The 57,671-nt window shown below is 68.8% G+C and carries 42 protein-coding genes (1 of these 42 running past the window's edge); 27 read left to right on the forward strand and 15 right to left on the reverse strand.

Annotated features, from left to right (window positions below; all coding sequences use genetic code 11):
- The 5 genes from ASD69_RS11365 to ASD69_RS11385 all read left to right on the forward strand — a co-directional run.
- Positions 1-3,605: OmpA family protein (locus ASD69_RS11365; protein ID WP_157499161.1), on the forward strand; the 3,605-nt coding region annotated here is incomplete at its 5' end.
- Between the two features lie 11 nt (positions 3,606-3,616).
- Entirely contained in the window at positions 3,617-7,333 is a 3,717-nt protein-coding gene (locus ASD69_RS11370; RefSeq protein ID WP_056177886.1) for a hypothetical protein, read from the forward strand.
- 321 nt (positions 7,334-7,654) lie between these two features.
- Positions 7,655-7,849, forward strand: a complete 195-nt coding sequence (locus ASD69_RS11375) for a hypothetical protein (RefSeq protein WP_200943987.1) — start codon at positions 7,655-7,657, stop codon at positions 7,847-7,849.
- Positions 7,850-8,254: 405 nt separating this feature from the next.
- The gene (locus ASD69_RS11380) at positions 8,255-9,475 is read left to right on the forward strand and encodes an ATP-binding protein (protein ID WP_056177890.1); all 1,221 of its coding nucleotides are present in this window, start codon (positions 8,255-8,257) and stop codon (positions 9,473-9,475) included.
- A complete protein-coding gene (locus ASD69_RS11385; protein ID WP_056177892.1) occupies positions 9,472-10,008 on the forward strand; it encodes a response regulator in 537 nt (178 codons plus the stop codon). Before ASD69_RS11380 ends, ASD69_RS11385 begins: the two co-directional genes overlap by 4 nt.
- Before the next feature lie 290 nt (positions 10,009-10,298).
- Here the strand turns inward: ASD69_RS11385 and ASD69_RS11390 are convergent, their stop codons facing one another.
- From ASD69_RS11390 to ASD69_RS11400, 4 genes are all read right to left on the reverse strand, one after another.
- Complete coding sequence (locus tag ASD69_RS11390; RefSeq protein ID WP_056177894.1) at positions 10,299-10,769, reverse strand: copper chaperone PCu(A)C; 471 nt, start codon at positions 10,767-10,769, stop codon at positions 10,299-10,301.
- The gene (locus tag ASD69_RS22900) at positions 10,766-10,900 is read right to left on the reverse strand and encodes a hypothetical protein (protein WP_255357234.1); all 135 of its coding nucleotides are present in this window, start codon (positions 10,898-10,900) and stop codon (positions 10,766-10,768) included. Before ASD69_RS22900 ends, ASD69_RS11390 begins: the two co-directional genes overlap by 4 nt.
- A 30-nt stretch (positions 10,901-10,930) precedes the next feature.
- Entirely contained in the window at positions 10,931-12,973 is a 2,043-nt protein-coding gene (locus tag ASD69_RS11395; RefSeq protein ID WP_056177897.1) for a TonB-dependent receptor, read from the reverse strand.
- 88 nt (positions 12,974-13,061) lie between these two features.
- Complete coding sequence (locus tag ASD69_RS11400; RefSeq protein WP_056177899.1) at positions 13,062-13,943, reverse strand: LysR substrate-binding domain-containing protein; 882 nt, start codon at positions 13,941-13,943, stop codon at positions 13,062-13,064.
- Between the two features lie 93 nt (positions 13,944-14,036).
- Here ASD69_RS11400 and ASD69_RS11405 point away from each other — a divergent pair, with 93 nt between their 5' ends.
- Positions 14,037-14,435, forward strand: a complete 399-nt coding sequence (locus tag ASD69_RS11405) for a tautomerase family protein (RefSeq protein ID WP_056177901.1) — start codon at positions 14,037-14,039, stop codon at positions 14,433-14,435.
- Here the strand turns inward: ASD69_RS11405 and gcvA are convergent.
- On the reverse strand, positions 14,432-15,328 hold the full coding sequence (gene gcvA, locus ASD69_RS11410) for a transcriptional regulator GcvA (RefSeq protein WP_056177903.1): 897 nt from the start codon (positions 15,326-15,328) through the stop codon (positions 14,432-14,434). The genes ASD69_RS11405 and gcvA overlap by 4 nt on opposite strands.
- A gap of 146 nt (positions 15,329-15,474) precedes the next feature.
- Between gcvA and ASD69_RS11415 the strand changes: the two genes are divergently transcribed.
- From ASD69_RS11415 to ASD69_RS11425, 3 genes are all read left to right on the forward strand, one after another.
- Positions 15,475-16,164, forward strand: a complete 690-nt coding sequence (locus tag ASD69_RS11415) for an NAD(P)H-dependent oxidoreductase (RefSeq protein WP_056177906.1) — start codon at positions 15,475-15,477, stop codon at positions 16,162-16,164.
- A 97-nt stretch (positions 16,165-16,261) separates the two neighbouring features.
- The gene (locus tag ASD69_RS11420) at positions 16,262-17,038 is read left to right on the forward strand and encodes a HipA family kinase (protein WP_056177908.1); all 777 of its coding nucleotides are present in this window, start codon (positions 16,262-16,264) and stop codon (positions 17,036-17,038) included.
- Positions 17,016-17,420, forward strand: coding sequence for a DUF3037 domain-containing protein (locus tag ASD69_RS11425; RefSeq protein WP_056177910.1), 405 nt, complete (start codon positions 17,016-17,018; stop codon positions 17,418-17,420). The genes ASD69_RS11420 and ASD69_RS11425 overlap by 23 nt, the downstream gene beginning before the upstream one ends.
- 15 nt (positions 17,421-17,435) lie before the next feature.
- Here ASD69_RS11425 and ASD69_RS11430 read toward each other — a convergent pair whose 3' ends face one another.
- Complete coding sequence (locus ASD69_RS11430) at positions 17,436-18,731, reverse strand: HAMP domain-containing sensor histidine kinase (protein ID WP_056177911.1); 1,296 nt, start codon at positions 18,729-18,731, stop codon at positions 17,436-17,438.
- On the reverse strand, positions 18,721-19,428 hold the full coding sequence (locus tag ASD69_RS11435; protein WP_056177913.1) for a response regulator transcription factor: 708 nt from the start codon (positions 19,426-19,428) through the stop codon (positions 18,721-18,723). The genes ASD69_RS11430 and ASD69_RS11435 overlap by 11 nt, the downstream gene beginning before the upstream one ends.
- A gap of 272 nt (positions 19,429-19,700) precedes the next feature.
- Here ASD69_RS11435 and ASD69_RS11440 point away from each other — a divergent pair, with 272 nt between their 5' ends.
- From ASD69_RS11440 to ASD69_RS11450, 3 genes are all read left to right on the forward strand, one after another.
- Positions 19,701-20,561: a phosphatase PAP2 family protein gene (locus ASD69_RS11440; RefSeq protein WP_235567201.1), complete on the forward strand. Its 861-nt coding sequence runs from the start codon at positions 19,701-19,703 to the stop codon at positions 20,559-20,561.
- Complete coding sequence (locus ASD69_RS11445) at positions 20,558-22,231, forward strand: phosphoethanolamine--lipid A transferase (protein ID WP_056177915.1); 1,674 nt, start codon at positions 20,558-20,560, stop codon at positions 22,229-22,231. The genes ASD69_RS11440 and ASD69_RS11445 overlap by 4 nt, the downstream gene beginning before the upstream one ends.
- Before the next feature lie 64 nt (positions 22,232-22,295).
- A complete protein-coding gene (locus tag ASD69_RS11450; protein WP_056177917.1) occupies positions 22,296-22,730 on the forward strand; it encodes an EamA family transporter in 435 nt (144 codons plus the stop codon).
- Here the strand turns inward: ASD69_RS11450 and ASD69_RS22905 are convergent.
- The 4 genes from ASD69_RS22905 to ASD69_RS11465 all read right to left on the reverse strand — a co-directional run bounded on the left by ASD69_RS22905 (position 22,727) and on the right by ASD69_RS11465 (position 25,072).
- Positions 22,727-22,858: a hypothetical protein gene (locus ASD69_RS22905; RefSeq protein WP_255356373.1), complete on the reverse strand. Its 132-nt coding sequence runs from the start codon at positions 22,856-22,858 to the stop codon at positions 22,727-22,729. The genes ASD69_RS11450 and ASD69_RS22905 overlap by 4 nt on opposite strands.
- Positions 22,851-23,534 carry an NAD(P)H-binding protein gene (locus tag ASD69_RS11455; RefSeq protein ID WP_056177919.1) on the reverse strand — a complete coding sequence of 228 codons (684 nt, stop codon included), beginning with the start codon at positions 23,532-23,534 and terminating at the stop codon, positions 22,851-22,853. The genes ASD69_RS22905 and ASD69_RS11455 overlap by 8 nt, the downstream gene beginning before the upstream one ends.
- A 10-nt stretch (positions 23,535-23,544) precedes the next feature.
- Entirely contained in the window at positions 23,545-24,408 is an 864-nt protein-coding gene (locus ASD69_RS11460; protein ID WP_056177921.1) for an SDR family NAD(P)-dependent oxidoreductase, read from the reverse strand.
- 94 nt (positions 24,409-24,502) lie between these two features.
- On the reverse strand, positions 24,503-25,072 hold the full coding sequence (locus tag ASD69_RS11465) for a TetR/AcrR family transcriptional regulator (RefSeq protein ID WP_056177923.1): 570 nt from the start codon (positions 25,070-25,072) through the stop codon (positions 24,503-24,505).
- A 174-nt stretch (positions 25,073-25,246) separates the two neighbouring features.
- Here ASD69_RS11465 and ASD69_RS11470 point away from each other — a divergent pair, with 174 nt between their 5' ends.
- The 11 genes from ASD69_RS11470 (at position 25,247) to rpoH (ending at position 47,072) form a co-directional block, all read left to right on the forward strand.
- A complete protein-coding gene (locus ASD69_RS11470; protein ID WP_056177924.1) occupies positions 25,247-26,290 on the forward strand; it encodes a dipeptide epimerase in 1,044 nt (347 codons plus the stop codon).
- Entirely contained in the window at positions 26,287-27,438 is a 1,152-nt protein-coding gene (locus ASD69_RS11475; RefSeq protein ID WP_056177927.1) for a membrane dipeptidase, read from the forward strand. The genes ASD69_RS11470 and ASD69_RS11475 overlap by 4 nt, the downstream gene beginning before the upstream one ends.
- A 62-nt stretch (positions 27,439-27,500) precedes the next feature.
- Entirely contained in the window at positions 27,501-29,732 is a 2,232-nt protein-coding gene (locus ASD69_RS11480) for a TonB-dependent receptor (RefSeq protein WP_056177929.1), read from the forward strand.
- Between the two features lie 72 nt (positions 29,733-29,804).
- A complete protein-coding gene (locus tag ASD69_RS11485) occupies positions 29,805-30,860 on the forward strand; it encodes a DUF1611 domain-containing protein (protein ID WP_082576435.1) in 1,056 nt (351 codons plus the stop codon).
- Positions 30,861-30,867: 7 nt separating this feature from the next.
- The gene (locus ASD69_RS11490; RefSeq protein WP_056177931.1) at positions 30,868-32,019 is read left to right on the forward strand and encodes a hypothetical protein; all 1,152 of its coding nucleotides are present in this window, start codon (positions 30,868-30,870) and stop codon (positions 32,017-32,019) included.
- The gene (locus ASD69_RS11495; RefSeq protein WP_056177933.1) at positions 32,016-33,992 is read left to right on the forward strand and encodes a serine hydrolase domain-containing protein; all 1,977 of its coding nucleotides are present in this window, start codon (positions 32,016-32,018) and stop codon (positions 33,990-33,992) included. The genes ASD69_RS11490 and ASD69_RS11495 overlap by 4 nt, the downstream gene beginning before the upstream one ends.
- Before the next feature lie 307 nt (positions 33,993-34,299).
- A complete protein-coding gene (locus tag ASD69_RS11500) occupies positions 34,300-39,408 on the forward strand; it encodes a non-ribosomal peptide synthetase (RefSeq protein WP_056177935.1) in 5,109 nt (1,702 codons plus the stop codon).
- A gap of 787 nt (positions 39,409-40,195) precedes the next feature.
- Complete coding sequence (locus ASD69_RS11505; RefSeq protein ID WP_082576437.1) at positions 40,196-44,914, forward strand: RHS repeat-associated core domain-containing protein; 4,719 nt, start codon at positions 40,196-40,198, stop codon at positions 44,912-44,914.
- A 9-nt stretch (positions 44,915-44,923) separates the two neighbouring features.
- On the forward strand, positions 44,924-45,376 hold the full coding sequence (locus ASD69_RS21925) for a hypothetical protein (protein WP_157489352.1): 453 nt from the start codon (positions 44,924-44,926) through the stop codon (positions 45,374-45,376).
- A gap of 387 nt (positions 45,377-45,763) precedes the next feature.
- Positions 45,764-45,949 carry a hypothetical protein gene (locus ASD69_RS11510; RefSeq protein ID WP_056177939.1) on the forward strand — a complete coding sequence of 62 codons (186 nt, stop codon included), beginning with the start codon at positions 45,764-45,766 and terminating at the stop codon, positions 45,947-45,949.
- Positions 45,950-46,193: 244 nt separating this feature from the next.
- On the forward strand, positions 46,194-47,072 hold the full coding sequence (gene rpoH / locus ASD69_RS11515; protein WP_056177941.1) for an RNA polymerase sigma factor RpoH: 879 nt from the start codon (positions 46,194-46,196) through the stop codon (positions 47,070-47,072).
- Between the two features lie 64 nt (positions 47,073-47,136).
- On the opposite strand, the gene ASD69_RS11520 is transcribed toward rpoH, so the two are convergent.
- The 3 genes from ASD69_RS11520 to tal all read right to left on the reverse strand — a co-directional run bounded on the left by ASD69_RS11520 (position 47,137) and on the right by tal (position 50,999).
- Positions 47,137-48,615, reverse strand: a complete 1,479-nt coding sequence (locus ASD69_RS11520) for a hypothetical protein (protein WP_056177942.1) — start codon at positions 48,613-48,615, stop codon at positions 47,137-47,139.
- 145 nt (positions 48,616-48,760) lie between these two features.
- Positions 48,761-50,035 carry an NAD(P)/FAD-dependent oxidoreductase gene (locus ASD69_RS11525; protein WP_056177944.1) on the reverse strand — a complete coding sequence of 425 codons (1,275 nt, stop codon included), beginning with the start codon at positions 50,033-50,035 and terminating at the stop codon, positions 48,761-48,763.
- Positions 50,036-50,045: 10 nt separating this feature from the next.
- The gene (gene tal / locus ASD69_RS11530) at positions 50,046-50,999 is read right to left on the reverse strand and encodes a transaldolase (protein WP_056177946.1); all 954 of its coding nucleotides are present in this window, start codon (positions 50,997-50,999) and stop codon (positions 50,046-50,048) included.
- A gap of 151 nt (positions 51,000-51,150) precedes the next feature.
- On the opposite strand from tal, the gene ASD69_RS11535 reads away from it, so the two are divergent.
- From ASD69_RS11535 to ASD69_RS11550, 4 genes are all read left to right on the forward strand, one after another.
- Positions 51,151-51,981, forward strand: a complete 831-nt coding sequence (locus tag ASD69_RS11535; RefSeq protein ID WP_056177948.1) for an NYN domain-containing protein — start codon at positions 51,151-51,153, stop codon at positions 51,979-51,981.
- 71 nt (positions 51,982-52,052) lie between these two features.
- Entirely contained in the window at positions 52,053-53,768 is a 1,716-nt protein-coding gene (locus ASD69_RS11540; RefSeq protein WP_056177950.1) for a VanW family protein, read from the forward strand.
- Positions 53,769-53,882: 114 nt separating this feature from the next.
- A complete protein-coding gene (locus ASD69_RS11545; protein WP_056177952.1) occupies positions 53,883-54,566 on the forward strand; it encodes a response regulator transcription factor in 684 nt (227 codons plus the stop codon).
- 59 nt (positions 54,567-54,625) lie between these two features.
- A complete protein-coding gene (locus ASD69_RS11550; protein ID WP_056177954.1) occupies positions 54,626-56,425 on the forward strand; it encodes a 7TM diverse intracellular signaling domain-containing protein in 1,800 nt (599 codons plus the stop codon).
- Positions 56,426-56,444: 19 nt separating this feature from the next.
- Here ASD69_RS11550 and ASD69_RS11555 read toward each other — a convergent pair whose 3' ends face one another.
- On the reverse strand, positions 56,445-57,671 hold the 3' portion of the coding sequence (locus ASD69_RS11555) for a primosomal protein N' (protein WP_056177956.1). 1,005 nt of this gene lie beyond the right edge of the window; 1,227 of the gene's 2,232 nt are visible here — the last part of the coding sequence; its start codon lies off the right edge, out of view — the gene reads right to left on this strand; it ends in the stop codon at positions 56,445-56,447.

Raw genomic sequence — 57,671 nt, forward strand, 5'->3', positions numbered from 1 at the left:
CGGGTACGTCGAACAACAGCGCGACGGCGACCGGCACCCCGCCGGGCGGCCAGCCGCCTGTGACGAGTCCGCCGGACACGACGACGACGCCGCTGGCGCCGGATCCGAGGCTGACGATCGATAAGACCACTACAACGGCGAACTACGCCGCCGTGGGCGACACGATCAGCTACAGCTACCTGGTGACCAACAGCGGCAACGTGTCGCTGACGGGCCCGGTGACGGTGGCGGACGACAAGACGACGGTGAGCTGCCCGGCGGTGACGACGGTCGGCAACCTGGACGGCGAACTGGATCCGAGCGAGTCGGTGACCTGTACGGCGACGTACACGGTGACCCTGGCCGATCTGAACAGCGGCAGCGTGACCAACATCGCCAGCGCGACGGCGGACGGCACGACGTCGCCGACCGATCAGGTGACGGTGAACGCGACGCAGACGCCTGCGCTGACCTCGGTCAAGGCCATGACGGCCAATGCCGACGAAGACGGCAGCGGCACGGTGACGGTGGGCGACACACTGACCTATGCCGTGACGATGACCAACACGGGCAACGTGAGCCTGGCCGACGTGGTGGTGACGGATAGCAAGATCACGCCGAACACCATCACCTGCGCCAGCGTGGCGCCGGCCGGCACCTGCGTGCTGACCGGTACCTATCGCGTGACCCAGACCGATGCCGATGCCGGCAACGTGGTCAACGCCGCGGTGGTCACCACGTCCACCCCGGGTGTGTGCCCGGCCGGCTCGACGGCGGCGGAGTGCAACCCGACCGTCACCGTGCCGGTGATCCAGACGGCGCAGCTGACCTCGACCAAGGCCATGACGACCAACGCCGACGAAGACGGCAGCGGCACGGTGACGGTGGGCGACACGCTGACCTACAGCGTGACGATGACCAACACGGGCAACGTGAGCCTGGCCGATGTGGTGGTGACCGATAACAAGATCACCCCGGCTTCGATCACCTGCGCCAGCGTTGTGCCGGGTAACACCTGCGTGCTGACCGGCACGTACCGGGTCACCTTGGCCGATGCCAATGCCGGCAACGTGGTCAACGCCGCCGTGGTCACCACCAGCACGCCGGGCACCTGCCCGCCGGGCTCGACCGCGCCGGAGTGCAACCCGACCGTGACCGTGCCGGTGATCCAGACGCCTGCGCTGAGCTCGGTCAAGGCCATGACCGGCAACGCCGACGAGGACCGCAACGGTGCGGTGAGCGCGGGCGACACCCTGACCTACACCGTGACGACGACAAATACGGGCAACGTGACCCTGACCGATGTGGTGGTGACGGACAGCAAGATCGTGCCGAACACCGTCACTTGCGCCAGCGTGGCGCCGGCCGGCACCTGCGTGCTGACCGGTACCTACCGCGTGACCCAGGCCGACGTCGACGCGGGTAGCGTGTTCAACGCCGCCGTGGTCACCACCAGCACGCCGGGCGCCTGCCCGGCGGGTTCGGCCGCGCCGGAGTGCAACCCGACGTTCACGGTCGTGATCCAGGGCCGTCCGGCCATCGCCGCGACCAAGACCGCGACGCTGACCACCGACCTGGGTACGGTCGGGACGGGCAATGCCGGCGACGTGATCACCTACGCGGTGACGGTCACCAATACCGGCAATGTCACCCTGACCAACCTGACCGCGCTGGACACCTACGAGAACGGCACGCCGACCACGCTGACGTGTGCGCCGACCACGCTGACGCCGGGGGCCATGGCCACCTGCAACAGCTACACGCACACCATCACCGAGGCCGAAGCCAACGCGGGCGGCACCCTGGACAACGTCGTGGTCGCCACCGGCACCCACGCCTCGACCAGCCAGACCGCCACGGTTACCGCCACCAGCACCGCGGTCGTGACCGTGGAGCCGCTGGCGACCACCCTGCGCGTGAGCAAGCAGGCCAATCCGCGCGACGTGAAGATCGGCGACCTGGTCCGCTACACGGTGACGATCGAGAACACCGGTCGGGTCGACGCGACCGATGTCACGGTGATCGATACGCCGCCGGCCGGCTTCAGCTACGTCGCCAACAGCCTGCAGGTCGCCGACACCGACGGTGCCGGTCGCCTGGTGGGTACCTTCCCGGTGCGGGTCGACCAGGTCGACATCGTCGCGGGCGGGCGCGCCACCCTGGTGTACCTGCTGAAGGTCGGCGCCGGCGTGCGGCCGGGCGTGCACGTCAATAGCGTGTTCGCCGAGGACAACGGCGTGCGCTCGAACGTGGCCACCGCGCAGGTGCAACTGGTTGCCGATCCGCTGCTGGATGAGTCTCTGATCATCGGCACCGTGTTCGACGACCGCGACCAGGACGGCTGGCAGGATCCGGCCGGGCTCAGCGGTATCCGCATCCAGGGCGGTTTCGCCCCGGGCGCCTACGTCGCCAACTCGACCACGGTCGATCGCGGCACCGGCCCTGCGCCGGAAGCCGATGCGAGCTCGCCGCTGCTGCATGGCATCGAGCTGGGCACGATCTCCGCCCGTCAGTCCGACGCCGATCCGATCGCCGCGCACCGCGTGGTGATCAGCCAGACGCTCAACGCGCTGGACTTCGACGACGGCTTCGCGCTGACCACCGCCGAGGGCTTGACGGTGCGCATGGACAAGGCCGGCAACAGCCGCGTCGAGCGCAGCGGCGACGCCGCCAAGGGTCTGACCGGTGCCGATCCCAAGGTCGAGCGCCGCGTGGCCCAGGTCGAGGGCGGCTATCGGGTCGACTACATCGTCAGCAATGCCGGTGTCGACGAACGCGGCATCCCGGGCGTGCGAGTCGCGTCGGTGGAAGGCCTGCTGATCGAAACCGATCAGTTCGGTCGCTACCACCTCGAGGGCGTGGCCGGCGGGCCGTGGGAGCGCGGGCGCAACTTCATCCTCAAGGTCGATCCGGCCACCCTGCCTCCGGGCAGCGTGTTCACCACCGACAACCCGGTGGTGCGCCGTGTGACTCCGGGCCTGCCGGTGCGCTTCGACTTCGGCGTGCGCCTGCCCCCGGGCGAGATCCCGGGCGCCAAGGAGCAGGTCGAGATGCGGATAGGGGAGGTCTTCTTCGCCCCGGGCAGTGCGGCGGTCACGCCGCAGTACCTGCCCGCGGTGGAGAAGATGGCCGAGAAGGTGCGCGAGTACGGCAGCGGCGAAGTCGTGATCGTCGCCCAGGGCGAGTACGAGACCCTGGCAATGGATCGTGCGCTGGCGGTGCGCAAGGCGCTGGAAGACATGTTGACGCCCGAGCAGTTCAAGGCGCTGACGGTCAGCGTGCGCACCGAGGCCGAGCGGCCGGAGTCGATCGTGGTCGGCTTCGCCGAGTGGCCGCTGTTGGGCGAGATCCTGTTCGACACCGACCGCAGCACGATCAAGCCGCAGTACCTGCCGCTGATCGACAAGATGGCTGTCGCGATCGAGCAGATGCGCTCGACCCGGATCGTCATCACCGGTCACACCGACAAGCGCGCTTCGGACGACTACAACGTCGCCCTCGGCATGCGCCGCGCCAAGGCGGTCTACGACGCTATCGCAGCCAAGATCAGTCCGGAGCTGCGGCGCACGTTCCGCGTCGATCTCAGCAACGATCCGGCCGCCCCTGCCGGCGATACCGAGAAGTGAAGGGGGATGCCATGAAGATGAAACTGCTCGATTACACCCTCATCGGCATCCTCGCCGGCCTGGCGTCGGTCGCTTCCGCACAGGAAGCGAAGGCGCCGGAACCGGCGAAGGCGGCCAGTCTGGATTGCGGCGACCAAGGTTGCCGCAGCGAAGACGGCATGCTGTTCGAGCTGCGCACGCGCGGCGAGCGGCAGCCGGTGACCCAGGGCACCACCGACGGCTCCAGCTCGCAGACCCTGCAGCCGGATCGTCGCGTGTCGGTGGAGGTGGAGGACTCGCGCTCGACCTGGAAGGACGCCTTGGCGCCCGGCCAGGCGGTCGCGATCGGCAAGTGGTCCCTGCAGCTGCCCGGCGGCGGCGTGGTCTGGGCGACCGAGGATCCCAACCTCGGCCAGCCGCAGTTCAACGTCTCCGCGCCCTCGCTGCTGGCCTACGACGGCACCCGCGTGGTCAAGCCGGTGCGCTTCTACGCCTACAGCAATTACGCGGCCTTCATCCAGCGCGCGCAGGTGCTGATCTACCGCGCCAGCGACAGCGACCTGGTGACGCCGCTGGCCACCGTCGAACTGCCGACCGCTTCGGTCAGTGAGGCGACCTGGGACGGCGCCTTGCCGTCCGGGCTGGAACTGCGCACCGGCGACGAACTGATCTACATCGTGCGCGCGCATGGCGCCGATGGCAGCTACGACGAGACCTATCCGCGCCGCTTCCAGCTGGTGCGCCCGGAAGAAGCCGAGCGCGGCCTGCAACTGTTGCGCGATTCGGTCGAGAAGAAACTGGGCAGCAGCTTCGATGCCGAGGAAGCCGAACAGCGCAGTCTGCTGGACGGCGTGTTCGGCGAGAACAGCCTGCGCCAGCAGAACATCGCGGTGTACGGCTCGCGCATCCGCATCCAGGGCCGCAACATCCCCACCGGCTACACCCTCAAGATCAACGGCCAGAGCCATCCGATCGATCTCGAGCGCAAGATGGTGGCCGAGTACCTGGTGCCGGTCGGCAAGCATCGCTTCGATGTCGAAGTCGGCGGCGGTGCGGGCAAGGCCTCGCACCAGGAGCTGGATATCGACGTCACCGGCCGCTACATGTTCGCGGTCGCGCTGGCAGACCTGACCGCGTCCAAGACCAGCGTGTCCGGCTCGATCGAGCCGCTGGCCGCCGACGATCGCTTCGACGACGGCTTCCTGCTCGAGGGCCGCCTCGCGTTCTATCTGAAGGGCAAGATCAAGGGCAAGTATCTGGTGACCGCGCAGGCGGACACCCAGGAACGCGAAGTCAGCGAACTGTTTAACGGCTTCTGGGACGCCGATCCGCAGGACGTGTTCCGCCGCCTGGATCCGGACCAGTACTACCCGGTCTACGGCGACGATTCGACCACCTATCGCGACGTCGACACGCAGGGCCGGCTCTATCTGCGCGTGGACTGGGACAAGAACCAGGCGCTGTGGGGCAACTTCAACACCGGCATCACCGGCACCGAGTACGGCCAGTACAGCCGTTCGCTGTACGGCGGCGCCGTGTCCTGGCGCAGCCGCCGCACCACCGAGGTCGGCGAACCCGGCACCGAGTTGCGTGCGTTCGGTTCGCAGGCGCAGTCCGCGCCCGGTCACAGCGAGTTCGTCGGCACCGGCGGCAGCCTGTACTACCTCAAGCACACCGACGTGCTGCCGGGCTCGGACAAGGTCGTGCTGGAAATTCGCGACCTCACCACTGGCCGGGTCGAGAACCGGGTCGAGCTGGTGCGCGGCGCCGATTACGAGATCGACGAGCTGCAGGGCCGACTGCTGCTCTCGCGTCCGCTGGCCCAGGTCACGCGCGAGAACGTGCGTACGCTGACCCGCGACACGCCGCTGGACGGCTATGCGCAGATGCTGCTGGTCGACTACGAATTCGTGCCCAGCGGTTTCGATGCCGACGAGCTCACCCTCGGCTTCCGCGGCAAGCACTGGTTCGGCGAGCACGTCGCCGTCGGCGCGACCTATGTCGACGAGAACCGCGCCGGCGAAGATTATTCGCTGCGCGGCGCCGATCTGACCCTGCAAGCCGGTCGCGGCACCTACCTCAAGCTCGAGCAGAGCCGTACCGAAGCCAACAGCGCGCCGATCTTCCGTTCCGACAACGGCGGCCTGAGCTTCACCGAGATCACCTCCGGCCTGGGCGCGCATTCGGGCGAGGCCAAGTCGGTCGAGGCGCGGGTCAACTTCAAGGAACTGGGCTGGAGCCAGGACGACTGGACGGTCGGCGCCTGGTGGCGTCGGGTCAGCGACGGCTATTCGATCTCGCGCCTGAGCACGGGCGAGGACATCGAGGAACGCGGCGCCGAGTTCCAGGGCCAGCTCGGTCCGGCGGTGCGTCTGTTCGGCCGCTACTCGATCGCCGAGCGCGGGCCGGAGTCGCTGACCCAGGCCCAGCTCACCGGCGAGTGGCGGCTCAACGACGATGCCACCCTCAGCGCCGAGCTGCGCCGCGTCGACGAGCAGCGCCTGAGCGGCGACGCCGTGGGCACGCTCGCCGCGCTGCAGTACAAGCAACGCATCGGCACCCAGCTGGAGCTGTTCGGCACCGCCCAGCTCACCCTGGACGACGACGGCGGCAAGTACGCCGACAACAACGCCTACTCGCTGGGCGCGAAGTACCTGTTCGGCGACCTGTCCAGCATCGGCGCGGAGCTGACCACCGGCGACCGCGGCGACGCGGCCAAGATCGACGCCGAGTACCGCATCAATCCGGAGCACACGGTCTACGGCAGCTACACCTATTCGACCGACCGCAGCGACTACGACCCCTTGTTCGGCGACCGCGTCAACGGCGGCTGGACCCTGGGCCAGCGCTGGCGCCTGTCGAACCAGGTCAACATGTTCAACGAAAGCCAGTTCCTGAAGCAGCCCGACGAGTCCGGCCTGGCCCACACCTTCGGCATGGATTTCTATCCCGGCGAGGGCTGGAACCTGGGCTTCACCCTGCAGAACGCGACCCTGTACCGCGAGCTCAACCTGGGCCAGGTCGACCGCCGCGCGATCAGCCTGAACGGCGGGCGCAGCTCGGTCGACACCCAGTGGCAGAGCAAGCTGGAATGGCGCCGCGATACCGGGGCCGAGCGCCGCGAGCAGTGGGTGACCACCAACCGCTACCTGCACAAGTTCAACGAGAGCTTCCGCGTCGCCGGCCGTTTCAATTATTCGGAGACCAAGGATCAGCTGAACGCCGAGGCCGGGGCCAAGTTCGTCGAGGGCAATGCCGGCTTCGCCTGGCGCCCCTACGACAGCACGCGCTGGGCGCTGCTGGGCAAGTACACCTACCTCTACGACGTGTCCTCGCTGCCGCAGGTGGGCCCCAATGTGGCCAGCTACGACCAGCGCAGCCAGGTGCTGGCCCTGGAAGGCGTCTACAACCCGGACCATCACTGGGAGTTCGCCGGCAAGCTGGCGCGCCGTGAGGGCAGCGTGCGTTACGGACGTCTGCAAGGCGAGTGGGCCGATTCCTCGGCGACCTTCGGAGCCGTTCAGGTTCGTTACGAACTCGACGAGGTCTGGCACGGCCTGGCCGAGTACCGCTGGTTGGGCGTGAAGGACGGCGGCGACCGCCAGGGCGTCCTGCTGGGCGTGGACCGCGACGTGGGCCGGAACTTCCGCGTCGGCGTCGGCTACAACTTCACCGAGTTCAGCGACGACCTGACCGACTTCGATTACGACCACAAAGGCTGGTTTCTTAACCTAGTGGGGAGTTATTGACGATATTGCGTTGTATTCGGCGCTAGCTCACCGAATGCGAATGCAGCGATACCGCGACCCGACCGCCCCCTAGCGGCCGGGTTTTCGGAAGGGCAACACGGCCAGGACCGGCCGTGGCGCCCGGTGGATGCGGCCGGTACGGCGCGAACCATGGGATGGCTACACAGCGGCTACAAGCAACACCGACAGGAACGTCAAACAACAACAAGGATCGCTGCAAGTGATTCGACGCGCGACAACTACAAAGCGAAAGCGCGTCGTTTGCTCCATTCGTAATCAACTTTCCATTCGAGGTGCGATATGAAGGAAACCAGACGTAGGATGACGCTGAATCTCGCCGGGACCGAGATGCAGTTCCTGGAGGATCTGTGCGTGCGCAAGGGCGTCAGCAAGACGGCCGCGATCCGCCAGGCCTTGCGCCTGTACCAAGTAGTCGAAGACCGAGTCGATTCGGGCAAGAAGCTCTATTTCGTCGACGGCGCCACCAAGGAGCGATCCGAGCTGATGCTGCTCTAGTGTGCTTATGAGCGCGCTTCGCGAGGCGTGCGACAGGGATACTCGTCGGTTCCCGTCGCACGTCGATCCACGGCCGCGGAGCCAGCCCATCGATCGACGAGCGCGTACCGATAGGGATACGCGGCGGCGGACGTCGCTCACGGCGGCCGCTCGCGGAGCAAGCAGACCAGGCCCGATCGCGGGCCCGGTCGCGGAAGCGTTGGACCGGCCGCTACGGCCGGGTTTTACAGCCGGCCGGCGACGGCGTCGGGCTGGCGGACGCAGCGGGTTCTACGACAACCCCCTGTGCCGCAACCGCTGCGTGCGCGTCGTCGGGGCCGCCGCGGGCCACGGTGCCGTATCCTGCGCATCCCGCTAGCGCGCATCCGGCCGTGATCGCCGCCTCGCCGTGATCCAAGTCCCGCTGTGATCCAAATCCTGGTCTACCTGCGCTATCTGGCCGTGGCCGGTCAGTGTCTGGCGATCGCGTTCGTGGTTCAGCGCCTGGGCCTGGCCCTGCCGGTGGCGCCGCTGCTGGGCATATCGTTGGGCTTGCTGGCGTTCAATCTGGCCAGCCATCTTTGGCTGAGGCGGCATGGCGAAGGCGGCGCGCGTGCGCTCGCGCTGCAACTGCTGATCGATACCCTGGCGCTGACCGCCTTGCTGTACTGGTCCGGCGGCCCGGCCAACCCTTTTGTGTCGCTCTACCTGGTGCCGGTGGCGTTGGCCGCGATCGCGCTGGAGATCGGGCCGATGATCGGCCTGACCGTGCTGACCGCCGCGCTCTACACCTGGCTGCTCGGCCACCATCAGCCGCTGCCGCACGCGCATGGCGAGGACGGCTTCGGCCTGCACGTGACCGGCATGTGGGTGAACTTCCTGCTCAGCGCCGCGATCATGGCGGTGGTGCTGGGACGCTTCATGGCGATCGTGCGCGATCAGCGCCGGCGCCTGGCGGCCGCGCGCGAACGCGCGATGCGAGACGAATCGCTACTGGCCTTGGGCTCGCTGGCCGCGGGCACCGCGCACGAACTCAATACCCCGCTGACCACGATGGGCCTGCTGTTGGACGACTGGTCGCGGCATCCGCAGGCGCCCAGCACCGACGACCTGGCCAGCATGCGCGACCAGCTCACTCACTGTCGCGAGCACGTGCGCGCCTTGGCCGCGCTGGCGCGACGCGGCGCCCTGGGCGAGGCCACCATCGAGGGCGCCGACGCGTTCGTGCGCGACGGCCTGGAGCGCTGGCTGCTGCTGCGCCCCGGCGTCGAGGTGACGACGACGCTGGATGCGGGCGAGCGGCGCCTGCGCGTGGATCCGGGCCTGCCGCAGGCCCTGCTCAATCTGCTCAACAACGCCGCCGACGCCAACGAGGCCGCGGGCGCGCCGGCGCGCATCGAAGTGAGCACGCAATGCGACGGCGACTGGCTGCGCATCGCCATCGCCGATCGCGGCCACGGTCCCGGGCGCGCCACCGACGCGGTCTCGATCGACCGCCATGGACCGGGCTTGGGGCTGGGTCTGCTGATTTCCAACGCCAGCATCGAGCGCAGTCGCGGCCGGGTGCGCCGGATCGCGCGCGTGGGCGGCGGTTGCATCACCGAGATCGAGCTGCCGCTGCTGGATCCGGCGGAGGAATACGCTTGAGTCTGCCCGCGCGCTTGCTGGTCATCGACGACGATGCGGCGTTCTGCCGCATCCTGGTGCGGCATCTGCAGCGCTGCGAGGTCGATACCTGCCTCGCCCACGACGCGGGCACGGCGTTGCGAGCGGCCGAGGCCTTCAGGCCCGACGGCGTGCTGCTGGATCTGAAGCTGGGCGCCGACAACGGCCTGCTGCTGATCCAGGCCCTGCGCGAACGCCGTCCACACGCGCGCATCGTGCTCGCCACCGGCTATGCCAGCATCGCCACCGCGGTCGATGCGATGCGACGCGGAGCGTGGAACTATCTGCCCAAGCCCTTCGACATCGACGCGTTGGCGCGCGCGTTCGAGCACGCGCCCGAGCAGGCGCCGCCGCCCGCCGAGGCGCCGTCGTTGCGGCGTCAGGGTTGGGAGCATGTGCAGCGGGTGTTGGCCGACTGCGGCGGCAACGTGTCCGCGGCGGCGCGCGTGCTGGGGGTGGACCGGCGCACCTTGCAACGGCGGCTGGCGAAGCGGCCGGTGCGTGAGCGGCTTTGAGGGTGGGGCTTGGATGGGTGGGGCGGTAAGAGCAAATCCCCCCTAGCCCCCCTTTTTCAAAGGGGGCGATTAGAGCGGTCGCTTTTGGGGTATTCGAGAGCGCGCGGTTATCACCGTAGGTTCGTTCCAACGGCGGCGAACAGCGCATCGACGTAGGACGATCAGGCCCCGACTCGAAAGCCCGCCAGGCTGCCCCACGAAACAACGCAAACGATTCCCCCCTTTGAAAAAGGGGGGCTAGGGGGGATTTGCTTTGGCTGTGTCCTCCCACCCTACCGACGAAAAAATCCTCAGCGACCGTCGTGCGTCTTAGCCCCCAGCGCGCGCACCTGGAAACGCACCGTCGCGCTGCCCGCATGTTCGAAGCGCAGTCGCGCGCTCACCGTGTCGCCTTGCTTGAATGGACGTTTCGGGGCGATGAACATCAGGTGGTAACCGCCCGGCTGCAGCCGCACCGTCGCGCCCGCCGGCAGCGGCAGGCCGTCGCGTAGCTGACGCATGCGCATCACGCCGCCATCGTGGCTGACTTCGTGGATCTCTACGCGCTCGGCCGCGTCGCTGCTCACCTCGAGCAGGCGGTCGTTGCGTTTGCCCGCATTGATCACGCGCATGAAACCGACCGCGACACCGACGCCGGGCGGCGTCGCGCGCGACCAGGCGTCGGCGACGCGCAGCGCGCCCACGGGCTGGCCTTCGCCGACCCAGCCTGCGAGCAAGCCGGCGGCGAGCAGCGCCGCCGGCGCCAGACCCCAGCGCCTCACAACGCCACCTCGATCCGGTCCAGCAGGGTCAGCGTGCGCGCGGCGCCATCGCGACCGCGCGCGATCAACAGCGCCAGCAAGGCGCCCCATAGGATCAGCAAGGCGCCGACGAAGGCGAGCAATGCGTGCATGCGATTCTCCCGAGGTAGCTGAGTGGCCCGTCATTGCGGGCGCCATTCCAGGCCGACATAGAACGAGCGGCCGTCGCCCGGCAGGAAGTTGCGTCCGTCCTGGCCGCGCGCGTCGGCGATCACGTTGGTGCTGGCGATCCAGCGCCGGTCCCGCAGGTTGCGGGCGTCGAGGAACCAGCGCCAAGCGCCGTCGATCTGGCCGCCGACGCGCAGGCCAAGCAGGGTGTAACCGGGCGCGCGATAACTGTTGGCGTGATCGACGTAAGCGCCTTGCGGCACCCATTCCAGGTTGGGCTCGAGATACAGACGTTCGCCGGTGGACCAGCGCAATTGCGTCCGCAGCTGTTGGCGCGGAATGCCGGCCAGGCGGCGGTTGCCGTAAACCGGATCGGCGTCGAAACGGAAGTCGTTATAGAGGTAGTGGGTCGACAGCAGCCAGGTCGGATGCGGGCGCCAGCTCAGGCCCAGTTCCAGGCCCTGATGCAGGGTGCGGTCGGCGTTGATCGTGCCCAGCGGATTGCCGGCCTCGTCGTTCAAGGACAGCAATTCGCCGTCGACGCGGGCGCGGTACAGCGCCGCGTCCAGCGACAGCGCCTCGCGCTGCAGACGCAGGCCGAGTTCGGCCGAGCTTGCGCGTTGCCGATCGACCTGACTCACGCCCGGGCCGCCGGTGAGCTCGCCGAAACTGGGCGGCTCCAGGCTGCGGCTGAGGTTGGCGTAGACCTGCGCGCGCTCGTCGATCAGATAGCGCAGGCCGAGCTTGGGACTGAGGCCGTCGTAGTCGACGTCGAAACTCTCGTCGCGGCCGCCGCTGATGTAGCGATCGCGCGAACGCCGCTGCGCGTCCATGGCCTGCGCGCCCAGCGCCAGCACCCAGCGCGGATCCAGCCAAGTCTGGTTTTCGATGTACAGGCGGCGATTGCGGGCGCGCTGGTCGAAGCGGTTGCTGCGCGCGCCCGCTCGTCCGCTCAGATTGAAGTAGCGATCGTCGTCGGTATCGCCCTGCGCCCAGCCCAAGCCGGCCACGAACAGGTTGCGGCAGCCCGCGAGCTCGCCTTCGGCGCGCCAGCGCAGGTCCAGGCCGTAGTCCTGCGAGCGCTGCCGCAGTACCTGGAAGATCGGATGGTCCAGCGCCTTGTCGGCGTAGTAGACCGATACGCTGAGGCTGCGGCCTTGCGACGGTGTCCAGGCCAGGCGTGCGCCGAGCCGGTCCAGGCGATAGTCGCGACGCTGGTCCAGGGCGAGGTTGGCGGGCGCGGCCAGTCGCGGATCGCGCCGCGCTTCGGCCAGGGTCAGGTTGCCGGGCAGCTGCGAGCGCGTATCGACATGGGTGAGGTAGACGCGTGCATCCAGCTCGTCGTTGATGCGCCAGCCGGCGTTGCCGAACAGCCGGTAGTTCTCCTGCCGGGCGTGATCGCGATAACCGTCCTGATGCACGCCGCTGAGGCTGAGGTAGCCGTCGGCGCGCCCGGATACGCCGGCCACCGCGACCTGGCCGCGGCGATAGCCGTCGCTGCCGGTCTCGGCGCGCAGCACGATCGGTGGCGTGTCATAGCCTGTGGGCGAGACGAAGTTGATCGCGCCGCCCAACGTCGCCGCGCCGTACTCGAGCGCGTTGGCGCCGCGATGGATCTCGATGTAGCGCGCCGACAGCGGCTCCACCGCCTGGAAGTCGTAGCCGCCATCGGCGAGGTTGAGCGGGCTGCCGTCCTGCAGCAGTTCCAGGCCGCGGCCGTGGAAGCTGCGCTGCAGGCCGGAACCGCGAATCGACAGCCGCGCTTCGTCGGCGCCGAAGCGCGGTTGCACGAACACGCCGGGCGCGTAGGACAGCGCATCGCTGAGGGTGCCGACGCGGCCTTCGCGATAGCGCTCGGCATCGACCAGCGCGGTCGCGCCGGGGCGCTCGTCCAGCCGGCGTCGGGCGCGTTCGATGTCGTCCACCGTGTCCGGCCGCGCGGCCACGCCATGCACTTCGACCCGGGCCAGGGTCGGCGCATCGCCGTCCTCGGCATGCGCGGGCAGGGCGAGGCCGATCGCGAGGGCGAGCAGAGCTGGGCGGGCGACGCGAGGCATGCGGTGGCGTTCCTGAAGCGCGGAAGCCGACCATGCTAGGCAGCGCGCCTCGCGCTGCCGATGCGGCAAAACGCCGCACCCGCCGCGCTCAGCGGAAGTGGGCGCGCAGCACCGCGTCGGCTTCGAGCAGGGCGGCCGGCGCGCCGCGCGGCGGCGCCAGCAGGCGGAACGCGACCGGCGGCAGGGCCGGCAGGCGCAGCGCGCGTGGCGCCGGCACCAGGCCGTCGACGATGGCCGAGGCGTTGAGGCAACCCACGCCCAGCCCGGCCGCGATCGCCGACTGCAGACCGGCCACGCCGCTGCAGGTGTGCGCGACGGTGTGGGCGATACCGCGCTGTTCGAGTGCGCGCACCGCGCTGCGATGCACGGCGCAGCTGTCCGGCAACAGCACCAGCGCCAGCGGTTCGCCCGGGCGCGGCCGGAAATGCGGCGCCGCCAGCCAGGACAGCGCTTCGCGGCGCAGCGCGCGACCGCCGGCGCGGCCGGGTTTGATCTCCATCACCAGGGCCAGATCGTAGTCGCGCCGGGCATGGCCTTCGACCAGGGCCGCGCTCTGGCCCACAGTCACCCGCAGGCGCAACTGCGGGCAGGCACGCGCGACATGGCGCAGCAGCGCGGCGACCTCGGACGGGCGGAAGTAGTCGCTGATCGCCAGGCGCACTTCGGTGGCGGGCGCGTGGTCCTGCACGTCGCGCAGGGCCAGTTCGCCTATCGCCAGCAGTTGGCGCGCATGCGCGAGCAGGCGTTCGCCGGCCGGGGTCGGGCGCACGCCGGCGCGCGAGCGCAGCAGCAGGGGCGCGCCGGCCACGGCTTCGAGTTTCTGCAACTGCTCGCTGATCGCCGATTGCGAGCGGAACACCACCGCGGCGCCGCCGGAAATGCTGCGCGCGTCGACCACGGCGACGAAGGAGCGGAGCTGTTCCAGGTCCAGGCTGCGCAATGCGGCGGCTCCCAACGAGGCGACGTCCATCGGAATATCCGATGGATGACATTCAATAATCCCGCTATTCCGATAATAGCGGCGGCGCTAGTGTGATCCCACACCCGCCACAGGAACAAGCCCATGCCGCACATCGCCCTGCTGATTTCCGGACAGCCCGACGCCGCGCTCACGCGTGCGGTCGCGGCCGCGATCGCCGACCTCACCGTCGAGGTGCTGGGCAAGCCGCGCGAGCTGATCGCGCTGACCCTGCAGTACCTCGATCCCGCGCAGTGGATCATCGACGGCCATCCGCTCAGCGACTCCGGCCGCAACGCGTTCCAGCTGGATATCAGCATCACCGACGAGACCAACACCAAGGCCGAGAAGGCGCGTTACCTGGCTCAGGTGTATGCGCGCATGGAGGAACTGATCGGCAACCTGCACCCGACTTCCTACATCCACGTGATCGACGCCCGCGCCGCCGCCTACGGCTACGGCGGCCTGACCCAGGAGCGGCGTTACCAGCTGGCCGCGCGTTAGCCGGTCTCGCCCGCGATCTGCGCCAGCAGCCAGTCACGCAGCGCCGCGACCTCGGCGCTGGGCGGCCCGTTGTCGGCGTAGACCAGGTTGTGGCGATAGCCTTCCAGTGTGGGCCCGAACGGCTGCACCAACAGGCCGCTGGCCAGGTCGTCGGCGACCAGGGACAGACTCAGCAGGGCCACGCCCTGACCGGCGATCGCGGCCTGGATGGCGTGGCTGTCGTCGGTGAAGCGCAGGCCGGCGTCGACCGCGACGCCTTGCAGGCCCGCGCGTTCGCACCAGCCGCGCCAACTCGGCGTGCGCGCGGCGGGATGCCGCCATTCCACATGCAGCAAGGGCAGGGCGCGCAGGTCCTGCGGCGCGTGCAGCCCCAGGCGTGGGCTGCACACCGGCGCGAAACGGTCCTCGATCAGCGGCAGGCAGACCAGGCCGGGGTAGGGGCCTTGGCCGTAGCGGATCGCCGCGTCGGCGACGCCGGCCAGCAGGTCGACCGGATCGTCGGACGCGTGCAGGCGCAGATCGAATTCCGGGTAGGCGGCGCGGAACGCCGCCACGCGCGGCACCAGCCACTTGGCGGTGAACGACACCGTCGCCGACAGGGTGATCGCGCGACGGGCGCGGCGCGCGGCGATCGCCGCGATCGCGGCGGCGAAGGCGTCGAACCCCTCGCGCAGCACGGGGTATAAGCGCGCGGCATCGGCGGTCAGGGCGACCTGGCGCGTGCGGCGCTCGAACAGGCGTACGCCCAGTTGTTCTTCCAGCAAGCGGATCTGATGGCTGATCGCGGTCGGGGTGACCGCGAGCTCGTCGGCGGCGCGCTTGAAGCTGGCCAGGCGCGCGGCGGCCTCGAATGCGCGCAGGGCGCCGAGCGGGGGCAGGCGACGGGGGTTCATGGATGCGAAAAATTCATCTGATGCCTGAGGAATCGGAGTTTGTCGTCCTGCAATAGTGCGCGTCAAATGGGCGCCTAAGCCGGGAGTCGCGATGCTTATCAATGAGTATCGCTCATGCATTCCGGCGCCACTCCGAGACTGCCGCCATGACCCGATTGCTCCACCTCGATGCCAGTGCCCGCCCCCACGGTTCCGACACCCACGCCCACGGTTCGCACACGCGCCGCCTCAGCGCGCGCTTCGTGCGGCGCTGGCAGGCGCTGCGGCCGCAGGATCCGGTGGACTACCGCGATGTTGGCCAGTCGCCGCCGGCGCCGGTCAGCGGGGCCTGGATCCACGCCGCATTCACGCCCGCCGCCCAGCGCGAGCCGTGGATGCGCGAGACCCTGGCCGAGAGCGACGCCCTGGTCGATGAGCTGATCGCCGCCGACGTGATCGCGGTCGGCCTGCCCATGTACAACTTCAACGTCCCGGCCCAGTTCAAGGCCTACATCGACAACGTGGTGCGGGTCGGCCGTACCTTCGGCTTCGACCGCAGCCGCGGCGCCGAGCCCTACTGGCCGCTGTTGGCCGAAGCTGGCAAGACCCTGGTGCTGCTGGGCTCGCGCGGCGACTACGGCTACGACGGCGAACGCCTGGGCCATCTCAACCACGGCGAAGCCAGCGTGCGCACCGCGTTCGGCTATCTGGGCATCGTCGACGCGCACGGCGTGGCGATCGAGTACGACGAGTTTGCCGACGCGCGTCTGGCCGCATCGATCGCCGACGCGGAAGCGCGCGTGGATGCGCTGGTCGAGGACTTGGTGGCGGCCCGCAGCCTGCGCGACGCGGCCTGAGCCGGGCCCGCGCGCATGGCGCTTTGATTTTCCGCGCGCGCCACCTAATGTGGGCGGCCCACGCCGCCGCCCGCGGCCGATCGAACCTCGCGCGACCTTGAGAACCGTTTCCGCCACCCGCTATGTCACGCCGCTGCGCGAAGGCGGTTCGCTGCCGGCCGTGGTCGAGGGCGACGACGACGGCCTGTACGTGCTCAAGTTCCGCGGCGCCGGCCAGGGCCGCAAGGCCTTGATCGCCGAGTTGATCGGCGGCGAGCTCGCGCGCGCGCTCGGTCTGCCGATGCCGGAGATCGTGCTGGCCGAGCTCGACCCAGAACTGGCGCGCACCGAGCCCGATCCCGAGATCCAGCACCTGATCCGCGAAAGCGCCGGCCTCAACCTGGCGCTCGACTACCTGCCCGGCGCGGTCAATTACGACCCGCTGGTGGACCAGCCCGATGCGGCACTGGCCTCGCGCGTGGTCTGGTTCGACGCCTACCTGAGCAATGTCGACCGCACCGCCCGCAACACCAATCTGCTGATCTGGCATCGCCGCCTGCATCTGATCGACCACGGCGCCGCGCTGTATTTCCACCATGACTGGGACAGCGCGCAACGCGCCAGCGCGGGTACGTTCGCGCAGGTGCAGGACCACGTGCTGCTGCCGCTGGCGCGCGAGTTGCGTGCCGCCGACGCCGAGCTCGCGCCGCAGCTCACGCCGGCGCTGATCGAGCGCGTCGTCGGCCTGCTGCCCGATGCCTGGCTGGGCGACGAACCCGGCTTCGCCGATGCCGATGCCCTGCGTCGCGGCTATGCCGACTATCTCCAGCGCCGGGTCGCCGAGCGCGCCGGTTTCGTCGAGGAGGCCGTGCGTGCCCAATCGCGCTACCTATGACTACGCCGTGGTGCGGGTGGTGCCGCGCGTGGAGCGCGGCGAGTTCGTCAATGCCGGCGTGCTGGTGTCGTGCCCGGGCGCCGGCCTGCTCCAGGCCGGGATCGAGCTGGACGAAGCGCGCGTGCTGGCGCTGGACCCGAACCTGGATCTGGAATCGCTGCGCGCGCACCTGGCCGCGATCGAACGCATTTGCCGCGGCGGTCCGGGCTCCGGGCCGATCGGCGAACTGCCGGCGCGTGCGCGCTTCCACTGGCTGACCGCGCGGCGCAGTTCCATCATCCAGATGTCGCCCGTGCACACCGGGCGCTGCCTGCAGCCCGAGGGCGTCCTCGATCATCTGCTCGCGCGCATGGTGCGTCCGATCGCGCCGCAGGCGCGCTGACTCGCGTCGCGTCGCTCAGGCGCGGGTCGCGTCGCCTTGGCCGCCCAGCACCAGGGTAGTGCGGGTGCCGCGACCGACGTCGGACTCGAAGCTCAGGGTCCAGCCCAGGTGTTCGCACAGCCGCGAGATCAGGTCCAGGCCGATGCCGCCGCCGTCGCGGTCGCCGCCGCCGCGCGCGATGCGCGCATAGATCGCGCTGATTTCTTCCGGGCTCATGCCGTGGCCGGGGTCGTCGATGATCACCGTGGCCGGCGCCTGCAGCCGGATCAGGATTTCGCCGCGGTCGCTGTGTTCGATCGCGTTGCGCAGCAGGTTGCCGATTGCGGCCTGCACGATGGGCAGCGGCGCGACGATCTCGCAGGCCGGCAACGGCGCCAGGGTCAGGCGCAGGTGCTTGTCGCGGGTGAGCTGGCGATGGTCGTCGACGATCTCCGGCAGCAACTGGTCCAGGGCGACGCGGTCGCTGGCGCGGGCCAGGCGCGCGGGATCCTTGGCCAGGGCCAGCAGCAGCGAGATCAGCCGCTCCACGTCCTGCGAGGTGCGGCGGATGCGGCCTAGCTGGTGGCGTACGGGCGCGGGCAGGTCGGGCTGATCCAGGGCCAGCTCGGTGGCGCCCACGATCACCGCGATCGGGGTGCGCAGCTCGTGGCTGGCGCTGTCGATGAAGGCGCGTTCGCGCTCGACGAAGCGTTCGTTGCGCTGCAGGTAGTCGTTGAGCGAGTCGGCGATCACCACCAGTTCGGCGCTGGCCGCGTGCGGCACGTCGATGCGTTGGCCGGACTGATCGGGGCGCAGGCGCGCGATGCGCTCGGCCAAGGTGCTCAAGGGCTGCATCAGCCGATCCACGCCCAGCGCGATCAGCAGCGACAGCATCACCAGGGTCGTGATCGCCGCGCCGGCGATGGTCAGCGTCATGTCGAACTCGCGCGCCTCCAGGTCGCTGATGTCCAGCGACAGCACGACCCGGCGGCCGTCGATATCGCGCACCAGCGCAACGTGCTCTACGCCGCCGACCAGCACCTCGTCGTGCACCCCGGGCGGCAGCCCGCGCAATTCGACCGGCACCCGCGCGGATTCGCGGCTGTCGTAGAGCTTGATGCTGGCGGTGTCGGTCCAGTGGTAGTTCGGGTCGACGCGGCTGCGTTCGCCGAAATGGTCGAGCTCGGATTCCAGCAGGGTCTGCCAGACCAGGCGCTCGACATGCTCGTTGACGATGATGCCCTGCGCGACCACCGCCACCGTCAGCAGCGCGGTGAAGGCGAGCAGGCCCAGCAGGATGCGCCGGCGCAGGCTGCTTCGCTTATCCGCCATGGGCGCCCTCGATCATGTCCGCGGCGGCGACTTCGGCCAGGCGGTAGCCGACCCGCGGCAGGGTCTGGATCAGCTTGTTCGGGTAGGGCCCGTCGACGCTGCGACGCAGTTCGTAGATATGCGAGCGCAGCATGTCGCCGTCGGGCGGGCTATCGCCCCACAGCGCGTGCTCCAGGCGTTCGCGCGTGACCGCGGCCGGGCTGGATTGCATCAGCACCTCCAGCAGCTTGCGGCAGGCCGGGTACAGGTGCAGGGCGCGGCCGCCGCGGCTGACCTCCAGTGTGGTCAGGTCGTAACGCAGGTCGGCGATCTGCAGCACGCGGCTGCGCCCGCGTCCGCTGGCGCGCGCGATCAGCGCCTCCAGGCGCACTTCCAGCTCCGGCAGCGCGAACGGCTTGGTCAGGTAGTCGTCGGCGCCGGCGCGGAAGCCGGCGATCTTGTCGGGCAGTTCGTCGCGTGCGGTCAGCATCAGCACCGGCACCTCATTGCCGGCGTCGCGCAAGGCGCGCAGCACGCCATGGCCATCCAGGCGCGGCAGCATCCAGTCCAGCACGATCGCGTCGTAGCGCTGGGTCACGGCCAGATGCAGGCCGGTGGCGCCGTCGGGCGCGGCGTCCAGGGTGTAGCCGCGCGCCTCGAAGTACTCGAACAGGTTCGCCACCAGGCTCCGGTTGTCTTCCACCACCAACACACGCATACGTCCGGATTCTCCCTGCCCGCCAGTCGCCAGGCGCGCCCGACTGACCAGTATTCGCGCCGCCACGTCGGAACGACGTAGGAACGGCGGAAACGATACTCCTACGCCCGCGCGCCCGGCGCGGCGCCCGCGGTCAGCCGGCGTTTAGCTGCGGGCCGCCGCGGAGTCGGTTTTTAACGAAGCCCGAATTCGGCTCCTACCGCTCTCCGACACGCGCGTTCCGATCATCGCCGCAGCTTCCACTTCGTGCCGGCTCGGACCGGCCGCACTCGATGAAATCTCCCGCGGCACCCAAGCACAGCATGCACAGCGGCCCGTCCTGGCCGGCCCACCATCCCGGCCTGGACCGCATCGCGGGCGCCGCCGCGCGCGACGAGTCCTTCTATTTCAGCCACTTCTGGCTGCCCCTATTGGCCTTCGCGATCCTCGCCGTCGGCCTGATGCTGCTGCACGGCGACGTCTGGCTGGCGGACCGCCTGTACGCCTGGCAGGGCCATCGCTGGGCGCTGAAGAACGCGTTCGCCACCCAGACCCTGATCCATATCGGCGGTCGCGACCTCAGCACCGCGGCCTGGCTGGCGGTCGTCGTGGCCTGGCTGGTGGCGCGCTTGCGCAGCGATCTGGCACCGCTGCGCAAGCCGCTGGCGTATCTGGTGCTGTCGACTCTGTTGGCGACGGCGGTGGTGGCCTGGATCAAGTCCTGGACGAACATGGACTGCCCCTGGGACCTGCTGCGCTACGGTGGCGACCGGCCCTACATCGGCCTGCTCGGGCTGCGCCCGATCGGCCTGTCGCGCGGGGTCTGCTTTCCGGCCGGCCATGCCAGCGGCGGCTACGCCTGGATGGCGCTGTACTTCTTCTTCCTGGCGGTGCGTCCGCGGCTGCGTTGGCTGGGCCTGGCGATCGGCGTGGGCACGGGCTTGCTGTTCGGCGTTTCCCAGCAGCTGCGCGGCGCGCACTTCCTTTCGCACGATCTGTGGACCGTGACGATCTGCTGGATGAGCGCGCTGGGCATGTACCGCCTGTTCTGGGGACGGGCCGGAGCGCGCGAGCGCGCCGACGTCGCGGCCTTCGATTACGCCGCGGACATCGCCGCCGGCTCGCCCGCCGCCCGCCGGCAGGACCTCGCATGAGCGCGATCGCGCGGCCGCAGGTCGCCCAGCCCGATCGCACCAGCGCGCTGCTGACCTATCGCCCGCAGCTGAGCCTGGAAACGCTGGCGCTGATCGCCAGCCTGTTCTTCACCGTGTTCTGCAACGGCTCGTTCTTCACCGCCGTGGCCCAGACCGGCGTGTTGCATGGGCCCGGCGGCTGGCTGACCGCCTTGAGTCTGTTCGCGATGGTCGCGGCGCTGAACATGCTGCTGCTGTGCCTGGTGCTGTACCGGCCGATCGCCAAGCCGGTGCTGATCGTGCTGCTGCTGACCACCGCGATGGCGGTGCGCTACATGAGCCAGTACACGGTGTACCTGGACACCGACATGATCCGCAACATCCTGCACACCGACACCAAGGAGTCGAGCGAGCTGATCTCCTGGCGGTTGCTGCCGTCGCTGCTCCTGTACGGCGTGCTGCCGTCCCTGATGGTCTGGCGCGTGCGCCTGAAGCCGCGCTCGTTCAAGCGCGCGGCGCTGATCCGCGTCGCCTGCGTGGTCGGCGCGCTCGCGATCGCCTGCGGCGCGGCGCTGCTGTCGTTCCAGAACCTGTCGTCGTTGATGCGCAACCACCGCGAGGTGCGGCACCTGATCACGCCGGGCAATTATGTGATGTCGCTGGCGCGGGTCGCGTTCGAGGACCGCAGCGGCGGCAACCACGCGCGCGAACCGGTCGGCCAGGACGCCAAGCTCGTGGGCCGGCCCGCCGGCGCGAAGCCGCGTCTGCTGGTGATCGTGGTCGGCGAGACCGTGCGCGCGCAGAACTGGGGCTTGAACGGTTACGCGCGCCAGACCACGCCCGAACTGGCCAAGATCGGCCCGATCAATTTCCCCGACGTCACCGCCTGCGGTTCGGCCACCGAGGTCTCGGTGCCGTGCATGTTCTCGCCCTGGGGGCGCGGCCGTTACGACAAGGACCGGATCAAGCATTCGCAGTCCCTGCTGCACGTGCTCGAATACGCCGGGCTGAAGACCCTGTGGCGCGACAATCAAACCGGTTGCAAGGGCGTCTGCGACGGTCTGGCCTTCGAGTCCTTCGAACACGGTACGCAAACGCCGTACTGCAATGCCGAAGGCTGCATGGACGAAGTCATGCTGCAGGGCCTGGACGCTGAGTTGGCCAAGCGACCGGGCGATGCGGTAGTGGTGCTGCATCAGTTGGGCAACCACGGCCCGGCCTACTACAAGCGCTATCCGCAGCGGCTGAAGAAATTCACGCCGGTGTGCGAGACCTCGGACCTGGGCCAGTGCAGCCTGGCCGAGATCGTCAACGCCTACGACAACGCGGTGCTGGGCACCGACGATTTCCTGGCCCGCACCATCCGCCAACTGTCCGAGATGAGCGGGCGCGACACCGCGATGATCTATGTATCCGATCACGGCGAATCGCTGGGCGAGAACGGCCTGTTCCTGCATGGCGTGCCTTACGCGATCGCGCCGAAGACCCAGCTGCACGTGCCGATGGTGATGTGGCTGTCGCCGGGCTTCGCCGCCAGCCGCGGCATCGACACCGCCTGCCTGCGTCGCGAGGCCGGGCAACCGGCCAGCCACGACAACCTGTTCCATTCGGTGCTGGGCCTGATGCAGGTGCGCAGCTCGGTCTACGACCCCAAGCTGGATCTGTTCGGGCGTTGCGGGCGACCCGCCTGAGCCGCTGCGCGTTCGTCGCGACGGGCGCAGAATCGGGACGGGACCGCTCGCCGCGAGGCCGCGCATGAACACCTTACCGACCTGGTTCTTGTGGGCCTTGGGCTCGGCGGCATTCGCCGCGCTGACCGCGATCTTCGCCAAGCTCGGTTTGCGCGGCGTGGACTCGGACTACGCCACCCTCATCCGCACCTGGGTGATCGTGCTGGCGCTGACGATGTTCGTCGTCTATGCCGGCAAGTGGAGCGATCCCAGCCAGCTGTCGGCCAGGACCTGGACCTTTCTGATCCTGTCGGGCCTGGCTACCGGCGCTTCCTGGCTGTGCTATTTCCGCGCCTTGCAGATCGGTCAGGCCTCGCAGGTCGCGCCGGTGGATAAGCTCAGCCTGCTGCTGGTCGCGGTATTCGCGGTCGTGTTCCTGGGCGAGCGGCCGAGTCCGCGCGAGTGGCTGGGCATCGCGATGGTCGGCGCGGGCGTGTTGGTGCTGGGCTGGCGGCGCTAGCGCAGCAGCGCGCCCAGCATCGCGCCGATCAGGCCCAGCGCCGGCATCGTCGCGCTCCAGCGCAGCGCGTGTCCGCCCAGGCCGCCGCGCATGCCGCGCCGGCGCGAATGCGGTCCGCGCCTAGCCATGCGCGTGCGCCCGCTCGGCCAGGGCGCGGATATCGCGCGCTTCCAGCACTGCTTTCGGCGCGCCGTGGCGCGCGGCTTCCAGCATGGCCAGGCCGATGCTCTCGGTGCTGAGGATCTGGTTCGGCAGCAGCGCGCGCAGCGGCGACAGCAGCGGCCGGGTCAGGGCGTAGAACCAGCGGTAGGCCGGCGTGCTCGAACGCGCGCCGTGCAGCGGCTGAATCACGCCGGGCCGGAACAGATACATCGCCTGAAACGGCAGGCGTCGCAGCGCGTTCTCGGTGCGTCCCTTGACCCGCGCCCACATGCTGCGGCCGCGCTCGCTGCTGTCGGTGCCGGCACCGGAGACGTAGACGAAGCGCATGCCCGGATTCAGGCGCGCCAGGGTCTGCGCGGCCGCCAGGGTGAGCTCGTAGGTGATGCGGCTGTAGTCGGCCTCGTTCATGCCGCCGGCGGACACGCCCAGGCAGAAGTAGCAGGCGTCGTAGCCGTGCAGGCGGTCTTCGATCGCGCGGTAGTCGTACAGATTCGCGTGCACGATTTCCCGCAGTTTCGGATCGCGCCGGCCGCTGGCGCTGCGCCCGACCGTAGTCACCCGGCTCACGTCGTCGGCGAGCAGGCATTCGCGCAGCACGCCCTGGCCGACCATGCCGGTGGCGCCGAAGATCAACACGTTCATGACGGCGCCCTCAGGCTTGCGGCAGCGACGGGATCGCCGGCGCGCCATGATCGATGGACACGCTCAACTCGCGCCAGCGTTGCGCCTGCGCCGTGCGCGCGGTTTCGGCGGCATCGACGAAGTGCAGCGCATCGCTGCCCAGCAGCAGGTGCAGCGGCGGATCCTCCATGCGCGCGACTGTGAGCACCGCCAGCGCGACCTTGGCCGGATCGCCGTTCTCGTTGCCCAGGTACTGGCTCAGCAGTTCGGCCAAGGCGCCGACCGAGGGCCGGTAATCGGGCCAGATCTCGGGCAGGTTGCGGCCGGCGATCTCGCCCCAGCCCGTGCGCATGCCGCCGGGTTCGAGCACGCTGATGCGCACGCCGAAGGGCGCGACCTCCTGGCTCAAGGCCTCGCTGAAGCCGCCGACCGCCCACTTCGCGGCCTGGTAGGCGCTGAGGCCGGGCGCGCCGATGCGGCCGCCGACCGAGGAGATCTGCAGGATGCGGCCGCCGCGCTGCGAGCGCATCACCGGCAGGGCGGCGCGGGTCAGGTTGACCACGCCGTAGAAGTTGGTATCGATCTGGGCGCGGAACGCGGCTTCGTCGGTTTGTTCGAACGGTGCCAGCTCGCCGTAGCCGGCATTGTTGACCAGCACGTCGAGGCGGCCGTAGACGTCGATCGCCGTCTGCACCGCCGCGCGCGCGGCGATCGCATCGGTGACGTCCAGCGCGACCGCGCGCACTTGCCCGGGGTAGCGCGCGACCAGGTCGGCGAGGGTGTCGGGATCGCGTGCGGTGGCGACCACGCGTTCGCCGGCGGCGAGCGCGGCTTCGACGATCTGACGGCCGAGGCCGCGGGAACTACCGGTGACTAACCAGACTTGGGAGGACATGGGCGGGGACCTGGGCGATGAGGTGGATGGATTGTTTGTGAGTGCTTAATCACTCATTAAATCGGGCAAACGAACACGGCGTCGCCGCCGCGTTTCAGTGGGTGATAGCGTTCCAGAACGCTTCGAAACCGGAGTCGGTGTAGCGCTGGGCGCGCTCGGGCTCGCGTCCCACGAATTCCATCGTGGTGTCGGCCAAAGCCGCCATGATCGAAGCCACGAATTGCTGCGGCAGATCGCGCAGCGCGCCGGCGGCGATGCTCTCGTCGAGCAGGGCGCCGAACTCGGCGAACATGCGCATGCCCTCGGCGCGGCTCTCGGCGGTCACGCGCTCGCTCACGCCCAGTTGGGCGATGGTCTTGCGCTTGGCCGGATGGCGCACGCCCCAGGCCACGTAGCCGGTGAAGATGTGGCGTGCGCGTTCCTTCAGCGCGGCGTCGCGCGGATAGGTCGACAGCATCGCCTCGTGCATCTCGGTCTTGATCTCCAGATAGAGCTGATTGAACAGCTCGTCCTTGGTGCTGAAGTACGTGAACAAGGTGCCCTCGGCCACGCCCGCGCGCTGGGCGATCTTCGCCGTCGGCGCGCTCGCGCCCAGCTCGGCGATCACCTGGATCGCGGCGGCGAGGATGGCGTTGCGCTTGTCTTCGCTTTTGGGGCGGGCCATGGTCGGGCAGCAATTGAGTGCGTACTCAATCATATTGGGGTTTTGGCGGTCGGCGCAAGCCTGTGCCGACGAGCGGTTCTGGACGGAACTTGACGAAATGGAAAAAATAGCTTTCCAATATAGAAAATAACCACGGTCCGCGTGGTTGTAACCGCCACCGGAGCCGCAGCGCGCATGCCTCAACCGTCCCGCCGCCTGCAGCTCGCGATCGAACCCCTGCCGCTGCGCACGCCGCTGCGCATCGCCGGTCACGCCTTCGCGGCGATGCCGGCCCTGGTCGCGCAGTTGCAGCAGGACGGCTGTCGCGGCCGCGGCGAGGCCAGCGGCGTCTATTACTTCGGCGACGACCCGCCCACGATGCAGGCGAGCGTGCTTGCGCAACGCGAGGCGATCGAGTCCGGCATCGATCGCGAGGCCTTGCGCGCACTGCTGCCGCCGGGCGGCGCGCGCAACGCGATCGATTGCGCGCTGTGGGAACTGGAGGCGCAGTTGAGCGGCCGGCCGGTGTGGGCGCTGGCCGGCATCGACGCGCCGCAGCCGCTGACCACGATGTTCACCCTGGGCGCGGACGACCCCGCCACCGTGGCCGCCGGTGCGCGCGCGCATGCGCAAGCGCGGGTGCTGAAACTCAAGTTGGACGGCGACGCCGATGCCGATTGCGCGCGCGTGCGCGCCGCCCGCGCGGCCCGACCCGATGCGACCTTGGCGGTGGATGCCAATCAGGGCTATCGCCTGGACAGCATCGCGCCGCTGATCGCGGTGTTGCATGAGCAAGGCGTGCGTTTGCTCGAGCAGCCGTTCGCGCGCGGCAGCGACGCCGACCTGGACGCGCTGGACAGCGGCTTGGAACTGATCGCCGACGAAAGCGTGCAGGGCCTGGACGACATCGAAGCGTTGGTCGGCCGCTATCGCGTGGTCAACATCAAGCTGGACAAATGCGGCGGCCTCACCGAAGCCCTGCTGATGGTCGAGCGCGCGCGCGCGCTGGGCCTGAAGACCATGGTCGGCAACATGCTCGGCAGCAGCTGGGCGGCGGCGCCCGCGTTCGTGCTCGCGCAGCGCTGCGACTACGTCGATCTCGACGGCCCCAGCTTCATCGCCCAGGACCGCGCCGAGGCGGTGTTCTACCGCGACGGGCGCATCCATTGCCCGGCGTCCGTCTGGGGCGACGGCGTCGCGTCCCGCCTATCCCCGATCTCCACGGAGTCCATCGCATGAGCGACGATCTGTCCCCGCGCCTGAGCCGGCGCGCGCTGCTGCTGGCGTCGGCCGGCGCCGCCCTGGCCCTGAATTTGCGCGGCGCCGCCGCTGCGAAGCGGCCGCGTCGCGCCGATCCCGGGCGCTATTCGGCGCGCGCCCGCGCCGTCGTCGAACGCGGGCTGGTGATCGACATGCTGGCGCCGCTGCGCCTGGACCTGCGGCCCGACGTCTATACGCGCACGCTCAGCGAAGCCGAGATCGCCGATTTCCGCGCCAGCGGCATCGACGTGTTCCACAACGCCTGGGGCCTGGAGGGCGCCGATGCGCGCGAGCGCGTGGCCGAGTACCTGGCGGGCTGGCACGGCTTCCTGGCCCGCCACAGCGACCTGTTCCTGCTGGTCGACCGCGCCGCCGACCTGGACCGCGCCAAGCGCGACGGCAAGATCGCGGTGATCGCCGGCGTGCAGAACGCCGAGCAGTTCCGCAGCAAGGACGACGTCAAGTTCTTCCACGGCCTGGGCCTGCGCTGCGCCCAGCTGACCTACAACGCCCAGACCCTGATCGGTTCGGGCAGCACCGAGCGCGAGGATGGCGGCCTCAGCGATTACGGCGTGGCGATCGTGCAGGAGATGGAGCGCGTCGGCGTGCTGGTCGACGTGTCGCACTGCGGCGCGCGCACCACCCTGGATGCGATCGAACTGGCCAAGGGGCCGATCGCGATCACCCATTCCAATTGCCGCGCGCTCAACGACCATCCGCGCCTGAAGACCGACGAGGCGATCCGCAAGCTCGCGGCCAAGGGCGGCGTGATGGGCATCACCGGCGTGCGCATGTTCGTCGGCGCCAAGGAGCCGACCACCATCGACGGCATCGTCGATCACATCGACCACGTCGCCAAGTTGGTCGGCATCGAGCATGTGGGCATCGGCTCCGACGCCGACCTGTACGGCTACGACGCCATGCCGGCCGACCAGCTCAAGGCCCTGCGCGCGGCCTACAAGGCCAGCTACGGCTTCCGCGAGCGCATCGATATCGAGGGCTTCGACCGCCCGACCAAGATCTACGAGCTGACCGAAGCGCTGATCAAGCGCGGCTATGCCGACGCCGACATCGAAGCCGTGCTCGGCGGCAATTTCCGTCGCTTGCTCGGCCAAGTCTGGCGCTGAGCGATCGATCCGCAACATCCGTGTTTCATCCGCAGTCGCATTCCATTCCCGGGGGGGAACTCATGCACAACCAAGATCGCCGTCGTCTCGACCCCAATGCCCTGGGCTGGTGCATCGCCCTGGCCTTATCCGCGGCGCCGGGCATCGCCCTGGCGCAGGACGCCGCCGCCGAACCGGACCAGCGCAAACCCTCGGCGACCTTGGAAACCGTCACCGTCACCGCGCAGAAGCGCGCCGAGGACGAGCGCAAGGTGCCGGCGGCAATCAGCGTGGTGGGCGAGCAGCAGCTGGAGAGCCAGCACGTCACCCAGCTGTCCGACCTCAACGGCTACCTGCCGGCGATGACTATCGACGACGGCGGCACGCCCGGGCAGACCAGCGTGTCGTTGCGCGGCATTCCTACCTTGGGCCCGAGCGCGGTGGTCGCGGCCTACATCGACGATACCCCGCTGGGCTCCAGCGGCAACCTCGCGCGTTCGGGCGCCTTCCTGCTCGATCTGCTGCCCTACGACATCGAGCGCGTGGAAGTGCTGCGCGGCCCGCAAGGCACGCTGTACGGCGCCAGCGCGATGGGCGGCTTGCTCAAGTACGTGCTCAAGGATCCCGATCTGGACGCCCACGAGGGCCGTGCCGGCGTGGGCGTGTCCAACGTCAAGGGCGCCGACGGCACCGGCTGGAACGCGCGGGCCAGCGTCAATGCGCCGTTGATTCCCGGCAAGCTCGCCTTGCGCGCGTCGTTCGCCAACGAATTCACCCCCGGCTGGGTCGATAACCACTTCAGCGGTCGCCAGGGCATCAACGACACGCACCAACGCAGCGGGTTGGCGTCTGTGCTGTGGCAGCCCAACGACGATGTGCGTTTGAAGGTGACCGCGCTGCATCAGCGCATCGATGCCGACGACAACAGTCTGGTCACGCTCGATGCCCTGACCCTGCAGCCCAGCTTCGGCCGCGATGCCACCGGCAAGCCGGTGCGCGAGCGTTTCGAGAAGCAGGTGGATTATCTCGCCGCCACGCTCAACTGGGATCTGCAATGGGCGGACTTCGTGTCCGCCACCAGCTACTCAAAGACCGACTTGCTGCAGGTCAACGATTTGAGCAAGACCTATGGCCCGGTGATTCCGGCAATTCTCGGCGAGCCCGAGGGACGGTCGGTATTCCCGCTGACGCTGGGACTGAAGAAATGGACCCAGGAATTCCGCCTGGCGTCCAAGTCCGAGGGGCCGGTGGAGTGGCTGTTGGGCGCGTTCTATACCCACGAGCGTTCCACCAATCATCAAAGCGCGAGCTCCGAATCCCTGGCCGGCGTACCGACCGCCTTGGACCCGTTGCTGGTCGCCGACCTGCCGTCGAGCTATCGCGAGCACGCACTGTTCGGCAATCTGACCTACAAGTTCAGCGAGCGCTTCGACGTCACCGCCGGCCTGCGCTATGCGAGCAACGATCAGAGCTTCAAGCAAATCATCAGCGCCGGCAGCCTGGCCGACGTCGGGGTCACGCCGGGCGCCTCGTCCGAGGAGGTCGTCACCTACCTGCTTGGTTCGCGCTGGCATCTGAGCGACGACGACATGCTGTACCTGCGCGTAGCCAGCGGCTATCGGCCGGGTGGGCCCAATATCGCCTTGCCGGGCGTTCCGCCGACTGTGGACGCCGACAGCCTAGTGAACTACGAACTGGGTTGGAAATCCCTGTTGCTGGATGGGCGTGCGTCGATCGATCTGGCCGCGTATCGGATCGACTGGGAGGACATGCAGCTCTCGGCGTCGACGCCTAATGGGCTGAGCTATTTCGCCAACGCCGGAAGCGCGCGCAGTGAGGGCATTGAGCTGACGTCTGCGTTCAAGCTTACTCCCAACTTGCTGGTCGGCTTCAACGCGTCCTATACCGATGCGAAGCTCCGCGACCAGGCCGATTCACTGGGCGGTGCGGCCGGGGACCGATTGCCCGGCATTCCCAAATGGACGATGGCCGCGACCGCCGACTACAACTTCGCATTGCCCGCGGGCATGTCCGGCCACGTCGGCGGCAGCTACCACTGGCTCGGCGAGCGCAAGAGCAACGTCGACAGCAATCCGCAGGCGGTGAGCCTGGCCAGCAGCGGCCAACTCAATCTCAACGCCGATGTGTCCAAGGGCCGCTGGACCCTGCGCCTGTACGTGCGCAACCTGACCGACAACCGCGACTACAGCGCGATATCGCCGGTCTTCAACGGTATCACCGGCGATCTGCGCGAATGGCAGGCCGTCCGCCTGCAACCGCGCACCGTGGGCCTGGAATTCGATGTCTGGTTCTGAGCTCGCCCGTACCGGTGCCGCGCGTCGCCGCGCGGCACGATCCCGTGGAATGTCTCGCAACGGAATGCCCGCATGTCGCTAGCTAACGCCTGTTCGAACGATGCCCTGCCGATGCTGGATCTGCCGCAGCCCTATCTGCTGTTTCTCGGCGATACCGCCGCGCCGGCCTATGCCAAGACCGCGTTCGGCCTGCGCGATTGGGCCAGCGAACGCTGCCTGGGCGAGTACGCCTTGCCCGGCGGCGTGAGCCTGGGCATGAGCGCGCTCACGCCGGCGCAGGCGCGCGCGGCCGGTGCGCGCGCGATGGTGATCGGCGTGGCCAACGTCGGCGGCGTGATCCCCGCGCACTGGTTGCCGGCGCTGTTGGAGGCGCTGGCGCAGGGCTTGGACCTGGTCGCCGGCATGCACGCGCGCCTGGCCGATATCCCGGCCTTGCGCGAACAGGCCTCGCGGCATGGGCGGCGACTGATCGACGTGCGCGAGCCACCACGGGGCCTGCCGGTGGCCAGCGGCCGCAAGCGCAGCGGGCAGCGCCTGCTCACCGTCGGCACCGACTGCGCGCTGGGTAAGAAGTACACCGCGCTGAGCCTGGCGCGGGCGATGCGCGCGCTGGGCGTGGATGCCGATTTCCGCGCCAGCGGCCAGACCGGCATCCTGATCGCCGGACGTGGCCTGCCGATGGATGCGGTGGTGTCGGACTTCGCCGCCGGCGCCGCCGAGTGGCTGAGTCCCGACGCCGATCCCGCGCACTGGGACGTGATCGAAGGACAGGGCTCGCTGTCGCATCCGGCCTATGCGGGCGTGGCGCTGGCCCTGCTGCACGGCAGCCAGCCCGATGCGATCGTGGTCTGCCACGAGCCCGGGCGGCGCGAAGTGCTGGGCTATCCGGGCTATGCGCTGCCGTCGATCGAGGAGACCATCGAACTCAATCTGTTGCTGGGCCGACGCACCAATCCGGCGATCCGCTGCGCCGGCATCAGCCTCAACACCGCGCATCTGGACGATGCCGCCGCGCAGGCGCTGATCGCCAGCGAAAGCCTGCGGCTGGGTCTGCCGGTGGCCGATCCGATCCGCGGCGGCCCCGCCTTGCAGGCGCTGGTGCATTCCTGCCTCGGACGTTCGGGCTAGGCCGGCGATGACCGACACCGCGCGTGCGTCGTGGTTCCAGCGCTATCTGCTGCCCGGCTTCGCTTTCAAGGCGGTGGTCATAGGCGGCGGCTACGCCACCGGGCGCGAGTTGGCGGAGTTCTTCCTGCCCGGCGGTCCCTGGGGCGGCATCGCCGGCATGCTGTTGGCGATGGCATTGTGGAGCGCGATCTGCATGGCGACGTTCGCGTTCGCCTATGCCGCGCGCACCTACGACTACCGCAGTTTCTTCCGCGCCTTGCTGGGACCGTTCTGGGGCCTGTTCGAGCTCGCCTACCTGGCGCTGCTGATCGTGTTGCTGGCGGTGTTCGGCGCCGCCGCCGGGGCTATCGGCCAGGCCATGTTCGGGTGGCCGCCGCTGCTGGGCACCCTCGGTCTGATGCTGGCCATCGCCGCGGTGGTCAGCTTCGGCAACGACGCGGTGGAGCGCTTGTTCAAGTGGGTGTCGGTCTTCCTCTACGGCATCTACGCGCTGTTTCTGCTGCTCGCGTTGTCGCGCTTCGGCGATCGCATCGCGGCCAATTTCGCCAGCGCCCCCGCTGCCGAGGACTGGGCGCTGAACGGTCTGACCTACGCCGGCTACAACATCATCGGCGCGGTGGTGATCCTGCCGATCGTGCGCCACTTCCGCAGCCGTCGCGAAGCGGCGGTGGCGGGGTTGATCGCCGGGCCGTTGGCGATGCTGCCGGCGATCGCGTTCTTCGTCTGCATGATCGCCTACTACCCGCAGATCGCCGACGAAGCGCTGCCTTCCGATTTCCTGCTGCAACGATTGCGCTGGCCGCTGTTTCACAGCCTGTTCCAGCTGATGATCTTGTCCGCTCTGCTGGAGAGCGGCGCGGGCGCCGTTCACGCCATCAACGAACGCGTCGCCACGGCCTGGCACGCGCGTCGCGGTAGCGATCTGTCGCGCGGCGGACGCGGTTTGATCGCGACGGCCTTGTTGGCCGGTTCGATCTTTCTGGCCGACCACGTGGGCCTGGTGGGGCTGATCGCACAAGGCTATCGCGGCCTGTCCTACGTGCTGCTGGCGGTGTACGTGCTGCCGCTGCTGAGCTGGGGGCTGTGGCTGTTGCTGTACGGACGTTTGCGGCCAATCCCAAAACCTTATCCATCGATCGATACCGGAGAACAAGCATGAGGTTCCCGCGCTGCACCCATCTGCTCGCCGCCGCCGCGCTGGTCGTCGGCATCGGCATTGCCCATGCCGATCCCGCGCCAACGCCGGCGCCAGCGCCGCCAACAGCGTCCGCCGAGGTCGCGCCCGCGCGCCTGGACGCGCAGGACGTCGCCGCCTATGTCGACGGCGTCGTCGATGCCTACCGCCGTCGCTACGGCATCGCCGGCGTCACCGTGGCGGTGGTCGATGCGCAGGGCCCGCTGCTGTTGAAGGGCTATGGCCTGGCCGGGCAGAACCCGGCGCGGCCGGTCACTGCCGAGGCCAGCCTGTTCCGGATCGGCTCGGTGTCCAAGACCTTCACCTATCTGGAAGCGCTGAAGCTGATCGAGGCCGGCAAGCTCAAGCTGGACGCGCCGGTCAACGACTATCTGCCCGACGAGCTCAAGCTGCCCGACGACGGCTACCGCCCGGTGCTGGTGCGCCACCTGCTCACCCACACCGCCGGCTACGAGGACTCCGCGTTCGGCCACCTGTTCGCCAAGGAGCCCAAGGCCGCGCTCAGCCTGCACGACTATGTGCTGCGCCATCGCCCGCAGCGCGTGCGCGAGGCCGGCCAGCACGCGGTGTATTCCAACTACAGCGTGACCCTGCTGGGTCTGGTGCTGTCGCGCGTGGCCGGGGTGCCGTTCGAGAGCCTGATCGAGCGCGACCTGTTCCAGCCCATGGGCATGCACCGCACCACCTTCCGCGAGCCGCTGGGCGCGCAGGATCCGCGCAACGCCGGGCCGGCCTTCAAGGGCCTGTGGTCCGACGGCCACCTGCGCAGCCAGGGCGGCTACAAGACCGAGGGCTTCGAGTACATCGCCCAGGTCGGCCCGGCCGGCGCGGTGTCCAGCGATGCCGCCGACATGGCGCGCTACCTGCGCATGCTGCTCAACCGCGGCGAACTCGACGGCCAGCGCATCGTGCCGGCGGCGGCTTTCGCCAAGCTGGAGGGCGCGCCGCTGTTCCGCACCGCGCCGGATGCGACCGGCTTCGCCTACGGCTATTTCCGTCGCCAGTACGGACAGGTGCACAGCCTGGAGCACGGCGGCGCCACCCTGTACTTCCACTCCAATATGGTCGCGGTGCCGGAGCTGGGTTTCGGCGTGTTCGTGTCCACCAACACCGACACCGGCGTGCGCCTGGCTGCGGAGCTGCCCGCGCTGCTGCTGCAGCGCTACTTCGAACGCGCGCGGCCCGGGCCCTTGCCGGCACTGTCCAAGGACGCGGCCAAGCTGGCCCAGCCCTACGTGGGCAAGTACCAGGGCGAGCGCCGCAACTACCGCGCGTTCGAAAAGCTGCTGACCGCGTCCAATGCCGAGGTCGGCGTCACCGACGAGGGCTATCTGACCCTGAGCGCGGGCGGCGAGACTTCGCGCTGGGTGCTGGAGAAGCCGGACGTGTTCCGCGCGGTCGACGGCCCCGGCCGGCTCGCGTTCCTGCGCGAGGGCGGGGCGGTGGTCGGCTTCGTCTCGCCTTACGGCCACGACGTGCTCGACCGGGTCGGCGCTTTCAACGATCCCAACCTGCTCTACGCGGCGCTGGGCCTGGCGGTACTGGCCGCGCTGGGCGTGCTGACCGGCGCCTGGCTGCGGCGCAAGCGTCCGGCCGCCGATCGCAAGGCGGCCGGGCAGGGCAGCGCACGCCTGCTGGCCTGGACCGCCGTGGCCTGGCTGCTGTTCGCGGTGCTGTTCGGCGTGGCCTTCGCCCAGATCGCCGCGGCCGGCAACGACGCCGTCTTCAGCTATCCCGCGCCGCTGCTGCGCTTGGCCCTGTGGTCGGCGCTGCTGCCGCTGGCGCTGAGCCTGCTCAGCCTGATGCGGCTGTGGTCGGCCTGGCGCGCGCCGGACTTCGGCTTCTGGCGCAAGCTCCGCCACAGCCTGGCCCTGCTGGTGTTCCTGGCCGCGGCCTGGGGCCTGTGGTTCTGGAACGTGCTGCCCTGGCGGGTCTGAGCCGGCGGCCGGCCCTGCCTGGGGCCGGTCCCCTGCCAACGGCCAGGGTCTGGGGCCGCCGAGAGCGGCCCCACGTGCTTTGCCGGTGGCGCAACCGGCAACACGCCGAGTCTCGCCTGACGATTTGACCGGATTCCCCGAAGGCCGTCGTTAGGCTTATTGAGTCGCCGTCTCGGGTGGTTGGGCGTGACCGATCTAACAGGCCTCGCCGTGGGCGGATCGCCATCGTCTCGTCTGTCCCGCGTGCGACGAAGGGGGCATCGGGCTCATGTTGGCGACAGTACAGGTCGCGCTCGCGCGTGAAAGAATGCGCTTCGATCCTGTGCACGGACCGATCGAGCGTCAGGCCGCGTGTTCGCCGGATGCAGTCGCCGCGCTCTGCGGCGAACAATCGCTGCGCTACGCCGAACTCAACGCCCGCGCCAATCGCCTGGCCCGGCACCTGCGCGCGTTGGGCGTCCGGGAGGAGGTCTGCGTCGGCGTTCTGATGGAGCGCTCGCTGGATCTGCCCGTGGCGCTGTTGGCGGTACTGAAGGCGGGGGGCGCGTTCGTACCGCTGGATCCCAACTACCCGGCGGACCGGCTGGCGTTCATGCTCGCCGACACCGCCGCGCCCGTGGTCCTGACCCAGTCGTGGCTGCGCGAGCGACTGCCTGCGAATAGCCATGGCGTCGAATGCGTATGCGTGGATACGGCCTGGGATGCGCTGTCGCAGTGGGCGGCGAGCGATCTGGACATCGAGATAGCGGAAGAACAACTCGCCTACGTTATCTATACCTCCGGCTCGACCGGGCCGCCCAAGGGCGTGGAGTTGCTGCACCGGGGACTGGCCAGTCATGCGGCATGGTTGCGCGAGGCCGTCGCCATCGTTCCCGACGACCGCATCCTGCAGTGCAATTCGATCAGTTTCGATGCCACGCTGGTGGAATTCTTCGCGCCCCTGCAAAGCGGCGCCGCGCTGGTGCTGGCCCATCCCTCGCGGCAATTGGACATGCCCTACCTGGCCGCCTTGATCGCGGGGCGGCAAGTGAGCTTGTTGAACTGCGTGCCCTCGCTTCTGCGCGGCCTGCTCGGCGAGCCCTCGCTGGCCCCGGCCAGCTTGCGTTACGTGGCCTGTGGCGGCGACGCGCTGACCGCGGAACTGGCGCGCCGATTGCGCGAGATCGCGCCCGGCGCGCGGCTGGGCAACTTCTACGGGCCGACCGAGACCACCATCGACGCGACCCATTACGAAGTGCCCGCCGAGCTGGCGGGCGATGCGGCGGTGCCGATCGGCCGACCGATCGACCGCGTCTGGTGCGAAGTGCTGGATGCGCAGCAACGGCAGGTGCCGCCGGGCGTGGTCGGCGAATTGCACGTGGGCGGCGTGGGCGTGGCACGCGGTTACCGCAACCAGCCACGGCTGACCGCCGAGCGCTTCATCGAGCATCCCTCGCGTCCCGGCGCGCGCATGTTCCGCACCGGCGACCGGGTGCGCCAGCGCGCGGACGGCAACTTCGACTTCATCGGCCGCACCGACACGCAGGTGAAGGTGCGCGGCTATCGGATCGAACTGGGCGAAGTGGAGTCGGCCTTGGCCGCGATCGACGGGGTCGTGGACTGCGCGGTGGTGCTGCGCGAGGATGCGCGCGGCGAGCCGCGGCTGGTGGCCTATGCCTCGGGCGCGGATCTGAAGGCCGACACGCTGCGTGTCGCGCTGCGGCTGCGCTTGCCCGGGCACATGCTGCCCTCCGCCTTCGTGCTGCTTGCGCGGCTGCCGATGCTGGCCAGCGGCAAGATCGATCGCGCGCGGCTGCCGGCGCCGTCGCGCGCGTCCCTCGCCCAGCAGGCCTTCGATGCGCCGCGCGGCGAGCTCGAGCAGGAGGTCGCCGGCCTCTGGCGGTCGCTGCTGGGTCTGGAGCAGGTCGGCCGCGACGACCACTTCTTCGAACTCGGCGGGCATTCGCTGCTGCTGGTCGCGATGCTGCACAGGCTGCGCCAACACGGGTGGACGGTGGACGCGCACATGGTGTTCGCCCATCCCACGCTCGCGGGCCTGTGTGCCGCGATGACCGCCACGCGGCCACCCGCCGTCGTCGCGCTGCCCGTGTCGCACGTGCCGGAAGACGCGATCGTCATCACCCCGGAGATGTTTCCCTTGCTCGATCTCGATGCGCGGGAACTGGCGCGGATCGCGGCCGAGGTGCCGGGCGGGGCGGGCAACATCCAGAACATCTATCCGCTGCTGCCGCTGCAGGAGGGGATGCTGTTCCATCACCGTTTGCAGCAGCAGGGCGATGCCTATCTGTCGCGACGCTTGCTCGGCTTCGATTCGAGCGCGCGCGCGCAGCGGTTCCTGGCCGCGCTGCAACAGGTCATCGATCGCCACGATGCGTTCCGCACGGCGATACTCTGGCGCGGCCTGTCGCGACCGGTGCAGGTGGTATTGCGTCGCGCGCAGCTGCCGGTGCTCAAGCTGCGCGGCCGGCGCGATGGCCGCGCGCGCCTGCTGGCGTGCACCGATCCGCTGATGCGACGCATGGCCCTGGACCAGGCGCCGCTGTTCTCCGCGGTGATGCTGGGCGATGCGAAGGGCGAGGGCTGCACGCTCGCCTTGCTGTCGCACCACATCATCAACGACAACGTGTCCGAGAATGTGCTGTGGGACGAAGTCGCGACGATCCTGGCGGGCGCGCCGGAGCGCCTGTCCGGGCCGGTGCCGTCGTTCCGCACTTTCGTCGGCCAGACCTTGTCGCGTGACCAGGCCGGCGCGAAAGCCTATTTCGAACGCGAGCTCGGCGACCTGTGCGAACCCACGACCCCTTTCGGCCTGGTCGATGTCCGCAACGATGGCCACCAGGCGACGGAAAGCCGGATCCGGCTGGACCCGGCGATGTGCGCGCGGTTGTCCGCGTCGGCGCGCGCGGCGGGCGTCAGTGCGGCCGTGCTGTTCCATGTGGCCTGGGCGATGGTGCTCGCGCGCTGCGACGGCCGCGACGACGTCGTGTTCGGCACCGTGCTTTCCGGCCGCCTCGCCACCGGCGACGAGACCAACGGATGCGTGGGCCTGTTGATGAATACCTTGCCGCTGCGGGTCAGACTGACGCAGGGCAGCGTGCGCCGGACCGTCGCGGCGGTGCATGCGCAGTTGGCGGAGTTGCTGGAACACGAACACGCCTCGCTGGTGCTGGCGCGATCCTGCAGCGCCGTGCCGGCGCCTGCGCCGCTGTTCAACTCCCTGCTCAACTACCGCCATGGCGACGCGGGGCATTTCCACGCCGGTAGCGGGGCCGCCCGCGATCCGCGCCTGTCCGGCATCACCCTGCTGTCCGACGAGGAACGCACTAACTATCCGATCTCGCTGACGGTCGACCAGTCCGGCGACGGCTTCGTCCTCGCCGCCCAATGCATCGCCGGCGCCGATCCGGCGCGCATCGCCGCCTACGCGTCCACCGCGATCGCCGCCTTGGTGTCGGCCTTGGAAGCCGGCGGCGACGACGACATCGCCACCCTCGACGTGCTGCCAGGCGAGGAATATCGGCGGCTCGTGGTCGACGGCAATGCGACCGCTCGCCCGTTGGGGCGGGACGGTCGAGTCGTGGACCAGCTGGCCGCCCGCATGGCCCATCGCCCCGATGCGCCGGCACTGCGCTACGGCGACGAACGCTTGAGCTATCGCGAGCTCTGCGCGCGCGTGCACCGCGCCGCGCATCGGTTGCGCGCGCGCGGCGTGGCGCGCGGCTCCCGGGTCGGCGTCTGCCTGCCGCGCGGCACCGGAATGGTGGTGACGCTGCTGGCGATCCTGCGGGCGGGCGCCGTCTACGTGCCGCTCGACCCCGAGTATCCGTGGTCGCGTCTGGCCTATATGGCCGGCGACGCGGGCCTGGATCTGATGGTGGGCGCCGCGGAACGATGGCAGGCGATCCTGCCCCCGGAGCGCGGGCTGGATCTGGCCGACTTGATCGCCGAGTCGGACGACGGGGCCGACATCGAATGGAGCGCGGACCCGCAGCGCGACGCGCGCGCGCAAGACCCCGCCTACGTGATCTACACCTCCGGTTCGACCGGAACGCCCAAGGGCGTGGTGGTGCCGCATCGCGCGCTGGAGAACTTTCTCGCCAGCATGGCGTCGGCGCCTGGGCTGAGCGCGTCCGACCGCCTGATGGCGGTCACCACCCTGAGTTTCGACATCGCAGCGCTGGAGTTGCTGCTGCCCTTGTGCGTCGGCGCGGAGGTCGTCATCGCCAGCCGCGAGATCGCATCCGACGGCGTCGCCCTGTGCGCCCTGTTGGAATCCAGCCAAGCCACCGTGATGCAGGCCACGCCGGCGACCTGGCGGATGCTGATCGAGGCCGGCTGGCAGGGCGACGCCCGCTTCAAGATTCTGGTCGGCGGCGAAGCCCTGGCCGACGATCTGTCGCTGGCCTTGCTCGCGCGCGGCGCGGAAACCTGGAACCTGTATGGCCCGACCGAGACCACGGTGTGGTCGACCTGCTGGCAGGTCAGGCCCGAGCGCGCCATGTCGATCGGCGGTCCCATCGCCAATACCAGCATTCACGTGCTCGATGCCCATCTGCGTCCGTGCCCGCTCGACGTGGCGGGCGAGATCTACATCGGCGGCGCCGGGCTCAGCCTGGGTTATCACGATCGCCCCGAGCTGACCGCGCAACGATTCGTGGACGATCCCTTCGACAGCCGGGTCGGCGCGCGCCTGTATCGAACCGGCGACCGCGGGCGCTGGTGCGCCGACGGCCTGCTCGAGCATCTGGGTCGGCTGGACTTCCAGGTCAAGCTGCGTGGGCATCGCATCGAGCCCGGAGAGATCGAAGCCCGGCTGCTCAGCCATCCGCAGGTGGCGCATGCGGTCGTGGTGGTGCGCAAGGACGCCGTGGACGATCTGCGGCTGGTGGCCTATGTGGTCCCGACGGCGGACGCGCCGGACGCGAACGCGCTGCGTGCGCATCTGCGCGAGGCGCTGCCCGAGTACATGCTGCCCAGCCACATCCAGTGCCTGTCGAGCCTGCCCTTGGCGCCCAACGGCAAGCTCGACCGCGCCGCCCTGCCGGCGCCCGAAGCCGCGCAGGCCGGTTCCGGTTTCGAGCCGCCGCGCGGCGAGATCGAACAGACGATCGCCGCCATCTGGCAGGCGCTGATCGGCGTGGAGCGGGTCGGCCGCCACGACAACTTCTTCGAGCTGGGCGGCCATTCCCTGTTGGCGATGCGGGCGGTCGCACGGATCGAAGCCGCGACCGGCGCCAGGATCACCATGCTCCAGCTCGCGACCGGTAGCCTGCATGTGCTGGCCAAGCAGGTGGCGGCGAATGCGCGGCCGCCCACGAAGCGCGCGCTGAGCGGCCTGTGGGAACACGGTTGGCGGCGGCTGCGCACGGCGCTGTCGCGCATCGCTCGCGCGGGCTGGGGGGGCGGCCGATCTTGAGGCCGCTGCGTTTTCGGGGAGGCGCTGGGCGAACGCGGCGCGCGGCCAAGCGCCTTGCGGCGGGCGCGCTGGCGGTGGCCTGAGCCTGCGGCTCTGAAACCGTGGCGCCGAAGCGGCGCCGGCCCCCTGCCGAAGGTCAGGGCTTGGGGCCGCCTAGTGCGGCCCCACGTCGTTTACAGGGGCGCGATGACCGTGCGGTTGCGGCCGGGCCGCTCGGTTCGATTTTAAATGTTAATTTCTTGYCTTTCCGGGCAAGGGGGCGGCTTGGTGTCGGGCCGGTGTCGAGGGTACTTAACAGAGTCAGCAAGAGTGCGGCGCTACGTAACCTAATGAACCTTCTAGCTGGCTACAGAGTTGTTAGCTTCCGCACAGAGCAGTGGAAGAGTGAACCACTGACATGACTACGGGTTGTTCTGCCGCCTGCTGACATGGACAAAGCTTGCTGTTGCTGTATGCGCGAGTCAGGATTGGGACGCGTCGCGTGGAGTTTTGTCCTACGCAGGGACGCGCGGGAATCGCTGCAAGCCAAGGGGACGCATGGCAGTGAAGCACATAGGACGTGTGGGGCAGCTGGCCAGCAGCCGTCGGCGCCGTCGGCGCTTTCCATCGGCTGGCGTAGAGCCGGTGCTCGCCGCCGCTAATAGTGGTCTGCCTTCCGCAATCAGCGCCGAGGCCCTCATTTCCGATTACAAGCAGTCGTAAGCCGCTCGTTTACGGCACGGTCGCTGCCTGTCTACGACGTCGCAATACTCGCCGCATCGATGTCGCCAAACACCAAGGGGAAGGTATGCAGTGGTTGGAAGTGGAGCGCCGCCGCGCTCGGATTGGCACCGTCGTTCTTGCTCTGGCTGCGAAATGCTTGTTGCTATTCGGGATGGCCCTGCCTGCCATGGCCCAGGAGAGCGAGCACCCTTGGTGGATCGGAGGGGACAACACCATCTATCCGACGCAGCGCGACGCCGAACTGGCTATTCCGCTGTTCGGCGGCCCCTACGAGTACGTGAAGTACATCCGCAATGTCTCCATTGCCAAGGACGAGATCAAGCTGACGTACTGGATGGGTCAAGAGGCTTCAGTCGTACGCGATTGGAAGTACGTCGACCTGGTCGGCGCCTTCGATACCGAGGCGGAACTGATCGCGGCCCTGGTCGCGCAAGCCAATAACAGCAGCGCGGCGGACGGCTGTACGGTAGGCACGACTGTCGCCCAGAGTAGTTGGAGCTCCCTGGCCGATTGGGACGATGGTGTCCCGCGCAGGCAGATGCAGCAGGTGACGCTGAAGTACCGCGCCGATTCCGCATTGGGCGGCCATTGCTCCCTGATCACCAGCAATCAGTTCCCGACGAGGCAGCGCGAGCGCTGCTCCAACGAGTATCTGTCCTGGCAAAGCGCCAGCAACACCTGCAGCAACAATTCTTACGAGGTGACGCTGTTGTCGGATCCGCTGGAGTGCGCCATCTGCAGCTTGGTCGGCAACCCCATCGATGTGACCACCGGCGACAAGTTTCAGCAGGAGTCGGATATCGCGCTGGGCTGGTTCACGCTCCAGCGCAGCTACCATTCGGCCGCGGCCAACGTGTCGGGCGGGTTCGGTCACGGCTGGACGCACAACCACGATAGCAAACTCAGCTTCGACGGCTCCACCCCGAGCGGAATGCTGAAGCCGGATGGATCGCATGTCGCCTTCGAAAGTGTCGGCGCGGCTTACGAGGCGGTCGACGGCAGTGGTGACCGCCTCGTCCAGAACGGCAGCGACTGGTGGCTGCATCAGGCCGACCGGATCCAGGTGTTCAATGCCGCAGGGCGGTTGGCCGAAGTGCGGTATCCGGATGGCAGCACGCTGGCCTACGCGTACGACGCCATTTCGCGTCTGACCTCGATCGCGCATTCCAGCGGCCGCGTCGTGACGTTTCAGTATGAGAACGCCGGTGGCGAAGCGCCCATCGTCGCGCTCACCTCGTCCGGTCAGGTGCTCGCCGCCTACACCTATAACGCCCAGGGACAGGTTGAGAGCGCGATCTACCCGGGCGGCGCAGCTCGCATCTATCACTACGAGGACAGCCGCTTCCCGCGCCACCTCACCGGCGTGACCCGAGAAGATGGGCAGCGCTACGCCACGTTTGCCTACGACGCCTCTGGGCGTGCGGTTTCAAGTCAGCATACCGGCGGCGTAGATAGCGTCGGCCTTGTCTACTCGCCTACCGGCGGCGCAACGGTGACCGGTGCGCTGGGCGGTACCACCGCATACGCGCTGACCACCCCAGCAGGAAGCGGGGTGCCACGGAAGGTAGCCGGATTGTCCGACAGTCGCGGCCAGATCGACCGCACCTACTACCCCGAGAGCACCGACTTCCGCCGCCGCCTCGACACCGTCACCGACCGCAATGGCACGGTCGCCAAGCACCAGTACGCCGAGATCACCGACACCGTCTCCGGCCTGTTGGTCAGCGCGCACACGGTCACCGAGGCCCAAGGTACCGCGCAGGCGCGCACCATCGAGCAGCGCACGGAGCTGGCGACTAACCGCCTGCTGATGACCCTGGCCGGCAACCGCGGAACCCGCATCACCCGCAACGCGCGCCAGCAGGCGACCGCGGTCACCGTGCGCGACACCACCACCAACGCCACCCGCACCACCGCCTACGCCTACTGCGAGGCAGCCGACGTCGCCGCCAGCAACAGCACCTGCCCGCTGCTGGGCCTGCTGAAATCGGTGGACGGCCCGCGCACCGACCTCAACGACGTCACCGCCTACGCCTATTACCCCAGCGACGACGCCAGCTGCGCGTCGGCGCCCGCGACTTGCCCGCACCGCAAGGGTGATTTGTGGAAGACGACCAATGCGCTGGGCCAGGTCACCGAGATTCTGCAGTACGACGCCCAAGGCCGCGTGCTGTCGCTGCAAGACATCAACGGCGTGGTCACCGACTACGAGTACCACCCGCGCGGTTGGCTGACCGCCACCAAGGTCCGCGGCCCCAACGCCGGCAGCGAGACGGACGATCGGATCACGTCCGTCATCTACGAATCTACCGGCCTGGTCCAGCGCACGACCGAGCCCGATGGTAGCTACTTGGGGTTCACCTACGACGTGGCCCAGCGTCTGACCGACGTCACCGACAATGCCGGCAACACCATTCATTACACCTTAGACGCCGCCGGCAACCGCACCAAGGAAGACACCAAGGACAGTGGTAACACCCTGCGCCGCACGCTCTCGCGTGTCTACAACGTCTTGGGCCAACAAACCCAGCACAAGGACGCCGGCAACCACATCACCGCTACCACCTTTGATGTCGACGGCAACCCCAGCCTGGTGACCGACCCGCTCAGTCGCGTGGTCGACCACGACTACGATCCGCTCAACCGCATCGCGCGCACCGTGCAGGACCCCGGCGGCATCGCCGCCGAAACCGTGTACCAGTACGACGCGCTGGATCAGGTTACCCAGGTCACCGATCCCAAGGGTTTGAACACCGGGTACACCTACAACGGCTTCGGCGATGTGACCCAGTTGACGAGCCCTGACACGGGCGTGACTCAGTACGGATACGACAGCGCAGGCAACCTCGGCAGCCGTCAGGACGCCAACGATGCGCAGGCGCATACCTACGCTTACGATGCGCTCAATCGTTTGACCTCGGTGTCGATGCTGGCCACCAGCGGCGGCAACGACATCGTCTATCAGTACGACGGCTTCAATACCGGCTGCGGCGGCGAGCCCTCGCTCGCGCAGGGCCACATGACCCGGACCACCAAGACCTTCGGCGCCACGATGATGTACTGCTACGGCCGTTTCGGCCAGGTCGAAACCAAGATGCAGATCGTGGGTGGCCGGTTCTTTGTGGTGAACTACACCTACACCGCCGCGGGCGACGTGAAGTCGATCAACTACCCCGACGGTGCCGTCGTCGACTATGTGCGCAACGCCCAAGGCCGCATCATCGAAGTTGGCGTGACCCCGAATGGCGGCAGCCGCACGATGCTGCTCAACCAGACTGGCTACGCCCCGTTCGGCCCCGCGGTGGGCTGGGTCTACGGCAACGGCCGCACCTTGGCGCGCCAACACGATCTCGACTACCGGCCCAGCACGATCCAGGACAACGCCAGTGGCGGCCTGTCGCTGCACTACGGTTACGACGCCGCCGGCCAGCTCACTGAACTCAAAGACGGGCTGCAAAGCGCGTTCCTGGCCCGCTACGACTACGACAACCTTGGGCGCCTGACCATTCTGCGCGACGGCACTAGCAGTGTCCCGATCGAGACCTACACTTACGACGCCATCGGCAACCGCACCAGTCTGTTACACGGCAGCTATACCAAGCCGTTCACATACGCCAGTAACAGCCACCGACTCAGTTCGGTGGACGGCGTGGTGCGCGACTACGACGGCGTCGGCAACACCACGGCCATCGGTGGCACGACCAAGCAGTTCAACTACGGCGAAGACGACCGTCTGCGCAGCGTGCTGCAGGGTGGCACGTTCGTGCGCCATTACTCGTACAACGCGTTGGGTGAGCGAGTGTTGTCGATCGTTCCGGGCGTGACCGGCAACCCTGACGGCAGCGGCGGCATACCGGACGTCCACACCTACACCGTCTACGACGAATCCGGCCGTTGGTTGGGCGACTACGACACCACCGGAAAGGCGTTGCAACAGGCGATCTGGTTGGACGGCCTCCCGGTCGGTCTGCTGGCCGGTGCCGGCGCCAACCAGAAACTCCATTACATCGAACCCGACCACCTGGGCACCCCGCGCGCCGTCATCGACCGCACCCGCGACGTCGCTATCTGGACTTGGGCGCTACAGGGCGAGGCGTTCGGCAACAGCCCGCCGAATCAAGACCCGGACCTGGACAGCACCGCGTTCGTGCTGGACATGCGGTTCCCGGGGCAGCGGTATGACATGGCGAGCGGACTTAACTACAACTACTTCCGGGATTACGATGCGGCGAGTGGGCGGTACGTGCAGTCGGATCCGATCGGCTTGCGGGGTGGGATCACAACCTACGGCTACGCTGGTGCAGATCCGTTGACCTATAGCGATCCCCTCGGGCTTGCAAAAATGAACCTTTTTCCGCCGAATACCGGTGCCTGGCGCCTGTTTGAGAAGATTCCGGACAGCGATGATGAATGCCTGGTCGGTGGCCACGGGACGCCGTTCTATGTAGCAAAGCAGTCTCCTGCGCAACTGGCGGATAGAATAAGCAATGACGCTGCTTGTCGGGATAAGCGCATCATCTTGTATGCGTGCAATACCGGAGTTCGACCGGAAGAAGGAAGCAAGAAGGCGTATGGTGCGAGGCTGGCAAAGGAAACGGGGCAGTGGGTAGGGGCGCCAAACAATTGGGGGTGGCTCATCCCAGAAAATGAACTCGGCATTGCCTGGTACTTGATAGCTCCGAGCATTCACCATCTCGACTATCACACGGATGAAGGAGCAGTGATGGCCGACGGAGTGTCATCGACTGAGGTTGGCGATTGGGTACATTTCTCGCCGAACTAGGAGGCGCGTATGAAAGGAATGGTCGTGGCTTTGTTTTTGTTCGGTGCGACTATGGCGAGTGCGCAGGATCGTGTGACCCTGGCAAACCAAAGTCATAGCCTCTCTGAGAGTGAGTTGGCCATTCTTTCGGATCAGGCGAATGCTGGTTCAAAGGAGGCCGCTATAAGGCTCTCAGATAGATACTTCTATGATCTGACGAAAGGTCAACAACGAAAGATGCGGGTAAAGGCGCTCGAATGGGCGCTGATCGGTGCTGAGAACGGCTCCGCAGAGTCTCAGTTCCAGGCGTACTCACTATTGAGTACGAGTGATGAAAGATCAAAGCAGATCAGGGCACTGTTCTGGTTGAAGCAATCTGCCGCTAATGGCTATGTTGATGCGCAAGTCCAACTTAAGAGCTGTCCGAGCATTGAAGCTAGGCGTCTCTCCGGAACTCCATGTTTTGGCTCGCAATCGGAGTGATGTAGCAAACTTGTAAGAGCTTCCTGGCTCGCTCTGGGTCTCGTTGGGCATCTCTCAGCCATAAGCGATGACTTAAGTGGAAGTGATCGCGGGCGCAAGGCAGTTGATCGGTGAGTCCCGAAACAGGGTCAGAGTGGACCATGTAGAAGGCTGCCTGGCCCGCATGTCGCTCAACCGCGTCTCGCGCCCGGTTCAGTAGAAGCTGGCTTCGCGCCGCACCTGGGCCTGCCCCGCGCGGCGACACGCAGGAACCGCTGCAGCTCACAGAGAACCTAGGCAGTGATGCATACGGAGTAACGACCCGGCATGCGCCGCGGCCCTTATTGCAACCAGAAGCAGGGGTCAGAGTGGGCTTTCTAGAAAGTCCACTCGGACCCCTGTTTACTCTTGGCCCTGTGGTCGGCGCTGCTGCCGCTGGTTCTGAGCCTGCTCAGCCTGGTGCGGCTGTGGTCGGCCTGGCGCGCGCCGGACTTCGGCTTCTGGCGCAAGATCCGCCACAGCCTGGCCCTGCTGGTGTTCCTGGCTGCGGCCTGGGGCCTGTGGTTCTGGAACGTGCTGCCCTGGAAGCTGTAAGCGGGCGGCGGGCCGGTCCCACGGGGCCGGCCCCCCTGCCGAAGGTCAGGGCTTGGGGCCGCCTAGTGCGGCCCCACGTCGTTTACAGGGGCGCGATGACCGTGCGGTTGCGGCCGGGCCGCTCGGTTCAGGGGGCGGCTTGGTGTCGGGCCCGGACCGGATCGGCGTTCGTTCTATCCACGCAACACTGCGGAACTTCCGGGGTCTTTAGCAGTCATAGACCCCGACTGCTAAGATGGCTGCCATGACCCAGATCCCCCTCTCGAACGCCCTAGTCGCCAACAACCTGCCTGTGCCCAGCGCGCTCGGTTCGCTGGACGCGTATATCGGCGCGGTGCACCGCATCCCGGTGCTGACCGCCGAGGACGAGCAGGACTTGGCGCGTCGCTTCCGCGACGAAGAAGACCTCGACGCCGCCCGCGAGCTGGTGCATTCGCACCTGCGCTTCGTGGTGCACGTCGCCCGTGGCTATAACGGTTACGGCCTGCAGATCGGCGACCTGATCCAGGAAGGCAACATCGGCCTGATGAAGGCGGTGAAGCGCTTCGACCCGGAACAGGGCGTGCGCCTGGTCTCGTTCGCGGTCCATTGGATCCGCGCCGAGATGCACGAGTTCATCCTCAAGAACTGGCGCATCGTCAAGGTCGCCACGACCAAGGCGCAGCGCAAGCTGTTCTTCAACCTGCGCAAGAGCAAGAAGCGCCTGGGTTGGATGAACGCCGAGGAAGTCAGCCAGGTCGCCAAGGACCTCAACGTCTCCGAGCGCGAAGTGCTGGAGATGGAGTCGCGCCTGTCCGGCCGCGACGTCGGTTTCGATGCGCCGGCCGACGAGGACGACGACCACGCGCCGCCGTCGCCGGCCGCGTACCTGCGCGCGCACGACGAGGACCCGTCGCAGAGCTACGAGCGCGAGGACGAGGAAGACAACCAGCTCGCTCTGCTGCGCGAAGGCCTGTCGGGCCTGGACGAGCGTTCGCGCGACATCGTCAAGCGCCGCTGGCTGGACGCCGACAGCAAGATCACGCTGCAGGAACTGGCCGACGAATATGGCGTCAGCGCCGAGCGCATCCGCCAGATCGAAGCCAACGCGCTGAAGAAGATGCGGGCGCTGTTCGCGGCCTGATCCGCGGTAGCCAACGCAACCAAAACGGCCCGGGAAACCGGGCCGTTTCGTTTTGGGCGCCGCCTCAGGGCGTCGCGTTCAAGGCCTGCCCCAGGCGGCGATACATCGACAGCAACTGCGTGGACGAGCGGACGCCGGCCTGGCCCTGACTGAGGTTGAGGTCGCGGGTTTCGGCCTGCAGCAGGCGGCTCAGATCCGCGACCGGCAGTTCCCCATCCGGATGCCGGTAGACCGCATCGATCAGGATGAAGCGCGGCACCTGCGGAAAGTCGCGCATCGCCTGTTGCAGCATGGCCCGGAACGCGGCGTCCGGCGTTTGCCCCGGGGCGGGGTGGGCATGTTCGATGCGGCTGCGCGCGAAGGTCTCGTCGCGGTAGCGTTTCCAGCCCAGTTCGTCCGTCTGCGCCAGGCCGGCTTCGTCGCCGACGCTCTGCTGCAGGAAGGCCAGCACGCGCAGGGCCTCGAAATCGCCGGCGCTGCTGTAGGCGCGTTCGCGCAGGGTCGCGGCGTGGCGGGCGTGGAACGCCGAGAAGTCGAGTTCGTCCTCCGCGTCCGCGGCCAGACGCCCGAGCACGATCCGGCCCAGCGCCGAACTCGCCGGATAGGAGTGCGCGCCGACCAGGAGCTGGCAGCGATCGAGGTCGGCGACGCCGAGTTTGCGCTCGCTGTCGATCAACAGCGGCCACAGGCAATCCCATTCGGCGCGTTCGCGCTTCTGCGCGGACCACAGGCGCGCCATCAGGTCGTGCAGCGCGTCGCGCGCGGCCGCGTTCTGGCCGTAGTTCCACCAGTCGCTGCGCCAGTCGAAGGCGCGCGCCAGCGCGCGGTCCAGGGCGACGCGGTCGCCGGCTTCGGCTTTGCGGTAGTCCTCGTCGTGCAGCGTCAGGTAGTCGGTGCCGCCGAACACGGCGTAGGACATTTTCTCGGCGCCGACATGCGACTCGCGCACTTTGGAGGCCTGCACCAGGTCGTAGGCGCCGCGCTCGTCGCCGGTGGCGAGTTGGCAGTAGGCGTACAGGAAGGTCGCCTGCGGCGGCAACGCGCCAACGGTCTTCAGTCGCTTCCATAGCGGCAGCGCGCGCGGGCAGTCGTCGTTGCGGGTGTAGTGCAAGGCCAGCTCATAGACGATCAGCGGCTGGTCCGGCAGCAGTTCGTCGGCGCTGCGATGCAGTCGCTCCGAAGTCGCCGGCGCCAGCGCCCATAGCCGGTTGGCGACCACGAAGCGGCGTGCGGCGCCGCCTTTTTCGGCATAGGCGACTTCGCTGGCGATGGCTTCGGCCAGACGGCCGGTGTAGCCCATGTTGCCTTGCTGCTTGTCGCGGGCGTCGGCGGCGTCGCTTTCGACGCGGACCTGCTGCAGGAACTCCTCGACCGCGTCGGCGCTGGCGGGCGCTGCCTGGGCTTTGGCCGCGTCCGCGAACGGCGCGTGCGCCGCGGCGGCGGGCGCGCTGGGCGCGTCGCCGGAGGAGCAGGCGGCCAGCGCCAGCAGCAGCGGGGCGAGCGGCCGGTTCGCGATGGCGTTGGGGTGCGGTGCGTCGCTCATGGCGTCCCTGCGATGAGAGGAGGCGGGCCTCGGTCCGGGCGATGCTAACGCATCGTCGGCGCGCGCGGCCGGCGGCCGCGCGCGTGTGGACTGATCCTCGAATCCGAGTGCGCGGCGGACGCGGGGCGCGTCCGCCGCGCCGCGGCTAGTCGTCGCGATCGCCGAGGATGATGCGGGCGTGGCGCTGATAGCTCCAATACGCCCAGGCCCAGTTGATCAGCACGATCACGCGGTTGCGGAAGCCGATCAGGAAGAACACGTGCGCGGCCAGCCAGAACCACCAGGCCAGCAGGCCCGAGAGTTTGAAGCCGTGCACGTCGACCACCGCCGCCATGCGCCCGATCGTGGCCAGGTTGCCGTAGTCCTTGTAGCGGAACGGTGCGGTCGGCCGGCCTGCGAGGCGGTCGAGGATCGCGCGCGCGACGTATGCGCCCATCTGCTTGGCCGCGGGCGCGACGCCGGGCACCGGCTTGCCGTCCTGCTGCACGCTGGCCAAGTCGCCAGCGACGAAGATCTCCGGATGGCCGGGCACGCTGAGGTCGGGCTGCACCTGGACCCGGCCGGCGCGGTCGCGCGGCGCGTCCAGTAGCGCGCCCAGCTTGGACGCGGCCACGCCGGCGGCCCAGATCACTGTGCGCGCGGGCACGACGGTGTCGCCCAGGGTGTAGCCGTGCTCGTCGATCGCGTTGACCGGCGTGCCGGTGACGACTTCGACGCCGAGCTTCTGCAGCTGCTTGCGCGCCTTCTCCGACAGCTCCTCGGGGAAGCTGGACAGCACGCGCGGGCCGGCTTCGATCAGACGCACCTTGGCCTGGGCCGGGTCGATGCGGCGGAACTCGCGGCGCAGGGTCTTGCGCGCGATCTCGGCCAGGGTGCCGGCCAGTTCGACGCCGGTGGGGCCGCCGCCGACCACGGCGAAACTCAGCCAGGCCGCGCGTTCGGCTTCGTCCTGCGCCGCCTCGGCGCGTTCGAACGCGAGCAACAGGCGACGCCGGATGTGCAGGGCGTCGTCCAGGGTCTTCAGGCCGGGCGCGTCCTGCGCCCAGTCGTCGTGGCCGAAATAAGCATGGGAGGCTCCGCTGGCGAGCAGCAGCATGTCGTAGCCGATGCGGTCGCCGTCGGCGAGTTCGACCTCGCGCGCGGCTGCGTCCAGACCCACCACCTCGCCCAGCCGCACCTCGACGTTGCGCTGGCCGCGCAGGATGTGGCGCAGCGGGGCGGCGATGTCGGGCGAGGACAGCCCGGCGGTGGCCACCTGGTACAGCAGCGGCTGGAACAGGTGGTGGTTGCGGCGGTCGATCAGGGTGATGCGCACGTCGGCCGAGGTCAACGCGCGCGTGGTCCACAGGCCGCCGAAGCCGCCGCCCACGATCACGATATGCGCGACGCGCTTGCCGCCTCCCGGAGGTTCATGGCTCATGCGCGCGTCCTCAGTCTTCCAGACGCTGCCGCAGCAGGTCTTCCAGGGTGTGCTGGTCGGCGGCGAAGCGACGGATGCCGTCGGCGAGCTTGTCGGTGGCCATCGCGTCCTGGTTGTGCAGCCAGCGGAACTCGGCCTCGCTCATCGGGCGCGGGCCTTCGTAGCGTTCGCCGTCGTCGATGAGGGCGCGCGGCACCTCGCCGTCGCGCTTTTCGAGTTCGCCCAGCAGGTCCGGCGAGATCGTCAGGCGGTCGCAGCCGGCCAGCGCCAACACCTGGCCGACGTTGCGGAAGCTCGCGCCCATGACCACGGTCTTGTAGCCCAGGGCCTTGTAGTAGCGCCAGATCTGGGTCACCGACTGCACGCCGGGATCGTCCTGCGGCGTGGCCGGCGGGCTCATGCCGTTGGCCAGATGCCAGTCGAGGATGCGGCCGACGAAGGGCGAGATCAGATAGACGCCGGCCTCGGCGCAGGCGATGGCCTGGGCGAAGGAGAACAGCAGGGTCAGATTGCAGTGGATGCCTTCGCGTTCGAGCTGCTCGGCGGCGCGAATGCCTTCCCAGGTCGAGGCGATCTTGATCAGCAGGCGGTCGCGGTGGATGCCGGCCTCGGCGTACAGCTGGACCAGCCGGCGCGCCTTGGCCAGGGTGGCCTCGGTGTCGAAGCTCAGGCGCGCGTCGACTTCGGTGGAGACGCGGCCGGGAATCAGTTTGAGGATTTCGCCGCCGATGGCCACGGCCAGGCGGTCGCTGGCGTCGGCGATGCGGTCGTCGCTGAATTCGTAGCGGCTGCGGGCGAGCGCGGCGTCGATCAGCGGCGCGTACGCCGGCAGCGAGGCCGCCTTCAGCAGCAGGGAAGGGTTGGTGGTGGCGTCGAGCGGGCGGAAGCGCGCGATCGCCTCGATGTCGCCGGTGTCGGCGACCACCGAGGACAGCGTCCGCAGGTGTTCGAGTTGGCTGGTCATGGGTGGGTTTCTTTGGTCGTCGGATTCGCCGCCATTCTCGCCTATCGCGGCGGGGCGGTGATGAAGCCGGCCTATCTTCTGACACGCGCCGCACAGGCGGTTGCGCTAGGCTGGCGGCAAGGGGCCGGCCGCGGCCTCGGAGACCGATACCATGGCCGTCGCCACGGAAGAAAAGCGCATCGCACTGCTGATCGACGCCGACAACGCGCCAGCCGCCAAGATCGATGTGATCCTGGCGGAGGTGGCGCGCTACGGCGCCGCCAACGTGCGCCGCGCTTATGGCAACTGGAAGAGTTCCAATCTACAGAGTTGGGAAGCGGTATTGCACGAGTACGCGATCCGGCCGATCCAGCAGTTCGCCTACAGCAAGGGCAAGAACGCCTCGGACATGGCGATGGTGATCGATGCCATGGACCTGCTGTACGCGCGCAACCTGGACGGCTTCGCGATCGTCTCCAGCGACGCCGATTTCACCCCCCTGGTGATGCGCCTGCTCACCGACGGCGTCAAGGTCTACGGTTTCGGCGAGAAGAAGACGCCCGAGCCCTTCGTCAACGCCTGCTCCAAATTCACCTATGTCGAAGCGCTGGGCCAACCGGCGGGCGCCGACGTGCCGGCGGCCGAGCTCGCGACCACGCCGCTACGCAGCGCCAAGGAGCTGCGAGGCGACACCAAGCTGCTGCAGATGCTGCGCAGCGCCGTCGATGCGGTCAACGGCGACGACGGCTGGTCGCCGCTGGCGGCGGTCGGACAACAGATCGGCAACCAGGCCTCGTTCGATTCGCGCAACTACGGCTATCGCAAGCTCAGCGACTTGATCGAGGCCATCGGCTTGTTCGAGGTGCGCCGCGACAACAAAAGCGTATGGGTCCGCGAAAAGCCCAAGGGCGGCGCGAAGCCGGCCGTCGCCAAGTCGGGCGCGGGAAAACCGAGCGTCGCCAAGGCGGGCGCGAAGTCCGGCACAGGCAAGGCCGGCGGCTAGCGATCGCTTGCGCTACGGATGCGGCGGTCGTACGGCGATCGCTTGAGTTTCGACAGGGGACCGAAATCAGCATGAATGTCGCGGTGATCGAGACGGCCGGCACCGCCTTGCCGACACGGCGGCAGGCGGTCGTGTTCGAGTGCAAGGCCTGGGGCCTGCGCGGGCTGCGCTGGTGGCGCGACGCCTTGGATCGGCAGCGCCCGCGCCGGCACGCGCGCGCCGACGCATTGCGCGCCGCGCCGGTGCTGGCCGAATTCGAAAGCCCGCTGTGGCCGCTGGACGAGGCCGATCCGCTGCTGGTCGCCGGCAAATTGCAGAACCTGCGCCTGGCGCTGAAGCGGTTGCACGGCGTGGAAGTGGCGGCCGGCGCCACCTTCGGTTTCTGGAAGCAGGTCGGCCGCGCCACCCGCCGCCGCGGCTATGCGGTCGGCCGCGAACTGCGCGAGGGCTGCGTGATTCCCGCGGTGGGCGGCGGCCTGTGCCAGCTCAGCAATGCGCTCTACGACGGCGCGGTGCGCGCCGGGCTGGAGATCGTCGAGCGTCATCGTCATTCGCGCGTGCTGCCCGGCTCGCTGGCCGAGCAGGATCGCGACGCCACCGTGTTCTGGAACTACCTGGACCTGCGCCTGCGCGCGCCGTTCGCCTGGCGGCTGGAGGTGAGCATGGACGCGCAGCGCTTGCGGCTGCGCATTCGCGGCCATCGCAACGCGAGCGAGCACGGCTGGCCGCTGGCGGTATCGCCGCGGCGTCCGCCCGAAGCCAGCAACGACTGCGGCAGTTGCGAACAGCACGAATGCCATCGGCACACCGGCCCCAGCGCGGACGGACTGCGTCGGCTGTGGTGGATGGAGGACGCCTGGCCCGAGTTCCGCGCCGCGCTGAAGGAGCAGCGTGGCGACGGCGACCGCGTGTTCGGTCCGGGCGGCCGTCGCTTTCCGGCTCAGGCGCTGCCGCGGCGCGTGCTGCAATCGCTGGCCTGGCGCTATGGCCGCTGGCGCGGCCAGGCCCTGCCGCAGGTGCGCCTGGCGCAGTTGCGCGCGCATGCGCGCGATCTGGCGCGGCAGTTGCGGCCCAACGATCTGGACCTGGTGCTGCCGCAGAGCCTGCTGCCCTTCCTGTGGCGCGAAGGCGAACTGGCCGGCCGCCGCTACGCGGTGATGATGAGCGCGCTGCCGATGCGCACCCTGCAGGCCGAACTCGATCGCGCCTCGCAGCGGCATCCGCAGGTGCTGTCGCTGCGCGATTTCCGCGCCGATCCGGCGCTGATCGAGGCCGAGTGGAACGGCTTGCTGGCGGCGGAGGCCTGGTGGAGCCCGCATGCGCAGATTCTCGATCTGGCCGGCGCGCGCGCGCAGCCGCTGGCCTGGGCCCTGCCCGAGGCTTTGCCCGTCGATGCGCGCTTGCCCCGCGGCGGCCGCGCGCGCGTGTTCTTCCCGGCGTCGCCGTTGGCACGCAAGGGCATCCTTGAATTGTTGGCCGCGTTGGGCGATCAGGAGGTCGAGATCCTGCTCCCGCCCGGCGATAGCGAGCGCGGTCTGGACCCGGGACGCGCGAGCCTGCGTCGTGTCGCCTCGTACCGACAGGGGTTGCTCGAAGCCGATGCGGTCGCGTTGCCCGCCTGGGTCGAACATCAACCGCGCGCCTTGTTGAGCGCGCTGGCCAGCGGCGTGCCGGTGATCGCGACCGCGGCCTGTGGCCTGGACTCGCGCATGGGCGGTTGGCGCCAGGTCGACGCCGGCGACGTCGCGGCGCTGCGTGCGGCGGTGCTCGACGCCTTGCGGCACTGAAGCGCGGCCCGTGCCGCGCGCATGCGCCGCGGTACGGCGGCGCCGTCCGGTCCCGCGCGCGCGCGCGGGCGCTACACTGACGCGGTCGTTACGCCCGCTCGCGCGAGACAGAGCATGGAACCGCAGCCCATCGATCTGAGTACGGTGCTGATCGTCGAGGACGAGGCTGCCGCACGCACGCGCATGCTCGGCCTGATGCGCGCCTTGGCCGGTCCGCAGGCGCGCATCGACACCGCTGCCGATCTGGCGCAGGCGCATGCGCGGCTGCAACAGGATCGCTACGCCCTGGCCCTGGTCGACGTGCAATTGCCCGATGGCAGCGGCATCGACTTGATCGCGTGGATGAGCGCGCAGCGTCCGCAGACCGCGGTGGTGATCGTGTCGGCCTATGCCGAGGAAGAGACGATACTGGCGGCGGTGCAGGCCGGCGCGATCGGCTACCTGCTCAAGGACCGCGACGACGACGAGCTGCGGCTGTCCTTGCGGAGTCTGCAAAGCGGCGGCGCGCCTATCGACCCCTTGATCGCGCGCAGGATCCTGGCGCTGGTGCAGCAGGCGCCGGCGCGCGCCGCGCCGCCGGTGCCGCCGCAACCCGAGCTCGCGGCGCACTTGTCCGAGCGCGAGCGCGAAATCCTGCGTCTGGTCGCGCAAGGCTTCAGCAACCGCGAGATCGCCGAACTGGTGGCGCTGTCCAAGCTCACCATCGAATGCCACACCAAGAACATCTACCGCAAACTCGCGGTGGGTTCGCGCACGGCGGCGGTGTTCGAGGCGCGCGCGCTGGGATTGCTCAACTGAAGCCGTGGCGCGCCGGCGCGGACAGCGCGCGCGCGTGCGCGGGCTGGCTGCTGATCGTATTGGCTCTGGCGCTGGCGCCGCTGTCGACGCGCGCGGCCGACGAGGCCGGCGTGCGGTTGCTCGATCGCGGCGAGGCGGTGCGTTCGGATTGGAACGCCGCCGCGCCGCCGGCCTCGGGCTGGACGCCGGTGCGATTGCTGGACTTGTGGCAGCAGCGCTGGCCCGGCCACGACGGCGTGGTCTGGTACCGCCTGCATTGGCAACAGGACGATCCGCGGCGGCCGACCGCGCTGCTGGCCGACTACATGAGCCTGAGCGGCGCGATCTACGTCAACGGCGAAGCGGTGGCGCGCGATCCGCACCTGGTCGAACCGCTGTCGCGTACCTGGAACACGCCTCACTACGTGCTGCTGCCGCCTTCGCTGCTGCGCGCCGGCGACAACGTCGTGTGGCTGCGCGTGTCCGGCCTGTCGGCCTACCAACCCGGCGCCGGGCCGGTGCGGGTCGGCGATCCGCAGACCCTGCAGCAGCGTTATCGCAGCGAGCGTTTCCTGCGTTACGACATCAAGCTGATCAACCTGGCCATGGCGGTGGTGCTGGGCGGGGTGTTCCTGCTGATGTGGCTGCTGCGGCGCAAGGACAGCGTGTACGGCTGGTTCGCCCTGACCGAACTGACCGGCTCGCTGTACGCCTACAACCACATCGCCACCGAGATATGGCCGCTGCCCGGCACCGATTCCTGGCAGGCCTTCAACGCCGCGTTCTACGTGGCCGCCGGCGCCTGCTACGCGTTGTTCCTGCTGCGCTACTGCGAGCGCCGCCATCCGCGCCTGGAGCGCGTGCTGGCCGCGCTGTCGGCGCTGGCGCTGCTGGTGGCCGCGCTGGCGCCGACCTGGATGGGCCACCATCGCAACCTGTGGTTCGCGCTGGGCGGCTTGTTCTACTACATCAGCATCGGCTGGTTCCTGATCCAGGCCTGGCGCAGCCGCCGCCCCGACGCCTTGGTGCTGGCGGCCTGCCTGCTGCTGCCCGTGCTGGTCTCGTTCCGCGATTTCGCGCTGTTCTTCGGCTGGGTGCAGGGCACCACCTACTGGCTCAGCCTGACCTCGGTACTGACCCTGGTCGGCATCGGCTTCGTGCTGTCCTATCGCTTCGTGAGCGCGATGCGGCGCGTGGAAGGCTTCAACCTGGAGCTCAAGCGCGAGGTCGATACGGCGACGTCCGAGCTGGCGACCACGCTGTCGCGCCAGCACGCGCTGGAGCTTGCGCACAGCCGCGCCGGCGAGCGCCTGCAACTGGTGCGCGATCTGCACGACGGTTTCGGCGGCACCCTGGTCGGCGCGATCGCGCAGTTGCAGCAGGCGCCGGACGACATGCCCAAGGCGGCGGTGATCGCCACTCTCAAGGACCTGCGCGACGACCTGCGCCTGGTGATCGACAGCACCGCGCGCGAACACGCCGATCTGAGCGCGCAACTGGCGCCGCTGCGGCATCGCCTGGGCCGATTGCTGGAGACGGCCGACATCGAAAGCCGCTGGCAGTTGGACGGGCTGGACGGGATCGAGCTGGGCAGCGCGCGCAGCCTGGACCTGCTGCGGCTATTGCAGGAGGCGTTGACCAACGTGTTCAAGCACAGCCGCGCGCGACGCGTGGAGGTGCAACTGCGTCGCGTCGACGACCGCCTGCAGCTGCGCATCGACGACGACGGCGAAGGCATCGCATCCGCGCCGATGGCCGCCGACGGCGGCGCCGGCCTGGCCAGCATGCGCTTGCGCGCGCAGCGTTTGGGCGGCGAGCTGCGGATCGAGTCCGGCCCCCACGGCACCGGCCTGCGCCTGGACTTTCCGCTGCCAGCCTGAGGCCGACAGCGCGGCCGTCTCAGTACAAGTCCGCCGGGTCCACGTCCAAGGACCAGCGCACCTTGCGCGCCTCGGGCAGGGCGTGGATCGTCGGCAGCGCGCGATCCAGCGCGGCGTGCAGCGCGCGCCGCTCTGGCGCCGACAGGATCAGCTGCGCGCGCTGATAGCCGGCGCGGCGCGGCATCGGCGCCGGCACCGGGCCGTTGAGTTCGAGGCTGTCGTCGCCGACCTCGCGCAGTGCCATGCGCGCGGCCTGCAGGAAGGCGTTGGCGATCTCGGTTTCCTTGGCCTCGGCGCGCAGCAAGGCCATGTGCGCGTAAGGCGGGAACCCGGCCAGTTCGCGCTGCGCCAGTTCCAGCTCGGCGAAGGCGGCATAGCCGCCGGCCAGCAGGGTGCTCAGCAGCGGGTGCTCGGGATGATGGGTCTGCAGCACCACTTCGCCGGGCTTGTGCGCGCGGCCGGCGCGGCCGGCGACCTGGATCAGCAGCTGCGCGAGCTTTTCCGGCGCGCGGAAGTCGGCGCTGAACAAGCCTTCGTCGATGCCGACCACCGCGACCAGGGTCAGGTGCGGCAGGTCGTGGCCCTTGGCCAGCATCTGGGTGCCGACCAGGATGCCGCGCGCGGTGCCGAACTCGGCCAGGTGCTGCTCCAGGGCGTCGCGGCGCTGGGTGGTCCCGCGATCGATGCGCAGCACCGGTACGTCCGGGAAGCGCGCGGCCAAGGCCTCCTCGATGCGCTCGGTGCCGGCGCCCTGCGACTGCAGCGCCAGCCCGCCGCAGTCCGGGCAGGCGTTGGGCGCCGGTCGCCGCGCGCCGCAGTGGTGGCATTGCAGGCGGCGTCCGGCCGCGTGCACGGTCATCGGCGTGGGCGAAGTCGGCGTGCTGCAACGGTGGCAGTGCGCGCTCCAGCCGCAGTCGTGGCAGATCAGCACCGGCGCGTAGCCGCGGCGGTTCTTGAACACCAGCACCTGGCCGTCGGCGTCGAGCGCGCGCGCGATGGTGTCGATCAATTCCGGCGATAGGCCGGCCTCGAGCGGGCGCTTGCGCACGTCGACCACGCGCACCCGCGGCGGCTTGGCGTCGCCGGCGCGTTGCAGTAGGCGCAGGTGCGCGTAGCGGCCGGCCTGGGCGTTGCGCAGCGATTCCAGCGACGGCGTCGCGCTGCCCAGCAGCACCGGCACGTTCAGCGCCTTGGCGCGCACCAGGGCGAAGTCGCGAGCGTGGTAACGGATGCCGTCGAGCTGCTT

This window comes from Lysobacter sp. Root604 (assembly GCF_001427505.1).
Lineage (GTDB): Bacteria > Pseudomonadota > Gammaproteobacteria > Xanthomonadales > Xanthomonadaceae > Lysobacter.

What these genes read in the sequence shown, in the direction of transcription:
- ASD69_RS11370 (WP_056177886.1), top strand. Translation starts at nt 3,617, where the DNA reads ATGAAGATGAAACTGCTCGATTACACCCTCATCGGCATCCTCGCCGGC.
- ASD69_RS11375 (WP_200943987.1), top strand. Translation starts at nt 7,655, where the DNA reads ATGACGCTGAATCTCGCCGGGACCGAGATGCAGTTCCTGGAGGATCTG.
- ASD69_RS22900 (WP_255357234.1), bottom strand. Translation starts at nt 10,900, where the DNA reads ATGCACGCATTGCTCGCCTTCGTCGGCGCCTTGCTGATCCTATGGGGC.
- ASD69_RS11395 (WP_056177897.1), bottom strand. Translation starts at nt 12,973, where the DNA reads ATGCCTCGCGTCGCCCGCCCAGCTCTGCTCGCCCTCGCGATCGGCCTC.
- ASD69_RS11400 (WP_056177899.1), bottom strand. Translation starts at nt 13,943, where the DNA reads ATGGACGTCGCCTCGTTGGGAGCCGCCGCATTGCGCAGCCTGGACCTG.
- ASD69_RS11405 (WP_056177901.1), top strand. Translation starts at nt 14,037, where the DNA reads ATGCCGCACATCGCCCTGCTGATTTCCGGACAGCCCGACGCCGCGCTC.
- gcvA (WP_056177903.1), bottom strand. Translation starts at nt 15,328, where the DNA reads ATGAACCCCCGTCGCCTGCCCCCGCTCGGCGCCCTGCGCGCATTCGAG.
- ASD69_RS11415 (WP_056177906.1), top strand. Translation starts at nt 15,475, where the DNA reads ATGACCCGATTGCTCCACCTCGATGCCAGTGCCCGCCCCCACGGTTCC.
- ASD69_RS11430 (WP_056177911.1), bottom strand. Translation starts at nt 18,731, where the DNA reads ATGGCGGATAAGCGAAGCAGCCTGCGCCGGCGCATCCTGCTGGGCCTG.
- ASD69_RS11435 (WP_056177913.1), bottom strand. Translation starts at nt 19,428, where the DNA reads ATGCGTGTGTTGGTGGTGGAAGACAACCGGAGCCTGGTGGCGAACCTG.
- ASD69_RS11440 (WP_235567201.1), top strand. Translation starts at nt 19,701, where the DNA reads ATGAAATCTCCCGCGGCACCCAAGCACAGCATGCACAGCGGCCCGTCC.
- ASD69_RS11445 (WP_056177915.1), top strand. Translation starts at nt 20,558, where the DNA reads ATGAGCGCGATCGCGCGGCCGCAGGTCGCCCAGCCCGATCGCACCAGC.
- ASD69_RS11450 (WP_056177917.1), top strand. Translation starts at nt 22,296, where the DNA reads ATGAACACCTTACCGACCTGGTTCTTGTGGGCCTTGGGCTCGGCGGCA.
- ASD69_RS22905 (WP_255356373.1), bottom strand. Translation starts at nt 22,858, where the DNA reads ATGGCTAGGCGCGGACCGCATTCGCGCCGGCGCGGCATGCGCGGCGGC.
- ASD69_RS11455 (WP_056177919.1), bottom strand. Translation starts at nt 23,534, where the DNA reads ATGAACGTGTTGATCTTCGGCGCCACCGGCATGGTCGGCCAGGGCGTG.
- ASD69_RS11460 (WP_056177921.1), bottom strand. Translation starts at nt 24,408, where the DNA reads ATGTCCTCCCAAGTCTGGTTAGTCACCGGTAGTTCCCGCGGCCTCGGC.
- ASD69_RS11465 (WP_056177923.1), bottom strand. Translation starts at nt 25,072, where the DNA reads ATGGCCCGCCCCAAAAGCGAAGACAAGCGCAACGCCATCCTCGCCGCC.
- ASD69_RS11470 (WP_056177924.1), top strand. Translation starts at nt 25,247, where the DNA reads ATGCCTCAACCGTCCCGCCGCCTGCAGCTCGCGATCGAACCCCTGCCG.
- ASD69_RS11475 (WP_056177927.1), top strand. Translation starts at nt 26,287, where the DNA reads ATGAGCGACGATCTGTCCCCGCGCCTGAGCCGGCGCGCGCTGCTGCTG.
- ASD69_RS11480 (WP_056177929.1), top strand. Translation starts at nt 27,501, where the DNA reads ATGCACAACCAAGATCGCCGTCGTCTCGACCCCAATGCCCTGGGCTGG.
- ASD69_RS11485 (WP_082576435.1), top strand. Translation starts at nt 29,805, where the DNA reads ATGTCGCTAGCTAACGCCTGTTCGAACGATGCCCTGCCGATGCTGGAT.
- ASD69_RS11490 (WP_056177931.1), top strand. Translation starts at nt 30,868, where the DNA reads ATGACCGACACCGCGCGTGCGTCGTGGTTCCAGCGCTATCTGCTGCCC.
- ASD69_RS11495 (WP_056177933.1), top strand. Translation starts at nt 32,016, where the DNA reads ATGAGGTTCCCGCGCTGCACCCATCTGCTCGCCGCCGCCGCGCTGGTC.
- ASD69_RS11500 (WP_056177935.1), top strand. Translation starts at nt 34,300, where the DNA reads ATGCGCTTCGATCCTGTGCACGGACCGATCGAGCGTCAGGCCGCGTGT.
- ASD69_RS11505 (WP_082576437.1), top strand. Translation starts at nt 40,196, where the DNA reads ATGCAGTGGTTGGAAGTGGAGCGCCGCCGCGCTCGGATTGGCACCGTC.
- ASD69_RS21925 (WP_157489352.1), top strand. Translation starts at nt 44,924, where the DNA reads ATGAAAGGAATGGTCGTGGCTTTGTTTTTGTTCGGTGCGACTATGGCG.
- rpoH (WP_056177941.1), top strand. Translation starts at nt 46,194, where the DNA reads ATGACCCAGATCCCCCTCTCGAACGCCCTAGTCGCCAACAACCTGCCT.
- ASD69_RS11520 (WP_056177942.1), bottom strand. Translation starts at nt 48,615, where the DNA reads ATGAGCGACGCACCGCACCCCAACGCCATCGCGAACCGGCCGCTCGCC.
- ASD69_RS11525 (WP_056177944.1), bottom strand. Translation starts at nt 50,035, where the DNA reads ATGAGCCATGAACCTCCGGGAGGCGGCAAGCGCGTCGCGCATATCGTG.
- tal (WP_056177946.1), bottom strand. Translation starts at nt 50,999, where the DNA reads ATGACCAGCCAACTCGAACACCTGCGGACGCTGTCCTCGGTGGTCGCC.
- ASD69_RS11535 (WP_056177948.1), top strand. Translation starts at nt 51,151, where the DNA reads ATGGCCGTCGCCACGGAAGAAAAGCGCATCGCACTGCTGATCGACGCC.
- ASD69_RS11540 (WP_056177950.1), top strand. Translation starts at nt 52,053, where the DNA reads ATGAATGTCGCGGTGATCGAGACGGCCGGCACCGCCTTGCCGACACGG.
- ASD69_RS11545 (WP_056177952.1), top strand. Translation starts at nt 53,883, where the DNA reads ATGGAACCGCAGCCCATCGATCTGAGTACGGTGCTGATCGTCGAGGAC.